This is a genomic window from Quadrisphaera sp. KR29 (genome assembly GCF_052644995.1).
The window spans coordinates 169,741-227,411 of the sequence record NZ_JBQXXG010000005.1 but is presented as its reverse complement, the minus strand read 5'-3'; the positions used below and the strand labels follow the sequence as shown (position 1 = coordinate 227,411).

Sequence of the window (57,671 nt, the reverse complement as noted above, 5' to 3'; positions counted from 1 at the left end):
CGCTTCGCCGGGCAGGACGTCGAGGGCTTCCTGCTCAGCCGCGAGGCGGTGGCGGAGCACACCGGCCGGCTCGCCCCGCTGCGGGCCGTGGTCTCGCCCGAGCCCGTCCTCGACGCCGAGCTGCTCGCCACCTGCCGCGCGGTGGCCGACCGGTGGGGCGGCACCCTGGCCGACGTCCTGCGCCTGGCCGTGCCGCGCCGCCACGCCACCACCGAGAGGACGACGGCGGAGCGCGCCGCAGCCGGGGCCGGCGACGAGGCGGGCGAGGGCCCCGCCGACGCCTCCGCGGCGGGTCCGCGGCGCCCCCCGGCGCCCGACCCCCGCGACCCGCACGGCCCCTGGTCGGCCTACCCCGCGGGGCCCGCGCTGCTGGAGCGGCTGGCGGCGCCCAGCGCCACCGCCGGCGTGCGCGCGGTGTGGACGGCCCTGCCCTCGCGCGAGCCGTCGCAGGACTGGCCCGCTGCGCTGGCCGCCGCGGCCCGGGCGGCGCTCTCAGCCGGCCGGGGCGCGCTGCTGGTCGTCCCCGACCACCGCGACGTCGTCCGCGTCGACGCGGCGCTGTCGGCCGCCCTCGGCGGCACCCGCTCCGCCCCCCGCCACGTCCGGCTGACCGCCGACCAGGGCCCCGCCGCCCGCTACGCCGCCTGGCTCGCGCTGCGCCGCGGGCAGGTGCGGGTGGCTGTCGGCACCCGCGCCGCCGCGCTCGCGCCCGTCGCCGACCTCGGGCTGCTCGCCGTCTGGGACGACGGCGACGACCTCCACGCCGAGCCCCACGCCCCCTACCCGCACGTGCGGGAGGTGCTGGCGCTGCGCGCCGAGCGCACCGGCGCCGCGCTGCTGGTCGCCGGCCACAGCCGCACCGCCGAGGCCCAGCGCTGGGTGGAGCAGGGGTGGGCCCGCGCCGTCGAGGCGCCCCGCGAGGTGGTTCGCACCGCCTCCCCGCGCGTGCTGCTGCCCGGCGACGACGTCGAGGCCGAGCGCGACGCCGCCGCCCGCTCCGCCCGCCTCCCGTCCCTGGCCTTCCGCACCGCCCAGGCCGCGCTCGCGGGGCGCCTGCCGGGCCAGGCCGGGCCCGGGCCGGTGCTGGTGCAGGTGCCTCGGCGCGGCTACCTGCTCACGCTGCGCTGCGACCACTGCCGCGCCCGCGCCCGCTGCCGCCGCTGCTCCGGTCCGCTGCAGCTGACCGGCGCCGACCAGCACCCGGTGTGCCGCTGGTGCAGCACGGACGACCCGCAGTGGACCTGCCCGCAGTGTCGTGGGGACCAGCTGCGCTCAGCCGTGGTCGGCGCCCGCCGGACCGCCGAGGAGCTGGGCCGCGCCTTCCCCGGCGTCCCCGTGAGGACCTCCGGGGGAGGGGCGGGCGTGCTGGAGGCCGTCGACGGCGGGCCCGCGCTGGTCATCAGCACCCCCGGCGCGGAGCCCGTCGCCGAGGGCGGGTACGCCGCGGCGCTGCTGCTGGACGGGTGGGCGCTGCTGGAGCGCGAGGAGCTGCGCGCCGCCGAGGAGGCGCTGCGGCGCTGGACGGCCGCGGCCGCGCTCGTGCGGCCGCAGTCGGCCGGGGGAGCGGTGGTGCTGCTCGCGCCGGCCGGCGTCCCGCCGGTGGAGGCCCTCGTGCGGTGGGACCCGGCCTGGCACGCCTCCCGCGAGCTGGCGGAGCGCCGCGAGCTGGGGCTGCCGCCCGCCGCGGCCTTCGCCCGGCTCGACGGGACGGCCGCGGCCGTCGACGCGCTGCTGGCCGCGCTGGAGCCTCCCGGAGGTGGCGCCGCCGGGCTGCCGCCGCACGCGGAGGTGCTCGGCCCCACGCCGCTGGAGGCCGAGCGGCGGCCGGTGCGCGAGAGCGAGGACGCCGCTCCGCGCGCGTTCGCGCTGGTCAGGGTGCCGCTGGCGGAGCGCGCTGCGCTGGCCAGGGCGCTGCAGGGCGCCGTCGCCGTCCGCAGCGCCCGCAAGGAGGCCGGCTCGGTCCGCGTGCAGCTGGACCCCGAGCACGTCGTCTGAGGCGTCCAGCCCCGGGTGGCCGGAGCCGGCGGCGGGAGAGCAGGCGGGGCGGCCGTGGCCGGTCGGTACCGTGACCGGGTGCGCATCGTCTTCGCCGGCACGCCCGCCGTCGCCGCGACGGCGCTGGAGGCGCTGCTCGCCTCCGACCACGAGGTGGTCGGCGTCGTCTCGCGGCCCGACGCCGTCGCCGGCCGAGGCCGGCGCGCGCTGCAGAGCCCCGTCGTGGTGCGCGCGCTGGCCGCCGGGCTGCCGGTGCTGCAGCCGGCCCGCGCCTCCGACCCCGACTTCGTCGCGGGCCTGGCGGCGCTGCGCCCCGACTGCTGCCCCGTGGTCGCCTACGGCGCGCTCCTTCCCCGCCCGGTGCTGGACGTGCCGCGGCTGGGCTGGGTGAACCTGCACTTCTCCCTGCTGCCGGCCTGGCGCGGGGCCGCCCCGGTGCAGCGCGCGGTGATGGCCGGGGACGACGTCACCGGCACGACCACCTTCCTCCTGGAGGAGGGCATGGACACCGGCCCGGTCCTGGGGACGACGACGACGACCATCGGCGCGCGGGAGACCTCCGGAGAGCTGCTCGGCCGGCTCGCCGCGGACGGCGCGAGGCTCCTCGTCGCCACCCTCGACGGACTGGAGTCCGGCGCCCTGGTGCCGGTGCCGCAGCCCGCCGACGGGGTCAGCCTGGCGCCCAAGGTCACCGTGGAGGACGCCCGCGTGCGCTGGGACGAGCCGGCCTTCGCCGTGGACCGCCGCGTGCGGGGCGTCACGCCCGCGCCCGGCGCCTGGACCACGGTGCAGCGGACCGCAGCGGACGGTGCGGCGGCGGTCCTCGGGGTCGAGCGGCTCAAGCTCGGTCCCGTCGAGCCCCTCGCGCCGGTGGCCCTGGCCACGGGCGCGGCGCCGCGCCTGGCCCCCGGCGAGGTCCTCGTGCAGGGCCAGGAGGTGCTCGTGGGCACCGCCACCGTGCCGGTGCGGCTCGGCGACGTCCAGCCCGCCGGCAAGCGCGCCATGCCCGCCGCCGCGTGGGCGCGCGGCGCCCGGCTCGGCGACGGCGAGGTGCTCGCGTGACCCTGCCGCCGGAGCGCCGTCCCCGCCCTGACGGCCCGGGGGGCCCCGGCGGCCCGCGCCGCGGTGGGCCGCGGGGCCCGCAGCGGCCCGGCGGTCAGCGCGGCCCCGGGCGCTCGTGGTCGGCGACGGCGCCCTCGGCGCGCCCGCGCAGCGGCGACCCCGCCCGGCGGGTGGCCTTCGACGTCCTGCGCGCCGTGGAGGAGCAGGACGCCTACGCCAACCTCGTGCTGCCCCGGCTGCTGCGCGAGGCCCGTCTCGACGGACGCGACGCCGCCTTCGCCACGGAGCTGGCCTACGGGGCGCTGCGGGGCCGAGGCACCTACGACGCGGTGCTCGCCGCCTGCGTCGACAGGCCCCTGGCCCAGCTCGACCCGCCGGTGCTCGACGCGCTGCGCCTGGGCGCCCACCAGCTGCTCGCCACCCGCGTCGCCCCGCACGCCGCGGTGAGCGAGACGGTCGCCCTCGTGCGCGGCGCCGTCGGTGCTGGTCCCGCGGGGCTGGTCAACGCGGTGCTCCGGCGGGTCTCCGAGCACGACCTGGCGACCTGGCTCGACAGGGTCGCCCCGCCGCTGACCGGGCCCGGCGCCGACCCGACGGCGGCGCTGGCCGTGCGCGAGAGCCACCCGGCCTGGGTGGTGCGCGCCCTGCGCGAAGCCCTGGTGCTGGGCGGCCGCCCGGCCTCGGAGCTGCCCGACCTGCTGGCCGCCGACAACGCCCGGCCGCTGGTGGCGCTGGCCGCGCTGCCGGGGCTCACCGAGGTCTCCGAGCTGCTCGCGGCCGGCGCCGAGCCCGGGCGCTGGTCGCCGGTGGCCGCGGTGCTGCCCGACGGCGACCCCAGCGGCCTGCCCGCGGTGCGCGAGGCCCGCGCCCGCGTGCAGGACGAGGGCAGCCAGCTGGCCGCGCTGGCGCTGCTGTCCGCGCCGCTGCAGGGGGAGGGCGACACCCGCTGGGCCGACCTGTGCGCCGGACCCGGCGGCAAGGCGGCCCTGCTGGCGGCCAGCGCCGCGCAGCGCGGGGCGGAGCTGCTGGCCGTGGAGGTGGCCCCGCACCGGGCGCAGCTGGTGGAGCAGGCGCTGGCCGGCGTGGTCGCCGCCCGCCCGGGCAGCGTGGAGGTGCTGGCCGGGGACGGCCGCACCCTCGGGCGGGACCGGCCCGCCGCGCTGGACAGGGTGCTCGTCGACGCCCCCTGCACCGGGCTGGGCGCCCTGCGCCGCCGCCCCGAGGCGCGCTGGCGCCGCACCCCCGCCGACCTCGCGGCGCTCGCGCCGCTGCAGCGCGAGCTGCTCTCCTCGGCGCTGGAGGCCGTGCGCCCCGGCGGCGTCGTCGCCTACGTCACGTGCAGCCCGCACCCGGCGGAGGCGCAGGCCGTGGTCGACGACGTCGTGCGCCGCTGGGCGAAGGACGGCGAGGAGCTCGAGGTGCTCGACGCCCCCGCCGTCCTGCGCGAGCTGGCGGGCGTCGACGCCGGCACGGGAGCGGGGTCGCTGCGCGCGCAGCTGTGGCCGCACCTGCACGGCACCGACGCCATGAGCATCAGCCTGCTGCGCCGCCCCCGCTGACCGCCACCCCCGCGCCGCGCCCCGTCGCGTGCCGGGCCCGCCCCGGGCCCCTGGGGCCGCGCCCGGAGCTGCCGGAACCCCGTCACGAGGTGTCGCAACCCTGCCCGGACGTGTCGGAACCGGTGCCCTGTTCCGACGTGTCGCGCCAGGGTTGCGACACCTCCAGGCACCCGGCGGCGCGGGAGAGGCGGCGGCGTGGCGGCGCCCCTACGGTCGGGGGCGTGGCACGCAGCACGGGCACCGGAGGCGGCAGCGGCACGGGCAGGGCGTTCCGCAGCGCCCTGGTCACGATCGGGCTGGGCGCGCTGCTCGCCGTCGTCGTCGGCGTGGTGGTGGGGCTGGTGCAGGGCGACGTCGCCCGCGGCCTGGCCACCTGGGGCAGCCCGGTGTTCTTCGCCGCCACCGTCGCGGCGGTGTTCCTGGCCTACCGCTCCGGTGAGCGCCGCCGCTGAGCCGCTGCTGCGCCACCGGGTCGGCCGCCGCGCGCCTGGGTAGGTTGCCGGGCGTGGCCGTGACCATCGCCCCGAGCATCCTGTCCGCCGACTTCGCCAACCTCGAGGCCGAGCTGGGGCGCATCGCCACCGCCGACTGGGCCCACGTCGACGTCATGGACGCCCACTTCGTGCCCAACCTCACCCTCGGCCTGCCGGTGGTGCAGCGCCTGGTGCAGGTCAGTCCCGTGCCGCTGGACTGCCACCTCATGGTCGCCGACCCCGACCGCTGGGCCCCGCAGTACGCCGAGGCCGGCGCCCACGGCGTCACCTTCCACGCCGAGGCCGCCGCCGCCCCCGTGCGGTTGGCCCGCGAGCTGCGCGACCGCGGCGCGAAGGCCGGCATCGCCCTGAGCCCGGCGACCCCGGCCGAGCCGTACCTGGACTGGCTGGGCGAGTTCGACATGGTCCTCGTCATGACCGTGGAGCCCGGCTTCGGCGGGCAGAGCTTCCTCGACGGGTGCCTGCCCAAGCTGCGCCGCCTGCGCTCCGCCGTCGAGGAGAGCGGCCTGGAGGTGCGCCTGCAGGTCGACGGCGGCGTCTCGGCCGAGACCGTCGAGCGCTGCGCGGAGGCCGGTGCCGACGTCTTCGTGGCCGGCTCCGCCGTCTACGGCGCCGACGACCCCGCCGCCGCGATCGCCCGGCTGCGCGCCCTGGCCGGCGGGTGAACCCACCCGGGGGATGACCCTGCGGTGCGCGGCGCGCCCCTAGGGTCTGGCCCGTGGACCTGACCCCGGTGCTCGTGCCCGCCGTCATCATCGGCGCGGTCGTCCTCGTCCTGCTCGTGGTGGTCTTCTCCATCGCGCGGCGGTACAAGATCGCCAGCCCGTCGGAGGCGTTCATCGTCACCGGCCGCAAGGGCAAGGCGGTGACCAACCCCGAGACCGGCCAGGTCTCCACCGACCTGTCCGGCCAGCGCGTGGTGATGGGCGGCGGCGTCTTCGTCAAGCCGCTGGTCGAGCGCGTGCACGTGCTGTCGCTGAGCAGCCGCCGGATCTCGGTGAAGATCGGCGGCGCCGTGTCCAAGCAGGGCATCCGCCTCAACCTCGACGCCGTCGCCATCGTCAAGGTCGGCGGCTCGGAGGACAACGTCCGCGCCGCCGCCCAGCGGTTCCTGCACCAGCAGGACGAGATCGAGTCCTTCACGCAGGAGGTCCTGGCGGGCTCGCTGCGCTCCATCGTCGGCACGCTGACGGTCGACGAGATCATCCGCGACCGCGCCGCCTTCGCCGCGCAGGTGGCCGAGGAGTCGATCTCCTCGCTGTCCAACCAGGGCCTGGTGCTGGACACCTTCCAGATCCAGGACGTCTCCGACGACACCAACTACCTGCGCGACCTCGGCCGCCCCGAGGCCGCCGCCGCGGCCCGCAACGCCGCCATCGCCGAGGCCGCCGCCCGCCGGGAGGCCAGCCAGGCGCAGGCCAAGGCCGACGAGGCGATCGCCGAGTCGCAGCGCGACCTCGACCTGCGCCGTTCGGCGTTCAAGGCCGACACCGACAGGGCCGCCGCCGACGCCGAGGCCGCCGGGTCCCTGGCCAAGGCCGAGCGCGACCAGGAGGTGCTCACCAGCCAGGAGCGCGTCGCCGAGCGGCAGGCGGCCCTGACCGAGCGCCAGCTGGACACCCAGGTCCGCAAGCCCGCCGACGCCGCCCGCTACCAGGCCGAGCAGGAGGCCCAGGGCCGGCGCAACGCCGAGATCTACCAGGCCGAGGGCGCCAAGGCCACGGCCATCGCCGAGGCGCAGGCCGAGGCCGAGCGCACCCGCCTGGCCACCGCCGCCAACGCCGAGCGCGCGAAGACCTTCGCCCAGGCCGACGCCGAAGCCGCCCGCGTGGCCGCGGCGGCCGCCGCCGAGAAGGTGCGCCTCGAGGGCGAGGCCGAGCTGGCGCGCCGCACCGCCATCGCCAACGCCGTGCGCGCCGAGGGCGAGGCCGAGGCCGCGGCGATCCGCGCCAAGGGCGAGGCGGAGGCCGAGACCCAGCGCCTGCGCGCGGAGGCCTTCGAGCGCTACGGCCAGGCCGCCACCACGCAGATGGTGGTCGAGGCGCTGCCCAAGGTCGCCCGCGAGCTCGCGGCGCCGATGAGCGCCATCAGCGACCTCACCGTCATCTCCACCGACGGCGCGAGCGCGCTGAGCAGGGGCGTGGCGACCAACCTCACCGAGACCCTCGAGCTGGTGCGCCGCACCACCGGCGTCGACGTCGGCGCCCTCCTGCGCCGCGCCGGCGGCCAGGGCGGCACCGGACCCGCGGCGGCTCCGAGCGGCGACGTGGTCCACGCCGACGGTCAGGCCTGAGCCGCCCCGCTCGCGCCAGGACGCCCGCGCGCAGCCGGACGCGGCGCCGTCGTCGTCGCGGCGACCGCGGGATCCACCCGTCCGGGCGGGCCGAGGGAGGGACGCCCCCGCCCCCGCCCGTAGGCTGGACGCTCGTGAAGTCGTTCGAGCAGCTCTTCGCCGAGCTGTCCGCCAAGGCCGCCGAGCGCCCCGCCGGCTCCCGCACCGTCGCCGAGCTGGACGCCGGCGTCCACGCCATCGGCAAGAAGCTCGTGGAGGAGGCCGCCGAGTCCTGGATGGCCGCGGAGCACGAGACGCCGGAGCGCGCGGCCGAGGAGATCTCCCAGCTGCTCTACCACGCCCAGGTGCTCATGATCGCCAGCGGCCTGTCCCTCGACGACGTCTACGAGCACCTGTGAGCCTCCCGATGACCAGCAGCTCGACCACCGCTGAGACCTCCGCGCCGCTGCGCATCGCCGTCCCCAACAAGGGGTCGCTGTCCGAGCCGGCGGCGCAGCTGCTGCGCGAGGCCGGGTACGCCACCCGCCGCGAGGGCCGCGAGCTGGTGCTCGCCGACCCCGAGAACGGCGCGGAGTTCTTCTTCCTGCGCCCGCGCGACATCGCCGTCTACGTCGGCTCGGGCACCCTCGACGTCGGCATCACCGGACGCGACCTGCTGCTCGACTCCCGCGCGGAGGCCGACGAGGTCATGCAGCTGGGCTTCGGCGCCTCGACCTTCCGCTTCGCCGGGCCCGCCGCCGAGGTCGGCGGGGGGCTCGACGTCGCCGGGCTGGACGGGCGGCGCGTGGCGACCAGCTACGCCGGCCTGGTGGCCGACCACCTCGCCGCCGCCGGCGTCACCGCCTCGGTGGTCCGGCTGGACGGCGCGGTGGAGACCGCCGTGCAGCTGGGCGTGGCCGACGCCATCGCCGACGTCGTCGAGACCGGCTCCACGCTGCGCTCGGCGGGCCTGGCGGTCTTCGGCGAGCCGATCCTGCGCTCGGAGGCCGTGGTCATCACCCGCCGCGGCGAGGACGGGCCGGTGCGCCCGGCCGGCCTGGAGGTGCTGCTGCGGCGCATCCAGGGCGTGCTCGTGGCCAGGCAGTACGTCATGGTCGACTACGACGTGCCCCGCGAGCACCTCGACGCCGCCTGCGCGCTGACCCCCGGCCTGGAGTCGCCGACCGTGGCGCCGCTGGCCGACCCGGCGTGGGCGGCGGTGCGGGCCATGGTCCCGCGCGCGAGGACCAACAAGGTCATGGACGAGCTCTACGACCTCGGCGCGCGCGCCATCCTCGTCACCACGATCCACGCCTGCCGCCTGTGACGTCGCCGTCGTCGTCCGCCGCCGACGGCGCGGCTCGCCTGCACGCGCCGTTCCGGCCCGTGCGCGGGCGGAGGATGAGCCGGCTGCTGGGAGTGGTGGCCGTCGTGCTGTTCGCGGCGCTCGCCGCCTTCGTGGTCCAGCAGACCGTGTGGGACCGCCTCGGCTTCCTCGTCACCGGGCTGCTGGTGATGGCGTTCTGCGAGATGCAGGCGCGGGTGGTCGCCGTCCCCGACGAGCGGGGGCTGTACGTGCGCAACCTCGTGCGGCGCCGGCGCCTGGAGTGGGCCGAGGTGGTCGGGGTCTCCTTCGGCGGCGGCCGCCCGTGGGTCCAGCTGGACCTCGCCGACGGCGACACCCTGGCCGTCATGGGCGTCCAGCGCGCCGACGGCCAGCGCGGGGTCGCCGAGGCAGACCGCCTGGCCACCCTCGTGGCGCTGCACACCCGCTGACCGGCGGGGGAGGGGCGGCTCCCAGGGAGGCGACGTACGGTGACGCGGTGCCCGCCGCCCCCCACGTCCGGGGCGCCGGCCTGCGGTGGGCCGCGGTGGCGGCCGGCGCAGCGCTGCTCGTGACCGCCGCCCTGGCCGGGCGCCCCGCGTGGAGCGCCGGCGGCGACGGGACCCGCGAGGACGCCACCGCGGTGCTCGCCCGCGCCGCCGCCTCCGCCGGGGTGCCGTTCACCGGTACCGCTACCAGCAGCGGCGCCCTCGGCCTGCCGGACCTGCCGCGCCTGGGCGACGTCGCCGCCCTGGTGGGGGAGAGCACCCGCACCCGCACCTGGTGGTCCGACGAGCGGACCTGGCGCACCGACGTGCTCACGGCCACCGGTGAGCGGGGCCAGTACGCCTCCGGCGGGCAGCTGACCGGCTGGGACTACGAGCGCGACGCCCTCACCACCGGCGCGCCCCTGACCGGCGCGCGCCTGCCGCGCCCGCCGGACCTGCTGCCGCCGGCGCTGGCCCGCTCCCTGCTGGCCGGCCCCGGGGGCCTCGAGGCGGCCGCGCTCGGCGCCGCCGGCCTCGGCGAGCGCGTGGTCGCGGGCCGCCTGGCCGACGGCGTCCGCCTGCGCCCCTCCGGCGACGACCCGCAGGAGGCCGCGCTGTCCACGGTGGACCACGCCGACCTGTGGGTCGACAGGGCGAGCGGTCTGCCGCTGGCCGTCGAGGTGGTCGACGTCGTGGGCGGGCCCGTGCTCGCCGCGGCCTTCGACGACGTCGCCCTCGGCGCTCCCGACCCCGCGGCGCTCGCCGTCCCGGACCCGCCCGGCGCCGCCGAGCGCACCGCCGAGGTCGACGTCGCGGCCGGAGCCGCCACCGCCGCCCCGTGGCTGCTGCCCGAGCAGCTGGCCGGCCTGCCCGCCCTGCAGGACCCGCGCACCACCGGCGCCGTCGCCTACGGCACCGGGCTGCTGCGGCTGGCCGTCGTCTCCCTGCCCGCCGACCAGGGCCGCCAGGCGCTCCGCGCCGCGCAGGCCGCTGGCGCGGACCCGCTCGACGGCGCTGGTGACGCCGCCGGACGGGCGCAGACGGCGCTCGTGCGCGCCGGGGCGCTGAGCGCGGCTGTCGTCCTCGTCCCCGGTCCCCGCGAGGACCGCGCCTACCTCGTCTCCGGCGCCGTGCAGCCCGAGCTGCTCACCCGCGCCGCCGCCCAGCTGGTGGACGACCCCCCGGAGCGCCGCCCGTGACCGCCGCGACCGCGCTGGCCGTGCAGACCACGGGGCTGACCAAGCGCTTCGGGCGGGTGCAGGCCGTCACCGACGTCGACCTGCGCGTCGCCGAGGGCGACAGGTACGGCTTCCTGGGCCCCAACGGGTCGGGCAAGACCACCACCGTGCGCATGCTCCTGGGCCTGGTGCTGCCCACCGCCGGACGGGTCAGCGTGCTGGGCGGCCGGGTCCCGCAGGAGGCCGCCAGGGTCCTGCCGCAGGTCGGCGCCATGGTCGAGGGCCCGGCCGCCATCGGGCACCTGTCGGGGCGGGCCAACCTGCGCCTGCTCGACGCCGCCGTGCCCACCGCGGGAGGCCGGCGCACCCGTCGCCGCCGGGTGGAGGAGGCCCTGGAGGCGCTCGGCCTGGCGCAGGTGGGGCGCCGGCCGGTGCGCGCCTACTCCCTGGGCATGCGCCAGCGGCTCGGCATCGCCGCCGCGCTGGTGCGCCGCCCGCGCCTGCTCGTGCTCGACGAGCCCACCAACGGCCTCGACCCGCAGGGCATCGCCCTGGTCACCGACCTCCTGCTCGACCTGTCGGCGCAGGGCACCACGCTCCTCGTCTCCAGCCACCTGCTCAGCGAGGTGGAGCACCTGTGCACCCGGGTGGGCGTCATGGACCGGGGCCGCCTGGTGGTCCAGGACGACGTCGAGGCCCTGCGCGCCCCCACCGGCAGGCTGCTCGTGACGCTCGCCGGTGCTCCCCGGGGCGACGACGACGACGGCGCGGGTCCGCGCGGTGGCGCGGCGGCCGCCGCACTGCTCGGCCGGCGCCTGCTGGAGGCACCGGCGCCCGCCCCGGGCGGCGGCGCGCGCCTCATGGTGGCCGACGCCGGCGACGTCGTCGGCGACCTGGTCCGCGGCGGCCTGGCCGTGCGCGAGGCGGTGGTGGAGCGGCGCACCCTGACCGACGTCGTCCTCGCCCGCACCACCGCCGTCGGCGAGGGCCTCGCGGCCGCCCCGAGGGCGCGCCCGTGAGGCTCGCGGCGCTGACGGCGGTGGAGCTGCGCAAGCTCGCCCTGCGCCCCCGCACCTGGGTGTCGGTGGGCCTGCTGTGCGCCCTGCCGGTGGTGGTGGCGGCGTTCCTGGCCACCAGCGAGCTGGCGCCGCGGCCGGGGCAGGGCCCGGCCTTCCTCTCGGCGGTGCTCGGCAACGGCCAGCTGTACCCCGCGGCGGCGCTCGGCATCATCGTGCCGGTCTTCCTCCCGGTGGCGGTGTGCGTCGTCGCGGGCGACGCGGTGGCCGGCGAGGCGCAGGCCGGCACGCTGCGCTACCTGCTGGTGCGGCCCGTGGGCCGGACCCGGCTGCTGGTGGCCAAGCTGGTCGCGGTGCTGGCCTTCACCCTCGGCGCCGTCGTCGCCGTCGCGGTGGTCTCCCTGGTGGCGGGCACCCAGCTGCTGGGCACCCGCCCCGACGCGCTCGGCACGACGACGGCCTCGCTGTCGGGCACGTCGCTGTCGCCGGGGGAGCTTCTGGTGCGCACGCTGATGGTGATGGCGTACGTCTCGGTGTCGATGCTGGGCGTGGCGGCGCTGGCGCTGCTGCTGTCCACGCTGGTCGACTCCCCGCTCGTGGCGGCGCTCGGCGGCCTCGCGCTGCTCGTGGCCAGCACGGTGCTGGTGGGCCTGGACGCCGCCTCGGCGGTCCACGAGCTGCTGCCCACGCGGTACTGGCTGGCGTGGGTGGACCTCTTCCGCGACCCGGTGCTGTGGACCGACGTGCGCCGGGGCGTGCTCGTGCAGCTGGGCTGGGCCGGGATTCTGCTGGCCGCGGCGTGGGCCGCCTTCACCACGCGCGACGTCACCAGCTGACCCGGCGGCCCGTCCCCGTCAGGGGGCGCCCAGGAGCGCCCGGCCGCGGGCGGTGAGGGCCTCGCAGTCCGACGGCGGCGGCGCGGAGCCCAGCACCGGGCCGTCCAGCGCGGCGTCGACCACCCCCACCGCCAGCGGGTCGGTGACCAGGCCGCCGTGGTCGACGACGGCGCCGCGGCAGACGCCCTGCAGCTCCACGCCGACGGCGCCGCGCAGCGCGGAGGCGTCCGCCGGCGGCACCACCACCTGGTCGGCGCTCGACCACGCGCTGGTCCAGCGGGTCCCCTCGCCGGGGGTGTCCGGCAGGGTGCGCAGCAGGCCGCTGCCCGGCTGCAGCTGCTGGCAGGCCAGCGGGCAGTCCTGGGGGGCGCTGACCGCGGCGAAGCGGGCCAGGTCGGTGCCGTGGTGGGGGCTGCCCAGGGTGACCACGCGGCGCACCGGCACGCCGCGGCCCGGCCCGGCCAGCCACAGCCGCGCCACCACCCCGCCCGCCGAGTAGCCGACCACGTCCACGGACGGCGCCCCGGCCTGCAGCGCCGCGGCGGCCTCCTCCTGCACCGCACCGGCCTGCTCGGCGAGGTCGCCGGTGCCGCCGCCGACGGCCGCCACCACCTCCACCTGCCGCCCCGCGGCCTCCAGCGCCCGGGCCAGGACCTCCAGGCCGCCGGTGCCGCCGCCGTAGCCGGGCACGAGCAGCACGGTGCCCTGCACGGCCTGGTCCGCGGGCGGCGGCGCACCACCGGGCGCTCCGCCGCGGGCGCCGGGCGACCCCTCGCCCACCACCAGCACCGCCGCGGCGCCGACCACGAGGACGACGAGCAGGGCGATCAGGGCGATCGACAGCCGGCGCCTGGGTGCCACCCGGCGAGCGTGCACGACGGCGGGATCTTCTGCGACAGTTGACGGACCGCCCGCACCACCCGCCCCGGACCCGGAGGCCCTCCCCAGCCATGCTCGACGCGTTCACCGCCCTCTTCGCCGCCGACGACACCGCTGCGACCGCCCCGCTGAGCGGGCTGCAGGCGCTGCAGCTGCTCGCCGTCGCAGCGGGCGCGGCGCTGGGGGCGCTGCTGCTGGGCATGGTCGTGCACGCCGTCGTCCTGCGGATCGGCCGGCGCTCGGTGGTGGCGCGCACCCTCGCCGCCCGCCTCAAGGGGCCCTTCCGGTGGACCCTGGTGGCGCTGGCGGTCCAGCAGGTGCTGGTCAGGTCGGCGGGCAGCGACGGGTGGCTGGCCGCCGCGCGCACCGTGCTGCTGCTCGCGGTCATCGCCTGCATCGGGTGGCTGCTGGCCAAGGTCGTGCTCGTGGTCGAGGACCTGCTCCTCGAGAGGTTCCGCGTCGACGTGGCCGACAACCGCCACGCGCGCCGCGTGCGCACCCAGATCATCTTCTTGCGGCGCATCGCGCTGCTGGCCATCGCGCTGCTCACCCTCGGGGCGATGCTGTGGACCTTCCCCGAGGCCCGCGTGGTCGGCACCGGCATCTTCGCCTCCGCCGGCCTGCTGTCCGTGGTGGCCGGCCTGGCGGCGCAGAGCTCGCTGAGCAACGTCTTCGCGGGCCTGCAGCTGGCCTTCACCGACGCGCTGCGCGTCGACGACGTCGTCGTCGTCGAGGGCCTGTGGGGACGCATCGAGGAGATCACCCTCACCTACGTCGTGGTCCACGTCTGGGACGACCGCCGCCTGGTGCTGCCCTCGACCTACTTCACCTCCACCCCCTTCGAGCACTGGACCCGCAAGGACGCCCAGCTGCTCGGCGTGGTCGTGCTCGAGGTCGACTGGCGCACCGACCTCGACGCCATGCGCGAGGAGCTGCACCGCGTGCTCGAGGCCGACGAGCTGTGGGACCGCCGCGTGGCCGTGCTGCAGGTCACCGACGCCGTCGGCTCCTTCGTGCAGGTGCGCATCACGGTCTCCGCCCAGGACGGGCCGACCATCTTCGACCTGCGCTGCCACGTGCGCGAGGCGATGGTGCGCTGGCTGGTCACCTCCGACCCCGCAGGGCTCCCGCGCCTGCGCCTGGCCGGCACGGGAGCCGAGGAGGCCGCGCAGGCGGCCCTGGCCGCCGGCCGCGAGGAGCGCGTCCCCGCGAAGGGCCAGCACGACCCGCAGGCCCCCCGCCGCGGGCCCGGCGTGCCGACCCCGGCCACCACCGTGCTGCCGCCCGTGCAGGTCCCCGACCGGCGCGACGACTCCCTCTTCACGGGGTCGATGGAGGCCGTGGAGCGCTCGCGGGCCTTCGCCGGGCCCAGCGAGGCCGAGCAGGCCGACCGGGTGGAGCGGATGCTGCGCGAGGAGCGCGAGCGCGTGGAGGCCGAGGAGCGCGAGGCCGTCAGGCGCCGGTTCCGGGAGGACCCCGACCCCGCCCTCACGACGTCGGTCATCCCCACCGTCCCGGAGAAGCGCCGCTGACCCCACCCCGCCCGTGACCACGGGCCTCGCGAGCACCCTCCGGGCGTCCCGCCGGGCGTGCAGAAGTCCGGCGAGCGGGCCTGAGAGCGGCTGAGGGGCGGGTCCTGCGCGCGGGACGGGGCCGCGGTGCCGGGTGCCCGTCCGGCGTCACAGCCGGGTCCGGAGCCACCCCGCTCAGCCGAAGCGCTCCCCGGCGCGCACCGGCACCTTCTCGTGCGCGGCGTCGTCGTCCAGCCCGGCCACCATGAGCAGGTCGACCGTCGCCGAGCGCACCTGCGCGAGCACCACGTCGGCCGACAGGGACGAGCGCGGCACCACCACCGAGGCCAGGCCCACCGCGGCCAGGGCGTCCACGGCGTCGTCCAGCGCCCGGCCGGCGCCGAGGTCCTCGGACAGCCGCAGCACCGCCCCGGCCAGCTCGTCGACCAGCACGAGCAGCTCCGCGGGCACCACCTCCATGCGCTCTGTGGCCACCGCGAGGCGGCGGGAGAGCACGCGGATGTTCCGGACCGCCCTGTCGAGCGGCACCACCAGCGCCTGCACGGTCTGCGCGCGCACGGCGTGGTGCCGGCGGAAGGGCGTGAGCCGCGCCACGTCGAGGCCCTCGGCGACGGCCGCGCGCAGCCTGTCGAGGCGCTCCTGGGTGCCGCGGGCGTGGGCGAGGGCGTCGCGACCGCTGTCGACGTCGCCGTCGCGCGCCGCCGAGGACGCCTCCAGCAGCAGGTCGGCGACGGTGGCGAGCACCTCCTGCGCCAGCACCACGGGCCGGCGCAGCTGCTGACGCGGCACGAGCGTGGCGAGCAGCAGCGCCACCGCGCCGCCGGTGGCGGCGTCGGTCCAGCGGTCGACGATGGCGCCCGTGGTGGCCGGGTGGTACAGCGTGATGAAGACGCCCTGGATGGCGATCTGGTTGATCATCAGCGTGCCCGCGCGCAGGAGGATGGCCACCGACATGCCCAGCCCCACCACCAGGGCGATCTGCCAGGCGCCGGTGCCGAAGGCGCGCACGAGCAGGTCGCCGATGAGCACGCCGATGGCGACGCCCACCACCACCTCGCCCACCCGCCGCAGCCGCTGCCCGTAGGAGACGCCCAGGCCCAGCACCGCGGCGATCGGCGCGAAGATCGGCTGCTCGTGGCCCAGCGCGTAGCGCGCCACCAGGTAGGCCAGCCCGGCCCCGCTGGCGCACAGCACCACGTGCCAGGCGTAGCCGCGCAGCCGGGCGACCCGGGACCGCAGCTCGAGGCGCGGCCTGCTCACCCCCGACATCCTGCCGGGTGGTCAGGTCCGCAGCACGAGGTCCGCGCGCTGGCGCGTGCCCTCCGCGGCGAAGAGCGCCCGCTCCTGCACGGCCCACCGCTCCCAGTGCGGCCGGTAGGCCTCGCCGTCGCGCTCGACGCCGCGCCGCATGCGCTCGTCGTCGTCGGCCTCCACCCACACCAGCGCGGCCAGGTGCGGCGCGCACGGGCGCGAGCCGCAGCCCACCCCCTCGACGACGACGACGGGGGCCGCGGGCACCGGCACCCGCTGCACCCAGGTGTGCGCCACCCAGTCCCAGCGCCGGAAGGCGGCCGGCGCGCCGCTGCTCAGGGGGCCGAGCACCTGCTCGGTGACCAGGCCGACGGCCTCCGCGAGCCCGTCCCAGCCGGGGTAGAGGTCGTCCATGTGCACCACCACGACGTCCACCCCCCGGGCGCGCAGGGCGCCCGCGACGGCGGCCGCCAGGGTGGTCTTGCCCGAGCCGCTCGGCCCGTCCACGGCGAGCACCCGGACCCCGCCCGGCCCGGCGGGGCGGGCCAGGACGAGGTCGGCGGCGGCCTCGGCCGCCGCGGCCGCCTCGGAGGCGGGCAGCTCGAGCACCCGGCGACCCTAGCCGCGGACGGACGCCGCCTAGGCTGGGCCGACGTGAGCCTGGCCGTGCGCGTGATCCCCTGCCTCGACGTCGACGCCGGCCGCGTGGTCAAGGGCGTCAACTTCCGCGAGCTGCGCGACGCCGGCGACCCGGTGGAGCTGGCCGCCCGCTACGACGCGCAGGGCGCCGACGAGCTGGTCTTCCTCGACGTCACCGCCTCCTCCGGGGACCGCGAGACCACCTACGACGTCGTGCGCCGCACCGCCGAGCAGGTCTTCATCCCCCTCACGGTGGGCGGTGGCGTGCGCACCCCCGACGACGTCGACAGGCTGCTGCGCGCCGGGGCGGACAAGGTCGGGATCAACACCGCCGCCATCGCCCGGCCCGAGCTGGTGCGCGAGGTCGCCCAGCACTTCGGCAACCAGGTGCTCGTGGTCTCCCTGGACGCGCGCCGCACCCCGGCCGGTGAGCCTGCGACGCCGTCGGGCTACGAGGTCACCACGCACGGCGGTCGCCGCGGCACGGGGATCGACGCGGTCGAGTGGGCCGAGCGCGTCGCCGAGCTCGGCGCGGGGGAGCTGCTGCTGAACTCCATGGACGCCGACGGCACGAAGGCCGGCTTCGACCTGGAGATGCTCGCGGCGGTGCGGGCGCGGGTCGGGGTGCCGGTCATCGCCAGCGGCGGCGCGGGCGCCGTGGAGCACTTCGCCCCGGCCGTGGCGGCCGGCGCCGACGCCGTGCTCGCGGCGAGCGTCTTCCACTTCGGGCAGATGAGCGTCGGTGACGTGAAGGCCTCGCTGGCCGCCGCCGGCCACCCCGTGCGCTGACGCCCCCTGGCCCGGTGCAGCGCCAGGTCCGGCGCGCACTGCCAGGTCCGCCCGCAGCGTCAGGTCCACGAGGCCGGAACCGGCCTCCGGCACCTGACGCTGCGGCTCGTCCTGACACTTCGGGGGGCGGGTCACATCTGCTGGACCACGCTGGAGAAGGCGGCCACCGCGTCCTCCGGCCCGGTGACCTCGACCTGCGCCGCGCCGCGGCGACCGCTGGCGTGCAGCACCAGCTCCTCGACCTCGCCGGTGACCTCCACGGAGCGCTCGCGCCGCACCGCCACGAGCTGCGGGCCCGCCGGCACCACCAGCACCACGCCCACCGGTGAGCGGCGGTAGACCAGCCGTGCGAGCCCCTTGAGGCTGCGCCACAGCGCCTCGCGCTGGCCCGGTCGCAGCACCTCCGCGCTGGCGGGGTCGGCCGGGTCCCACGAGGGCGCGGCCCGGCGCACGTCCTGCCCGTGCACGTAGAACTCCAGCCCGTTGGCCAGGGCCTCCACCGGCGGCAGCGCCTGCGGGGTCCACCGCGGGGGCCCGGCCCTGAAGCGCTCCACGAGCTCGGCGAACGGCAGGGCGCGCAGCCGCGCCTCGACGGCGTCGGCGTGCGACGCCGCGCGCGCCAGCGCGGGCACGCGGTCGCCCAGCCGCTCTCCCGCCTGCCGGGCGAGGAAGGCGTCAGGCCGCCCGTCGCGCACCACGAGGTGGACGGCGAGCTCGCGCGCGTCCCACCCCTCGCACAGGGTCGGGGCGTCGGGGCCGGCCTGCAGCAGCAGGTCGGCGAGGTGAGCGCGGTCGGGCCCTGTCACGCCGGTCATCCTCGCGCGGCGGGCCGCGCGGGGCACTGCGGGGCGCTGCGGCGCGCCTCGGGGTGCGCCTCGGGAGCGGCCGTCGGTGTCCCGTGTTTCGATACACCGAGTGAGCCGCCTGTGAGTGCCCCCGCCCGTCCCGCCGCGAGCCCCCGCGGCACGTTCCTGCCCGGCCTGAGGATCCTCGCGCGCGGCGCCCGCGAGGAGCCGCGCCCCTTCGCGTGGGCGGTCTTCGGCAGCGTCGTCTACGGCGTCGGGACCGCCGGCAGCGGCTGGATGGTCGGGCGCGTGACCGAGGGCGTCGTCGTGCCCGCCCTCACCCCCGGCGGCCCGGAGGTGACCGCTGCCGACGTCTGGCTCGCGGGCGGCACCCTGCTCGCCATCACGGTGGTCACCGTGGTCGGCGTGCTCCTGCGCCGCATCTTCGCCGGCGCCACCATGTACGGCCTGCAGGCCCGCTACCGGCGCGCCCTGGCGCGCCGCTACCTCGACCTGCCGCTGAGCTGGCACCACTCCCACCCCGCCGGCCGGCTGCTGGCCACCGCCGCCTCCGACGTCGAGGCGACCTGGCAGGCCATGGCCGTGCTCCCGTTCGCGCTCGGCGTCGTCGTCCTCATCGGGGTGGCGGGCGCGGCGATGGTGGCGGCCGACCCGGTGCTGGGCGGCATCGGGCTGGTGGTCGTGCCCGCGCTCGTGGTGGCCAACGCCGCCTACTCGCGGGCGATGTCGCCCCGGGTGCGCCGCGTGCAGCGCCTGCGCGGGGAGGTCTCCGCCGTCGCGCACGAGAGCTTCGAGGGCGCGCTGGTGGTCAAGACCCTCGGCCTGGCCGACGGTGAGGTGGAGCGCTTCTCCCGCCAGGCCGGGCGCCTGCGCGACGCCAACGTGGCCGCCGGGCGCACCCGCGGCGCCTTCGACCCCGTCATCGAGGCGCTGCCGCAGCTGGGGACGCTGCTGGTGCTGGCCGTCGGCGCGGCGCGCGCCGCGGGCGGCTCGGCGGACGTCGGCGACATCGTCCAGGTCGCCTACATGCTCAGCCTGCTGGCCTTCCCCGTGCGCGCCATCGGCTGGACCCTGGCCGAGCTGCCGCGCACCGTGGCCGGTGACGCGCGCCTGCAGTCCGTGCTGCGCGAGAGCGCCACGACGCCGTGGGGCCGGCAGCGGGCCGCGCGCAGCGCCACCCCCGCCGCGCCCGCGACGCGCGGCCTGGAGCACCACCACCCGGTGCCCGTCCCCGACCCGACCGACGCCGAGGACGAGCAGGACGCGCAGGACGACGGCGGGCGCGGCGGCGCAGCGGCCGCTGCGCCCGCCGCCCGCGCCCCGCGCCCCGTGCTGTCCGGGGTCGACCTCGACCTCGCGGCCGGCACCACGACGGCGCTGGTCGGCGGCACGGGGTCGGGCAAGTCGACGCTGGCCGGCCTGCTCGTGCGCCTGGTCGACCCCACGTCAGGGCAGGTGCTGCTCGACGGCCTGGACGTGCGCGACCTCGCCGAGGGCGAGCTCGCGGGCGTGGCCTCGCTGGTGCCGCAGTCGACCTTCGTCTTCGACGACACGGTGCGCGGCAACGTCGCGCTCGGCCTGGACGTCGGCGACGAGGAGGTGTGGGACGCGCTGCGCCTCGCGCAGGCCGAGGGCTTCGTCGCCTCCCTGCCGGACGGGCTCGACACGCGGGTGGGGGAGCGCGGCGCGTCGCTGTCCGGCGGCCAGCGCCAGCGCCTGGCCCTCGCGCGGGCCCTGGTGCGCCGGCCCCGCCTGCTGGTGCTCGACGACGCGACCTCCGCGCTGGACCCCGCCGTCGAGCGGGCCGTGCTCGACGGGCTCGGCGCCTCCTTCGACGGCGGCACGGGCACCACGGTGGTGGTGGTCGCCTCGCGCCCGGCGACCATCGCCCTGGCCGACGAGGTGGTCCACCTCGAGCGCGGCCGCGTCGTCGACAGGGGCACAGCCGCCGAGCTCCTCGAGCGCGACGAGGGCTACCGCGAGCTGGTCTCCGCCTACGCCCGGGCGGCGCGCGAGCGCGCCGCCGCCAGCGAGGGGAGCGCCGCGTGAGCACCGCAGCCCCCAGCCGCAGCGCCGCCACCGGCGCCGACGCCGCTCCGCCGCCGGCCCCCCGGCCCCGCGGGGTGGTGGCGCGCGCCCGCGAGCTCGCCCCCGAGGTCGCCCAGGGCCTCGGCCTGACGCTGGTCTTCGCGAGCATCACCACGCTGGGGCGGATCGTCGTCCCGGTCGCGGTGCAGCAGACCATCGACTCCGGCGTCCGGGCGCCGGGGGGCGTCGACGCCGGGCGCGTCGCGCTCATCACCGCGGCCGCCGCCGTCGTCGTCCTGCTGACCATGGCCACCTCGTGGCTGGTGAACTACCGGCTCTTCCGCGCCACCGAGGCGGGCCTGGCGAGCCTGCGCACCCGCGCCTTCGCCCACGTGCACCGCCTGGCGGTGCTCACCCAGAGCGGGGAGCGGCGCGGGTCGCTCGTCAGCCGGGTCACCTCCGACGTCGACACGATCTCCACGTTCCTGCAGACCGGCATGGTGGTGCTGGTCCTCGCCGTGGGGCAGCTGGTGCTCGCCACGGTGCTGATGTTCGTCTACTCCTGGCAGCTGGCGCTGCTGGTGCTGGCGTGCTTCGTGCCCGTGCTCGTCTTCCGCGGGCGCCTGCAGCGCCCCGTCACCCGCGCCTACCAGCAGGTGCGGCTGCGCATGGGCGAGCTGCTCGGCGCGGTCTCGGAGACCGTGGTGGGCGCCGACGTCATCCGCGCCCACGCCGCCGCCGCGCGCAGCTGGCGCTCGGTCGACGCCGCGGTGGAGGCACACCGCCAGCAGGCGGTCAGGGCCCAGGTCGCCACCGCCGCGACGTTCTCGGTGGGCGTCTTCGTCTCCGGGCTCGTGCTGGCCCTGGTCGTGGTGGCCGGCACCCTGCTCGGCGTCGACGGCGACATCACCCTCGGGCGGCTGCTGGCGTTCCTGTTCATCATCGGCCTGTTCGTCATGCCGGTGCAGGCCGCCACCGAGGTCCTCAACGAGCTGCAGAACGCCCTGGCCGGGTGGCACCGGGTGGTCGAGCTCATCGACACCCCCGTCGTGGTGCCCGACCCCTCGCCGGCCGACGCCGCGGCGCTGCCGCCCGGGCCGGTCGAGGTGCGCCTGGAGGGCGTCGGCTACACCTACCCCGGCACCTCCCGGCAGGTGCTCGCCGGCGTCGACCTCGTGCTGCCGGCCGGCTCGCGCATCGCCGTGGTGGGGGAGACCGGCTCGGGCAAGACGACGCTGGCGCGCCTGGTCACGCGCCTGGTCGACCCCGACGCCGGGCGGGTGCTGCTGTCCGGCGTCGACGCGCGCCGCGTGCCGGAGGCCTCCCTGCACCGGCGCGTGGTCGCCGTGCCGCAGGAGGGCTTCCTCTTCGACACCACGGTCGGTGACAACATCCGCCTCGGGCGGCCCGGCGCCACCGACGGGGACGTGCGCGCCGCCCTCGACGAGCTCGGGCTCGGGCGGTGGCTGGAGCAGCTGCCCGACGGGCTCGGCACGCCCGTGGGCCAGCGCGGGGAGCGGCTCAGCGCAGGGGAGCGCCAGCTGGTCGCGCTGGCGCGGGCGCACCTGGCCGACCCCGACCTGCTCGTGCTCGACGAGGCGACCTCCTCAGTCGACCCGGCCACCGAGGTGCGGCTGCAGCGGGCGCTGGAGCACGTCCTCAGCGGGCGGACGTCGGTGGCGATCGCCCACCGGCTCTCCACGGCCGAGGCCGCCGACGTCGTGGTCGTCGTCGACGCCGGTCGGGTGGTCGAGGTCGGGCCGGCCGCGCAGCTGGCGCACGCCGGCGGGCCGTACTCGCGCCTGCACGCCGCCTGGACCGCCCAGCACGTCTGACCGGTCGGCCGCCGGGCGTCCTCAGCCGAGCGCCCCGTTGCGGGTCCGGGTGCCTCCGGGACCGCAGCCGAGCGCCTGCTTGCGCTTCCGGTGGGGTGAGGACGCGCAGCCGAGCACCCGGCTGCTGTTCGTGCCCCCTCCGGGACCGCAGCCGGTCGCCCGGTTGCGGTCCCGGAGGCGTCAGGTCAGGCCGGGCGCTTCTTCGGGGCGCTCGCGGCGGTCAGCGCCGGGTCGCTGGCCACCACGTCGCCGAGCAGCTCGTCGACCTTGGCCATCACCTCGGCGGGCAGGCGCACCCCGGAGGCCTTGACGTTGTCGGTCACCTGCTCCGGGCGGGAGGCGCCGATGATGGCGGAGGCGACGTTGTCGTTCTGCAGCACCCAGGCCACCGCGAGCGCCGCCATCGACAGGCCCAGGTCGGCGGCCACGGGCTTGAGCTCCTGGACGGCGGCGAGCACGTCGTCGCGCATCCACCGGGAGATCATCTGCGCGCCGCCCTTGGTGTCGGTGGCGCGGCTGCCCTCCGGGGGCTGCTGGCCGGGCAGGTACTTGCCGGTCAGCACGCCCTGGGCGACGGGGGAGAAGACGATCTGCGACAGGCCCAGCTCCCGCGAGGTCGGCACGACCTGCCCCTCGATGACGCGGTAGAGCGCGGAGTACTGCGGCTGGTTGGAGACCAGGCGGAAGCCCGCCTGCTGCGCGAGCGCCTGGCCGGCGCGGATCTGGTCGGCGGTCCACTCCGAGACGCCGATGTAGAGCGCCTTGCCGGAGGCGACGACGTCGGCGAACGCCGAGATGGTCTCCTCCAGCGGGGTCTCGGTGTCGTAGCGATGCGCCTGGTAGAGGTCGACGTAGTCCATCTGCAGGCGCTCGAGGCTGTTGTCGATGCTCTCGAGGACGTGCTTGCGGGACAGCCCGACGTCGTTCTTCCCGCCGGGGCCGACCGGCCAGTAGACCTTGGTGAAGACCTCCAGCGACTCGCGCCGCTCGCCCTTGAGCGCCTCGCCGAGCACCTCCTCGGCAGCACCGTTGGCGTAGACGTCGGCGGTGTCGAAGGTGCTGATGCCCGCGTCGAGCGCCGCGCGCACGCACCGCGTCGCGACGTCGTTCTCGACCTGCGAGCCGTGCGTCAGCCAGTTGCCGTAGGTGATCTCCGAGATCTTGAGACCGCTGCGTCCGAGCTTCCTGAACTCCATGCGTCCATCCAACCCCGCATCCTGTGACGCCGCTCACCCGCCCCGGACGCCGCCGGGCGCCGCCGTCACCGCTGGGCGCGGGCCAGTGCCGTGGGCAGGGCCTCGAGGAGCGCGTCCACGTCGGCCTCCGTCGAGCTCCACCCCAGCGTCGCCCGCACGGACGTGCGCGCGGCGTCCTCGGACAGCCCCATCGCGAGCAGCACGTGCGAGGCGTCGTCGCTGTCCGCCGAGCACGCCGACCCCGACGAGCACGCCACCCCCGCCAGGTCCAGCTCGGCCAGCACCAGCTCACCGGACAGCCCCGGCAGCACGAAGGACGCGTGCCCCGGCAGCCGGCCGGCACCGGGCGCGGCGCCCGTGAGCGAGACGTCGACGCCGGCCGCGGCCCCGGCCCGCAGCACCCCGGCCACGAGCCGGTCTCGCAGCCCGGCGAGCCGGGCCACCTCGTGCTCCCGGCGCGCCGCCGCTCCCGCCAGCGCCGTCGCCAGGCCGACCGCGGAGGCCACGTCCACGGTGCCCGACCTCCGGCCGCGCTCCTGCCCGCCGCCCAGCGCGAGCGGCTCCAGCGGGGTGCCGGACCTCACGGCCAGCAGCCCGGAGCCGCGCAGCCCGCCCAGCTTGTGCGCCGAGACGCTCACCGCCGCCACGCCCCCGGCCGAGGACCCCAGCGCCCACAGCCCGGGCAGGTCCAGCACCCCGGCGCTCTGGACGGCGTCGACGTGCAGCGCCACCCCGCGCTGCGCGCACAGCTCGGCCACCCCACCGGGCCCGGCGAGGGGCTGCACGGTGCCCACCTCGTTGTTCGCGTGCATCACCGAGACGAGCGCCGTCCGCTCGGTGACCACCTCGGCCAGGGCCGCCACGTCCACGCGGCCCTCGCCGTCGACCCCGACGACGTCGACGCGCCAGCCGCGCCGCTCCAGCTCGCGCGCCGGCTCCAGGACCGCCGCGTGCTCGACGGCGGTGGTGACCAGGTGGCGCTCCCGGCCGCGCGAGGCCACCACCGCGGGGGCGACCCCCAGCACGGCGAGCCCGTCGGCCTCCGTCCCGCCGGAGGTGAAGACCACCTCGCCGGGCCGGCAGCCCAGGGCGGCCGCCGCCGCGGCGCGCGCCCGCTCCAGGCCGTCCCGGGCCTGCTGCCCGGGGGTGTGGACCGACGCGGGGTTGGCGGTGACCTGCACGAGGTAGGGCCAGACCGCCTCGAGCACCTCCCGCGTGGGCGGGGAGGTGGCGGCGTGGTCGAGGTAGTGCGTCATCGGTCGGTCGTCCTGGTCGTGGTGTCAGCCGGTGCGGGTGCGGACCGGCGCCACCTCGGCGTCGTCCCCGACGTCCAGGCCGACGTCCAGCGCGGTGGAGGCCTGCGTGAGCCCGCCCACCGACACGAGGTCGACCCCCGTCGAGGCGATGGCCCCGATGGTCTCGCGCCGCACCCCGCCGCTGGCCTCGACGACCACCCGCCCGCCGCTGGCCCGCTCGTGCTCGCGCACCGCGGTGACGCCCGCGCGCAGGTCCTCCAGGGAGAAGTTGTCGAGCAGCACCCCGTCGACGCCGGCGGCCAGCACGGCCGGCAGCTGGTCGAGCCTGTCGACCTCGACCTCCACGAACGTCGTGTGCGGCACCCGCGCCCGCACGGCGGCGAGCGCGGCCGTCACGCCGGCGCCGACCAGCGCCAGGTGGTTGTCCTTGACGAGCACCGCGTCGGACAGCGACCAGCGGTGGTTGCCCCCGCCGCCGCAGCGCACCGCGTGCCGCTCCAGCGCCCGCAGGCCGGGGGTGGTCTTGCGGGTGTCGACCACGCGGGCCCGCGCGCCGGCGGCCGCGACGAGGGCGACGTGCTCGGCCGTGGCCGTCGCCACGCCGGACAGGTGCTGCACGAGGTTGAGCGCCACGCGCTCGGCGCGCAGCACCGCCAGGGCGCTGCCGGCCGCGCGGGCGAGCACCTGCCCCGGCGCGATGCGGTCACCGTCCTGCGCCAGGACCTCGACGACGACGGCGCCGGGGCCGCCCTGGGCGCCCACCAGGCGCGAGGCCTGCGCGAGGGCCTCGGCGAACGCGCCGACCCCGGCGAGCACGCCCTCCTGGCGGGCGCGGAGCACGGCGGTCGTGGTCACCGACGGGTCCAGCAGCGACTCGCTGGTCACGTCCCCCCACGGCGCGTCCTCGGCCAGGGCCCTGGCGACGACGTCGGCCAGCGCCCCCGCGACCGAGCCGGCCGACCCGGCCGAGCCGGCCGCCGCGCTCACGCGCCACCGCCGGGCGCGGCGCGCAGCAGCACGTGCCGGGCCGGCTCCCGGCGCCCGGGGTGGTCGGTGCGGGCGTGCGCGCCGCGGCTCTCCTCGCGGGCGAGCGCTCCGGCGGCCAGCAGGGCGGCGACGTCGGTCAGCGCGCCCTCCTCGGCGTCGGCGCCCTCACGGGTCACCGCAGCCCCGGCGAGGGTCTTGGTGAGCAGCTCCAGCCCGCCGCGGTCGCGCAGCAGCCCGGCGTGCTCCCACACCAGCTCCCGCAGCTCCGCGCGGGGCAGCACCCCCTGCGGCAGCTCGACCTCGACCTCCGCGTCGTCGGCGCTGGTCGCAGCCCTGGTGACGTCCGCCGCCGCGGCGCCGAGGAGGGCCGCCGCCGCCCGCGCCCCGAAGACGGCGCCCTCCAGCAGCGAGTTCGAGGCCAGGCGGTTCGCGCCGTGGACGCCGGTGGAGGCGACCTCGCCCACCGCCCACAGCCCCGGCAGCGTGGTGCGCCCGTCCAGGTCGGTGAGCACCCCGCCCATGGCGTAGTGCGCGGCGGGGGTGACGGGCACCGGCTCGCGGGTCCAGTCCAGCCCGGCGGCGCGCGTGAGGGCGTCGATGCCGGGGAAGCGCGTCCGCAGCCCCTGCACGCCGGTGGCGTCCAGGAGCACGGGAGCGCCGCCCTGGGCGGCCATGGCGGCCGCGCAGGCGCGGGCGACCACGTCGCGCGGCGCGAGCTCGTCGGTGAACCGGCGCCCGGTGGCGTCGAGCAGCACGGCGCCCTCGCCGCGCACGGCCTCGGAGACGAGGAAGGTGCGCCCGTCGCGCCCGGTGCCCGCCGTGGGGTGGAACTGGACCATCTCGACGTCGCGGGCCACCGCCCCGGCGCGCACGGCGGCTGCGAGCCCGTCTCCGGTGGCGACCGGCGGCGCGGTGGTGTGCGCGAAGGCCTGCGCGTGCCCGCCGGTGGCCAGGACGACGGCGCGGGCCCGCACGAGCAGGCCCTCCCCGCCCGGGCCGCGCAGCCGGGCACCGGTCACGGCGGTGCCCGGACCGCCCTGGGTGACGAGCTCGACGAGGGCCGTCCGCTCCAGCAGCGCCGCCCGAGAGGCACGCACCGCGGCGCCGAGGGCCCGCGCGACGTGCGCTCCGGTGGTGTCGCCGCCCGCGTGCACGACCCGCGGCCGGGAGTGCGCCGCTTCCAGGCCGCGCGCGCGGCTGCCGTCACGGCGGCGGTCGAGCACCAGGCCGCGGCGCTCGAGGGCCACGACGGCCTCCCCTCCCGACTCGCAGAGGACCGCCACCGCGGCTGGCACGCACAGCCCGTCGCCGGCGGCGAGGGTGTCGGCGACGTGCAGCGCCACGGCATCGCTGCCGGCGGCCTCGTCGAGCGGGGGCCGGTCGTCGGTGAGCACCGCGGCGATGCCGCCCTGCGCCCACGCCGTCGCCCCGTCGCCGAGCGCCGCCTTCGTCGCCACCGCCACGCGCGCGCCGGGGGCCAGCCGCAGCACCTCCAGCGCCGCGGTCAGCCCGGCGACGCCGGACCCGAGCACGAGCACGTCGACGTCGAGGCGCTGCTCGCCGACGGGCCCGGTCGCCGCGCCCGTCGTCGTCGGGGTCCAGGTGGTCACGGGACGACCGCCAGCATCCGCTCCAGCGCCGTGCGGGCGTGCGCGGCGGCGTCGTCGTCGACCACCACGCGGTTCACCACGGGGCCGAGCTCGGCCTCGGGCGCCCCGGCCGCCAGCGCGGCCTCGCGCTCGACGAGCGACTCCAGCACCCACGCGAGGTAGCCCGGGTGGATGCGGTACATCGTCGAGCAGGGGCAGATCACCGGGTCCAGGCAGGTGATGGTCTTGTCCGGGTGGGCGTCGGCGAGGCGGCGCACGAGGTTGACCTCGGTGCCGATCGCCAGGGTGGCGCCCGCCGGAGCGGCCTCGACGGCCCTGATGATGAACTCGGTCGAGCCGGCCTGGTCCGCGGCGTCGACGACGTCCTGCGGGCACTCGGGGTGCACCACCACGTGCACGGACGGGTCGGCGGCGCGGGCGGCGTCGATCTGCGCGGTCGTGAAGCGCTGGTGCACCGAGCACCAGCCGCGCCACAGCAGCACGCGCGCGTCGACGAGGGCCTGCGCGCTGTTGCCGCCGAGCGGCTTGCGCGGGTCCCACAGAGGCATGAGGCCGGCCGGCACGCCCATGGCCGCCGCGGTGTTGCGGCCCAGGTGCTGGTCGGGCACGAAGAGCACCCGGCGGCCGCGCGCGAACGCCCACTCCAGCACGGCGGTGGCGTTGGAGGAGGTGCAGACGATGCCGCCGCGGGACCCGCAGAACGCCTTGATGGCGGCGGAGGAGTTCATGTAGGTGACGGGCACCACCTCCACCAGGCCGTCCTCGCCGGGGACGTCCAGGGGGCGGCCGATCGCTGCCTCGAGCTGGTCCCAGCAGTCCTGGACGGCGTCGAGGTCGGCCATGTCGGCCATCGAGCAGCCGGCGGCGAGGTTGGGCAGCACCACGGCCTGGTCGGGCCGGGTCAGCAGGTCGGCGGTCTCGGCCATGAAGTGCACGCCGCAGAAGACGACGTAGCGCGCCTCCGGCCGCTCCAGGCTCCGGCGGGCCAGGAGGAAGGAGTCTCCGGTGATGTCCGCGTGCGCGATGACCTCGTCGCGCTGGTAGTGGTGGCCGAGGACGACGACGGCGCTGCCGAGCGCCTCCTTGGCGGCGCGGATGCGCGCGTGCACCTCGTCGGCCCCCATGCGGCGGTAGCGCTCGGGGATCTGCTGCTGCACCGGCGTGTGCGCGGGGGCGGTGTCGACCACCGAGGCGCCCGGCCCGTACTCGGGGGCCGGCGCGGGCAGGCCGGGGAGGGCGTCCAGGGCGAACGGCTCGGCGGCCAGCCGGGCGTCGCAGGAGCTCACGGCGGGGGAGCCGCCGGCGGGGGCCGACCGGCCGAGGGTGACGGCGACGGAGACCATGTCTGTCCTCTTCCTGTTCCTGCGGTGCGGGTCCGGGCTCAGCCGAGCTCGGGGCGGGACTGCCAGGGCGGGTAGCCGCCGGTCGCGCCGCCGGGGGGCAGGACGGCGCGGTAGAGGCGGGCTGGGCGGTGCGCGGCGCCGGAGCGGACCTCGTCGGTGGCCTCCACGGCTCCCGAGGCCGCCACGCTGCGGCGGAAGTTGGCGGGGTCGAGGGTCTTGCCGAGCACGGCCTCGTGGACCCCGCGCAGCTCGGCGAGGGTGAAGGTGGGGCCCAGGAAGTGCTGGGCGATGGCGGCGTAGCCGACCTTGGTCCGCAGCCGCCACAGGGCGTAGTCGACGATCTCGGCGTGGTCGAAGGCGAGGTCGCCGACGGTCTCGGGCAGCCGGTCGGCCGGGGCCCAGCGGACGTTCTCGCCCACCTCGACGGCCGCGGCCTCGGGGGCGCGCACCAGCGCGGTGTAGACCACGGAGACCACGCGCCCGGTGGGGGAGCGGTGCGGGGCGCCGAAGGTGTAGAGCTGCTCGAGGTAGCTCGGGCGCAGCCCCGTGGTCTCGGCCAGGGTGCGGCGGGCGGCGGAGCTGAGGCGCTCGTCGGGGCTCACCCAGCCGCCGGGCAGGGCCCAGCGGCCGTCGAAGGGCTGGCGGGTGCGGCGCACGAGCGGCAGGCGCAGCTGCGGGCGCTCGTCACCGCAGCCCGCGGCGGTGCCCGGCAGCAGGGCCAGGATGACGGTCGAGACGGCGAGGTCCAGCGACGCGCCCATCCGCGCACTCCCGTCCCTCGTGCCGCCGGCCCCGTGCCGGCTCGATCAGGTCAGCGCGACACTAACACCACTTCGGGTCGTCCCGACAAGAAGTCACCCTCCGACCGCCTGTGGTCAGGAGGGGGATCGTGCCGGCACCCCCTGACCACGGGAGGGGAGGGTCAGGGACGGACCGCGCCCAGGGGCACGAGCAGCTCCGCCCGGATGGCGCCGCCGGTCAGCTCGCGCACCCGGTCCAGGAAGGCCGCCGTCGCCCGCCGCGCCTCGTGGGCCGCGTGGCCGCCCTCGGCGTACTCCTCGAAGAACACCCTGGCCAGCGGCTCGCCCTCCACCGCGTGGACGACGTAGGTGAGCGTGCCCGGCTCGTCGGCCGCGAAGCCCGGCAGCACGTCGGCCACGAGCGCGTCGAAGGCCGCCAGCGCCGTCGCGTCGGGCAGGTCGAACCGCACGGCGATGGCCCGCGCCGGCGAGGCCGCGGCGTCCCGCGCCAGGGCGTCGCGCAGCACGACCTCGTGGTCGAAGGCCAGGCGCTCGCCGGCGGCCCGCTCCCCGTCGTCCTGTCCGGCGGCGGGCAGCACGTCGGCCACCGGCACCCAGGACGCCTCGGCGGCGTCGTCCCCGCCCGTCACGGCGGCCGCGGGGCCGTCCTCGGGCAGCCGCACCCACCAGGCGCTGGAGACCACCCGGCCGCGCGGGTCGCGCCCGGGGACGCCGTAGACGCCCAGCTGGTGCAGCGCCACGTCGGCCAGGTCCAGCCCGGTCTCCTCGGCCAGCTCGCGCAGGGCGGCCACCTGCGGGTCCTCGTCGGCCTCCACGAAGCCGCCCGGCAGCGCCCAGCTGCCCGCGAACGGCTCCGAGCCCCGGCGCACCAGCAGCACCCGCTCCACCCCGGCGGTGCGGTGCAGGGCCACGACGTCCGCGGTCAGCGCGGCGTTGGGACGGGCTGTCGGCATCTCGCTCACCCGCGCCAGCCTGGCACCGCCCCGGCGCGGCGTCGCGCTGGCGCGAACGGGTGCACCGCGCCGGCAGTGGTGGCGCAGCGTGCTCGAGTGACTGCACCCTGTGAGGACGAAGCGCTGGAGCGAGACCGCTCGCGCGGGCGGGAGGAGGCGGCGGTGCTGTGGACCACCCGCGAGCAGGTGCTCGCCGCCCGCCGCAGCACGCCCTGGTACCAGCTGGAGGCGCTCGCCCGCAGCCGCGACGCGGTGACCCGCCTGCGGGTGGCCAGGAACCCCTCCGCGCAGGGCGACGCCCTGGTCCTGCTCGCGCGCGACGCCGACCCCGAGGTCCGCGAGCAGGTAGCACGGCGCACCGACCCGTCGGCCGCGGTGCTCACCCGGCTGGGTGCGGACGCCAGTGCCGCGGTGCGCGCCGCCGTCGCCCGCAACCCCGCCACCCCCGGGGAGGTGCTGCGCGCCCTGGCCGAGGACCCCCACCACGGCGTGCGCTTCGCCGTGCAGGCGAGCCAGCGCCAGCGCCTGCGCGCCGCCGGGGAGCAGGCCGGCGCGCCGCGGGGCGCCGACCCCGACGCCCTGGCCGCCACCGCCTGATGCGCCCGACCCCCGCGCTGCGCGCGGCTGGGATGATGCACGCGTGAGCAGCACGACCAGCGGTGAGCAGACCACCGGCTCCCCCCTCGACCCCGCCCTCGCCGCCCTGCTGAAGCGCGACGCCGCCGGCCTGGTGGCCGCGGTGGTGCAGGCCCACGACACCCGCGAGGTGCTCATGGTCGGGTGGATGGACGACGAGGCGCTGCACCGCACGCTCACCACCGGCCGCAGCTGGTTCTGGAGCCGCAGCCGCGAGCAGTACTGGCGCAAGGGGGACACCTCCGGTGCCGTCCAGCGCGTGCGGACCGTCAGCCTCGACTGCGACGGCGACGCCGTGCTCGTCACCGTCGACCAGACCGGCGGCGCCTGCCACACCGGCGACCGGACCTGCTTCGACGCGCGGCCCCTGCTCACCGACGAGGCGGCCCCGTGACCGCCGCGACGACGCCGGCGCCCACCCCCGACCTCACCACCGGCACCACCTGGCCCGACCTGCCGGCCTTCCGGCAGCTGGCCCGCGACCGGCGCGTCATCCCCGTGGTGCGCCGCCTGCTCGCCGACGCCGAGACCCCCGTCGGCGTCTACCGCAAGCTCGCGGGGGCCGAGCCCGGCACCTTCCTCCTGGAGTCCGCCGACCACGGCGGGGTGTGGTCGCGCTACTCCATCGTCGGCGCCAGGTCGGCGGCCGTGCTCACCGAGAAGGACGGCGAGGCGCACTGGCTGGGCACGCCGCCGGCCGGCGTCCCGACCGGCGGGGACCCCCTCGTCGCCGTCCGGGAGACCCTGGCCGCGCTGCGCACGCCCCGCCTCCCCGGCCTGCCCCCGCTGACCGGCGGCCTGGTCGGGGTGCTCGGCTGGGACGTCGTGCGCCGCTGGGAGCGGCTGCCCAGCCCGCCGCGCGCGCAGGGCACCGAGCCCCCCGAGCTGGCGCTGTGCCTGGCCACCGACCTGGCGGTGGTCGACCACGCGGACTCCTCGGTGCTGCTGGTGGCCAACGCCGTCAACCTCGACGGCAGCGACGAGCGCGTCGACGAGGCCTGGGCCGACGCCGTCGCGCGCCTGGACGCCATGGCCGCGAAGCTCGCCGAGCCGGCGCCCTCGACCGTCTCCACCCTGGACCCGGAGGCCGCCGCCGGGGCGGCCGCCGCCCCGCCGCGCCGCACGTCCACCGCCGCGCAGTACGAGGCGGCGGTCGAGGCGGCCAAGGCCGCCATCCGCGACGGCGAGGTCTTCCAGGTGGTCCCCTCCCAGACCTTCGAGGTCGACTGCCCCGCCGACGCCCTGGACGTCTACCGGGCGCTGCGGGCCACCAACCCCAGCCCGTACATGTACCTGTTCCGGTTCGCCGACGCCGACGGCGCCCGCTACGACGTGGTCGGCTCCAGCCCGGAGTCCCTCGTCAAGGTCGAGGGCGGGCGGGCGATGACGCACCCCATCGCCGGCACCCGCCCCCGCGGCGCCACCCCCGAGGAGGACACGGCGCTGGCCGCCGACCTGCTCGACGACGCCAAGGAGCGCGCCGAGCACCTCATGCTCGTCGACCTGGCCCGCAACGACCTCGCCCGCGTGTGCCGCCCGGGCACGGTCGAGGTGGTCGAGTTCATGGAGGTGTGGCGCTACAGCCACGTCATGCACCTCGTGAGCACGGTCACCGGCGAGGTCCGCGAGGGCAGGACGGCGTTCGACGTCCTGCAGTCCACCTTCCCCGCCGGCACGCTGTCGGGGGCGCCCAAGCCCCGGGCGCTGGCGCTCATCGACGCCCTCGAGCCGGTGCGCCGCGGTCTGTACGGGGGCACCGCCGGCTACTTCGACGTCGCCGGCGACCTCGACATGGCCATCACCATCCGCAGCGCCGTCCTGCGCGACGGCGTCGCGCGGGTGCAGGCGGGCGCGGGCGTCGTCGCCGACTCGGTGCCCGCCAGCGAGGAGGCCGAGACCCGCGCCAAGGCCGCCGCCGTGCTGGCCGCGGTGGCCCGCGCCAGCGCGCTGCGCCCGCTGTCCGGTGCCTGAGCCCGACCTGCCGGGGCACGGCCCCGGCGACCGGCCCGGCGACCGGCCCGGCGACCCGCCGCGCGGCCGGTCCCGCGGTCGGCGGCGCGGTCGCGCGCCGGTGGTGCTGCTCGGCCTGGTCGCCGGCGCCCTGCTGCTGGTGGCCAGCACCCAGCCGTGGGTGCTGGCGGCGCTGCCGGTGGGCCCCGGGGGCAGCGCCGCGGAGCTGGCGGTGAGCGGCCGCGACTCCGCTGCCGCCGTGCCCGCGGTCGGCGTGGTCGCCGTCGCGGGGGCGCTGGCCCTCTCCACCCTGCGCGGGGCGGGACGCGTCGCCGCCGGTGCGCTCCTGGTGCTCGCGGGCCTGGCGGCGGCGGCGGCCGCGGTGGTGCTGGTCTCCGACCCCCTCGGTGCCGCCGTGCCCGCGGCGCGAGCGGCCACGGGGGTCGGCGAGGTCGACGGGGCGCGCACCACCGCGTGGCCGTTCCTGGCGCTCGTGCCCGCGCTGGGCGTCCTGGCCAGCGGTGCGCTCGCCCTGGTCCGGGGGCGCTCGTGGGGCAGCTCGGAGCGCTTCGAGGCGCCCACCTCCGCGGCCGGACCCGGGGGGCCGGCGCGCGCGTCCGGCCCCGTGGCGCCGAGCCGTGCGGGTCTGTGGGACGGGCTGAGCCGCGGGGAGGACCCGACGGCGGGCCCAGGGGACCCCGACGGGGACTCCGAGGCGCAGCAGGGCGGCGGTCCCGGCGACCGGCCCGGCGACCGGCCCGGCGACCTGGCCGGTGGCGGTCGGGGCGACGCCCACCGGCCCGACCGGGCAGAATGACCGCTGACGTCCCGACCCGGGGCCGCAGCCACCTGGAGCAGCGCCCGCCCGCAGCCTGAGGAGCGAGATGAGCACCGACGCCGACAGCAACCCGATCATCCAGCAGCGCCGCGAGGAGGTCGAGGGCCACATCGACCACGGCCACTCCGTCGCCGGCTGGACCGGCGCCGCGCTGGGGCTGCTCGGCTCGGCCGTCGCGGGCGTGGCCGTCATCCTCGCGCTGGTGTGGCTGTTCTGGGTGGGGATCGTCGTCATGCTCCTGGGGCTGCCGGTCGGCTGGGCCCTGGGACGCGCGGGCAAGGGGCAGAAGCAGCACCCGCAGCAGCACGGCAAGCCCACGCCGGTGCGCTGAGGCGCCTGCTCGACCCCCTCACGGCTCAGGCCCGGCCGCCGGCTCCGCGCTGGCGGCCGGGCCTGAGCCGTGGGAGGAGCGGCGCTCAGCTGGTCTGGACGCCGAGCTGCTCCTCCAGGCACTGCTGGTAGCCGGCCTGGTCCTGGCTCTCCAGGAAGGTGTTGCAGTTGGCCGCGCGGCTGCCGATGAAGCCGAAGAAGACGATGGCGATGACGCTGAGCACCACCGCCAGCAGCCCCAGCACGATGCCCGTGATGGCCATGCCGCGGTTGGTGGCCAGGCCGCGCTTGGCCCGGCGGCTGCCGATGACGCCCAGGACGATGGCGACGAGCCCCAGCAGGCCTCCGATGACGAAGAAGCCGGACAGCAGGGCGAGGATGCCGAGGATCAGCGCGGCGAGCCCGACGCCGTTGCGCGGCGCGGGCCTGTCGTAGCCGCCCTGCCCGGGGTAGGCCGGGTAGCCGCCCTGCGCGCCGCGCCCGTCGCCGTGGGGAGCGGGCTGCTGGTAGCCCTGCGGGTGGCCCTGGCCCTGGTCGCGGTACTGGTCCTGGGGCGGCCCGGCGGGGTACCCCTGTCCGGAGGGGCCGGAGGGCGCCGACTGCTGCCAGGAGGGCTGCTGGGAGCCCCCCGACGCGGGGCTCGAGCCGGTGCGCGGCGGCTGGTCCGACGTGCCGTAGGGGTCCTGCGTGCTCATGGGGCCTCCTGGTCCGTGTCTGCTCCGCCGGCGAGCGGGTCCTGCGGCAACGGTAGCGATCTTGCGGCGCCGCGCCTGTCGATCAGCACCCGGGCGGGTGCGAGCCGCTGGTGGGAGACCGGACCGGGGGCCCGCGGGCGACGACTACCCTGGCCCCGTGAGCGTTCTGGAGGACATCCTCGCCGGCGTCCGGGAGGACCTGGCCGAGCGCCAGGCCGCCACGTCGCTGGACGAGCTGAAGGAGGCCGCCCGCCGGGCCCCCTCGGCGCGCAGCGCCCTGGAGGCGCTGCGGCCCGGCGGCGACGACCGGGGCCAGGTGACCGTCATCGCCGAGGTCAAGCGGTCCAGCCCCAGCAGGGGGGCCCTGGCCGCCATCGAGGACCCCGCCGCGCTGGCCAGGGAGTACGAGGCGGGCGGGGCCAGCGCGATCAGCGTGCTGACCGAGCGCCGCCGCTTCGGCGGCAGCCTGGACGACCTGCGCGCCGTGCGCGCTGCCGTCGACGTCCCGGTGCTGCGCAAGGACTTCGTCGTCTCCAGCTACCAGGTCTGGGAGGCCCGGGCGGCCGGCGCCGACCTGGTGCTGCTCATCGTGGCCGCCCTCGAGCAGGAGGCCCTGGTATCCCTGGTGGAGCGGGTGCACTCCCTGGGCATGTGCGCGCTGGTCGAGGCGCACGACGAGGCCGAGGTCGACCGCGCCGTGGCCGCGGGCGCCCAGCTCGTCGGCGTCAACGCGCGCGACCTGAAGACCCTCGAGGTCGACCCGGCCACCTTCGCCCGGTGCGCCCACCGCATCCCCGACTCCGTCGTGAGCGTCGCCGAGTCCGGCGTCCGCTCCGCCCACGACGTGGTCGAGCACGCCCGCGCCGGCGTCGACGCCGTGCTGGTGGGCGAGGCGCTGGTGACCGGCCGCGACCCCCGCTCCGCGGTGGCCGACCTCGTCGCCGCCGGGTCCCACCCGTCGCTGCGCGCGGTCTCGCGCAGCGGCAAGCCGTGAGCGCCGCCGTGACGCCGTCCCCGTCCTCGCCGACCTCGTCGGCCAGCGCGGCGCTGGACGAGCAGCCGCTGTTCCAGCGCGTCGGCCAGCGCGGGCCCTACTTCGGGGAGTTCGGCGGCCGCTTCGTGCCCGAGGCGCTCATCGCCGCCCTCGACGAGCTCGACGCGGAGTACTCCCGCGCCGCCGCCGACCCGGCGTTCGCCGCCGAGCTGGACCGGCTGCAGCGGGAGTACACCGGGCGGCCGAGCATCCTCACCGAGGTGCCGCGCTTCGCCGAGCACGCCGGCGGGGCCCGGGTGCTGCTCAAGCGCGAGGACCTCAACCACACCGGGTCGCACAAGATCAACAATGTGCTGGGCCAGGCCCTGCTGACGGTCCGCATGGGCAAGAAGAGGGTCATCGCCGAGACCGGCGCCGGCCAGCACGGCGTGGCCACGGCCACCGCCGCCGCGCTCATGGGCCTGGAGTGCACGGTCTACATGGGCGAGGTCGACACCCGCCGCCAGGCCCTCAACGTGGCCCGCATGCGCCTGCTCGGCGCCGAGGTCGTGCCCGTCAGCACGGGCACCGCCACGCTCAAGGACGCCCTCAACGAGGCCTTCCGCGACTGGGTCGCGCACGTCGACGACACCCACTACGTGCTCGGCACGGTGGCCGGCCCGCACCCGTTCCCGGCGATGGTGCGCGACTTCCACCGCACCATCGGCGTGGAGGCCCGCGCCCAGGTGCTCGAGCGGGTCGGGCGGCTGCCCGACGTCGTCGCGGCCTGCGTGGGCGGCGGCTCCAACGCCATCGGCATCTTCCACGCCTTCCTCGACGACCCCGAGGTCCGGCTGCTGGGCCTGGAGGCCGCCGGCGACGGCGTCGAGACCGGCCGCCACGCCGCCTCCATCACCGGCGGGGTCTCCGGCGTGCTGCACGGCGCCCGCTCCATGGTGCTGCAGGACGAGGACGGCCAGACCCTGGACAGCCACTCCATCTCCGCCGGCCTGGACTACCCCGGCGTGGGCCCCGAGCACGCCCACCTGGCCGCCACCGGCCGCGCCCGCTACGAGCCGGTCACCGACGCCGAGGCCATGGAGGCGTTCCGCCTCCTGTGCCGCACCGAGGGCATCATCCCCGCCATCGAGACCGCCCACGCCCTGGCCGGCGCCCTGCGCGCCGGCCGCGAGCTGGGACCCGGCGGCGTGGTGCTGGTGAACCTCTCCGGCCGCGGCGACAAGGACGTCGACACCGCCGCCCGCTACTTCGGGCTCGTCAGCGACGCCGACCTGGTCGCCTCCGAGGCCGAGCGCGTGGCAGGCCCCGTGGAGGAGACGGAGGCGACCGGCTGGTGAGCACCACCGACGCCCCGCAGACCGCCGGGCTGAGCAGCGCCTCCGCGCTGGACGCCGCCCGAGCCGCCGGCCGCTCGGCGCTGGTCGGCTACCTGCCCGCCGGCTTCCCCGACCGGACCACCAGCGTCGACGCGCTGCGCGCGTCGGTGGCGGCCGGGCTCGACGTCGTCGAGCTGGGCCTGCCCTACTCCGACCCCGTCATGGACGGGCCGGTCATCCAGGAGGCCGCCGAGGCGGCCCTGCGCGGCGGCACGCGCATCCGCCACGTGCTCGAGTCCGTCGAGCAGCTCAGCTCGGCCCCCGACGGGGAGCGCGCCCCCGTCCTGGTCATGAGCTACTGGGCCCCGGTGCTGCGCTACGGCGTGGCCGCCTTCGCCCGCGACCTCGCCGCCGCCGGCGGGGCCGGCCTCATCACCCCCGACCTCGTGCCCGACGAGGCGGGGGAGTGGATCGCCGCCAGCGACTCCCACGGCCTGGAGCGCGTCTTCCTCGTCGCGCCGTCCTCCACGCCCGCGCGGCTGGCCTCCACCGCCGCGGCCTGCCGCGGGTGGACCTACGCGGCCTCCACGATGGGCGTCACCGGCGCCCGCGCCTCGGTCGGCTCGGCGGCGGAGGGCCTCGTGGCCGCCTCCCGCGCCGCCGGCGCCGAGCGCGTCTGCGTCGGCCTGGGCGTCTCCACCGGGGAGCAGGCCGCCGAGGTCGGCGCCTACGCGGACGGCGTCATCGTCGGCTCCGCGCTGGTGCGGGCCCTGTCCGACGACGGCGTGACGGGCCTGGAGCGCGCCGTGCGCGGCCTGGCCGCCGGCGTCGCCGCCTCCCGCCGGTGACCGGCGTGCTGACCGGCGTGCTCAGCCCGGTGCTCGCAGCGGGGGCCGGGTCCGGGGTCCTCGCCTCCATCCCGAGCCCCGCGCAGGGCGTGTGGCACCTGGGCCCGGTGCCGCTGCGCGCCTACGCCTTCTGCATCCTGGCCGGCATCGCCCTGGCCGTGTGGGTGACGGACCGGCGCTGGCGCGCCCGCGGCGGCCTGCCCGGCCAGGTGGCCGACATCGCGCTGTGGGCGGTGCCGTTCGGGATCGTCGGCGGGCGGCTCTACCACGTGGTCTCCTCCCCGCAGGCCTACTTCGGCGAGGGCGGCGACCCCGTCGCCGCCCTGTACGTGTGGAACGGCGGCCTGGGCATCTGGGGCGCGGTCGCCCTGGGCGCCGTCGGCGCCTGGATCGGGTGCCGCGCCGTGGGCGCCCGCTTCTCCTCCTACGCCGACGCCCTGGCCCCGGGGCTGCTGCTCGCCCAGGCCGTCGGCAGGTTCGGCAACTGGTTCAACCAGGAGCTCTACGGCCGGCCCACCACCCTGCCGTGGGCGCTCGAGATCGACCCCGAGCACCGGGAGCCGGGCTACGAGGACGTCGCCACCTACCACCCGACGTTCCTGTACGAGGCGCTGTGGAACGTCGGTGCCGCCGGCGTGCTGGTCTGGGCGCAGCGGCGGTTCCGGCTCGGCCACGGGCGGGTCTTCCTCGGCTACGTCGTCCTGTACGTCCTCGGCCGGGTGTGGATCGAGGCCCTGCGCATCGACCCCGCGGAGCAGGTTCTGGGGCTGCGCCTCAACATCTGGACCTGCCTGGTCGTCGGCCTCGCGGCCGTGGTCGCCTTCGCGGTCAGCGCCCGCCGGCACCCCGGCGTGGAGGACTCGGTGCTGCTGCCCGGCCGGGCCGGGGAGTCTGGCGGCGAGCCCGGCGCGGAGGCCGGCGGCGAGGGCGGCACCGCCGTCACCACCGGCCCCGCGGCCGCCGGCTCCGGCCCGGACGGCCCCGGTGGCGCCGGGAGCGCCGCCCCTGACGGCGGCGACCGCGCCGACCGCGCGAGACCGTCCGGTGGGCGGGACGCCTAGTCTCGCGATGTGAGACGGGCGTCACCGCGCGGGCACCGGCGGCGTCCCCCCGCGGTGCTATCGTCGCCACCAGCGTGCCGGGCCAGCGCCGTCCCTGCTCGACGAGTTCAGCACCACCAGTCGACCAGCAGCACTGCCGCCAGCCCCGAGACCACCCCCGGCGGACCCCGCCCGCCGGCCAGCCCCGAGGACGGTCACCATGGCCCCCACGCGCGACGCCTCCCGAGCCCTGCAGCGCTTCTCCGCGCAGCCCGCGGCGCAGGGCCTGTACGACCCCGCCGCCGAGAAGGACGCCTGCGGCGTGGCCTTCGTGGCGGACCTGCGCTCCGGTGCCACCCACCAGGTGGTCGAGCAGGCCCTGACGGCGCTGCGCAACCTCGACCACCGCGGCGCCGTGGGCGCTGAGGTCGACAGCGGTGACGGGGCCGGCATCCTCCTGCAGGTCCCCGACGCCTTCCTGCGCGCCGTCTGGGCCGAGCAGGCGGCCCCGGGCGGCGTGGAGCTGCCGCCCGCGGGCCAGTACGCGGTCGGCCTGGGCTTCCTGCCCGACGACGACGGCGAGGAGGCCATCGCCAAGGCCGAGATCGCCGCCACCGCCGCCGAGGAGGGCCTGCGCGTGGTCGGCTGGCGCGAGGTGCCGGTGACCGCCTCCCTCGTGGGCCAGACCGCCCGCTCCTGCATGCCCCGCTTCCGCCACCTGGTCGTGGCCGGCGCCGGCGCGAAGCAGGGCGTGTCCGGGCTCGAGCTCGACCGGCTCGCCTTCGTGCTGCGCAAGCGCGCCGAGCGCGAGCTCGACGTGTACTTCGCCTCCCTGAGCAGCCGCACCCTGGTCTACAAGGGCATGCTCACCACCGGGCAGCTCGAGCCGTTCTTCCCCGACCTGTCCGACCGGCGCCTGGCCACCCAGCTGGCCATCGTGCACTCGCGCTTCTCCACCAACACCTTCCCCAGCTGGCCGCTGGCCCACCCGTTCCGCTACATCGCCCACAACGGCGAGATCAACACGGTGCGCGGCAACCGCAACTGGATGCGGGCCCGCGAGAGCCAGCTGGCGACCCCCCTCATCGAGGGCGACCTGTCGCGCCTGTTCCCGGTGTGCACGCCCGGCGCCAGCGACTCGGCCTCGTTCGACGAGGTGCTCGAGCTGCTGCACCTGACGGGGCGCTCGCTGCCCCACGCCGTCCTCATGATGATCCCGGAGGCGTGGGAGAACCACGCCCAGATGGACGAGGCCCGGCGCGCCTTCTACGCCTTCCACGCCAGCTTCATGGAGCCGTGGGACGGTCCGGCCGCCGTGACCTTCACCGACGGCCGCCTCATCGGCGCCGTGCTCGACCGCAACGGCCTGCGCCCCTCGCGGTACTGGGTCACCGACGACGGGCTGGTCGTGCTGGCCAGCGAGGTCGGCGTGCTCGACATCGCCCCCGAGCGCGTGGTGAGCAAGGGCCGCCTGCAGCCGGGCCGCATGCTCCTGATCGACGTCGGCACCGCCGAGGAGCCGGGCCGGATCATCCCCGACGAGGAGGTCAAGGGCCAGCTCGCCGCCGAGCACCCCTACGCCGAGTGGCTGCGCGAGGGGCTGGTGCAGCTGGAGGACCTGCCCGAGCGCGAGCACGTCCTGCACACGCACGCCTCCGTCACCCGCCGCCAGCAGGCGTTCGGCTACACCGAGGAGGAGCTGCGCCTCATCCTCGCGCCGATGGCCGCCACCGGCGCGGAGCCCGTGGGCTCGATGGGCACGGACACGCCGATCGCGGTGCTCTCCGAGCGCCCGCGGCTGCTCTTCGACTACTTCACCCAGCTCTTCGCGCAGGTGACCAACCCGCCGCTGGACGCCATCCGCGAGGAGGTCGTCACCAGCCTCGGCGTGGAGATGGGCCCGGAGTCCAACGCCCTGGACGCCACCCCCGCGCACTGCCGCCAGCTGCGCCTGCCCTTCCCGGTGATCGACAACGACGAGCTCGCCAAGATCACGCACATGGAGGCCGACGGCGACCAGCCGGGCTTCGCCACCCACCGCGTGCGCGGGCTGTACCGCGTGGCCGGGGGCGGGGAGGAGCTGGAGCGCCGCCTGCGCGAGATCTGCGCGGAGGTCTCCGAGGCCATCGCCGCGGGCGCGCGGTTCGTGCTGCTGTCCGACCGCGACTCCGACGCCGTCTGGGCGCCGATCCCGTCGCTGCTGCTGACCAGCGCCGTGCACCACCACCTCATCCGCGAGAAGACCCGCACCCAGGTCGGCCTCGTGGTCGAGGCCGGTGACGTGCGCGAGGTGCACCACGTCGCGCTGCTCATCGGCTACGGCGCTGCGTGCATCAACCCCTACCTGGCCATGGAGTCCGTGGAGGACCTGTGCCGCCACGGGCTGCTGGAGGGCTCCGACCCCCAGCAGGCGGTGCGCAAGCTCATCTACGCCCTCGGCAAGGGCGTGCTCAAGGTGATGTCCAAGATGGGCATCTCCACCGTCGCCTCCTACCGCGGCGCCCAGGTCTTCGAGGCCATCGGCCTGAGCCAGGAGCTGGTCGACCGCTGGTTCACCGGCACCACCACCCAGCTGGGCGGGGTCGGCATCGACGTGGTCGCCGCCGAGGTGGCCGCCCGCCACGCCCGCGCCTACCCGGTCGAGGGCGCCGCCCCGGCGCACCGCCGCCTGGACGTGGGCGGGGAGTACCAGTGGAAGCGCGAGGGCGAGCCGCACCTGTTCGACCCCGAGACGGTCTTCCGCCTGCAGCACGCCACCCGCGCGCGCCGCTACGACGTCTTCCGCCAGTACACCTCCCGCGTCGACGACCAGGCCGAGCGCCTCATGACGCTGCGGGGGCTGTTCTCCTTCAAGGACGCCGCCGCGACCGGCCGCCAGCCGGTGCCGCTGGAGGAGGTCGAGCCGGTCAGCGAGATCGTCAAGCGCTTCTCCACCGGGGCGATGAGCTACGGCTCCATCTCCGCCGAGGCGCACGAGACCCTCGCCGTCGCCATGAACCGGCTCGGCGCCAAGTCGAACACCGGCGAGGGCGGCGAGGACGTCGAGCGCCTGCTCGACCCCGAGCGCCGCAGCGCGATCAAGCAGATCGCCTCGGGCCGGTTCGGCGTCACCAGCGCCTACCTCACCCACGCCACCGACCTGCAGATCAAGATGGCGCAGGGCGCCAAGCCGGGCGAGGGCGGGCAGCTGCCCGGCCCGAAGGTCTACCCGAACATCGCGAAGACCCGCCACGCGACGCCCGGCGTCGGGCTGATCTCCCCGCCGCCGCACCACGACATCTACTCCATCGAGGACCTCGCCCAGCTGATCCACGACCTCAAGAACGCCAACCCCGCGGCGCGCGTGCACACCAAGCTCGTCTCCGAGGTCGGCGTCGGCACGGTCGCGGCGGGCGTGGCGAAGGCCCACTCCGACGTCGTCCTCATCTCCGGGCACGACGGAGGGACCGGCGCGGCGCCGCTGACCTCCCTCAAGCACGCCGGTGCCCCCTGGGAGCTCGGGCTGGCCGAGACGCAGCAGACGCTGCTCCTCAACGGCCTGCGCGACAGGGTCAGCGTGCAGGTCGACGGCCAGCTGAAGACCGGCCGCGACGTCGTCGTGGCGGCGCTGCTGGGCGCTGAGGAGTTCGGCTTCTCCACCGCCCCCCTCGTGGTCAGCGGCTGCATCATGATGCGCGTCTGCCAGCTGGACACCTGCCCGGTCGGGGTGGCCACGCAGAACCCCGTGCTGCGCGAGCGCTTCACCGGGAAGCCGGAGTTCGTGGTCACCTTCTTCGAGTACCTGGCCGAGGAGGTGCGCGAGCACCTCGCGGCGCTGGGCTTCCGCAGCCTGGACGAGGCCGTCGGCCAGGTCGGCTCCCTGGACGTGCGCCGCGCGGTGGACCACTGGAAGGCCTCCGGCCTGGACCTGACCCCGGTGCTGGCCGACGTGGAGGTGGCCGACGGCGCCGCGCGCCGCCAGACGTCCGCGCAGGACCACGGCCTGGAGAAGGCGCTGGACCACCAGCTCATCGCCGCCAGCCGCGCGGTCCTCGACGGAGGGCTCGACGCCGTGCGGGAGGGGGAGCGCGTCAGCGCGACCTTCGCCATCCGCAACGTCAACCGCACCGTCGGCACGATGCTCGGCCACGAGGTCACCAAGCGGTTCGGACCCGACGGGGCCCCCGACGGCGCCATCGACCTCACCCTCGTCGGCTCGGCGGGCCAGTCCTTCGGCGCCTTCCTGCCCGCGGGGGTCACCCTGCGCCTGGTCGGCGACGCCAACGACTACGTCGCCAAGGGCCTGTCCGGCGGCCGGGTGGTGGTGCGCCCGCACGAGGGCGCGCCCTTCGCCGGCCCCGGCGCCGTGGACAACGTCATCGCCGGCAACACCGTCGGCTACGGGGCCACGTCGGGGGAGGTCTTCCTGTCCGGCCGGGTGGGCGAGCGGTTCGCCGTGCGCAACTCCGGCGCCACCATCGTGGTGGAGGGCACCGGCGACCACGCCTGCGAGTACATGACCGGCGGCGTCGTCCTCGTCCTGGGCGAGACCGGGCGCAACGTCGGTGCGGGCATGTCCGGCGGCACCGCCTACGTGCTCGACCTGGCCGCCGAGAAGCTCAACGCCGCCGCCGTGCGCAGCGGCGAGCTGACCTCCCGCCCGCTGGCGGAGGGCACCGACGCCGAGCGCGCCCTGGTGGCCCGGCTGCTGGCCCGCCACGCCGAGGAGACCGGCTCCGCCGTCGCCTCCTCCCTGCTGGAGGGCGGCGAGCTCACCGGCGAGGCCCTGAGCCGGTTCACCGCGCTCGTCCCGCGCGACTACGCACGCGTCACCGCGCTGCGCGAGCGCGCCACCGCCGAGGGGAACGACCCCGACGGCGCCGACGTCTGGCAGCAGATCATGGAGGCCGTCCGTGGCTGACCCCCGAGGGTTCCTCACCACCCCCGTCCGCGAGAACGCCCCGCGCCGCCCCGTGCCGGTGCGCATCCGGGACTGGCGGGAGGTCTACGAGCCCGTCGACCAGGCCGTGCTGAGCCGGCAGGCGGGCCGCTGCATGGACTGCGGCATCCCCTTCTGCCACAACGGCTGCCCGCTGGGCAACCTCATCCCGGAGTGGAACGACCTCACCCGCCGCGGGGACTTCCGCGAGGCGATCGAGCAGCTGCACGCCACCAACAACTTCCCGGAGTTCACCGGCAAGCTCTGCCCCGCCCCGTGCGAGGCGGCGTGCGTGCTGGGGATCAACCAGGACCCGGTGACCATCAAGCTGGTCGAGGAGTCGATCATCGAGCGCGCCTGGGACGAGGGCTGGGTGCAGCCCCTGCCGCCCGAGCGCCTCACCGGCAAGACCGTGGCCGTCATCGGCTCCGGGCCGGCGGGCCTGGCGGCGGCCCAGCAGCTCACCCGCGCCGGCCACACCGTGGCCGTGTACGAGCGCGACGACGCCCTGGGCGGGCTCATGCGCTACGGCGTGCCCGAGTACAAGATGGAGAAGCGCCACATCGACCGGCGCATCCAGCAGATGGAGGCGGAGGGCACCCGCTTCCGCACCGGCGTGGACGTGGGCGGTGACGTCGACGCCGCCCGCCTGGCCGACCGGTACGACGCGGTGGTCATGGCCGTCGGGGCCCTGCGGCCGCGTGAGCTCGACGTCCCGGGCCGCCACCTGCGCGGGGTGCTGCAGGCGATGGAGTTCCTGCCGCAGGGCAACAAGCTGGCCCTGGGCCAGCCCGTGCCCGCCTCCGTGCCGGAGGAGAAGCGCCTCACGGCCGAGGGCAAGGACGTCGTCATCATCGGCGCGGGTGACACCGGTGCCGACTGCCTGGGCACCGTGCTGCGGCAGAACCCGCGCTCGGTGACGCAGCTGGCCATCGGCCCGACGCCGCCGCCGGACCGCACCGGCAACCAGCCGTGGCCGACCTACCCGCTGGTGTTCCGCACCTCCTCCGCGCACGAGGAGGGCGGCGAGCGCGTCTACACCGCCTCCACCACCGAGCTGGTCGACGACGGCGAGGGCGGCGTGGCCGGGCTGCGCATGGTCGAGGTGGTGCGCCACCCCGACCGGACGTACACGGTGGTCGAGGGCTCCGAGCGGGAGCTGCCCGCGCAGCTGGTGCTGCTGGCGCTGGGCTTCTCCGGCGTCGAGCAGATGCCGATGGTGGAGCAGCTGGGCCTGGAGGTCGGCGCCGACGGCGCGCTGGTGCGCGACGCCGGCTGGCAGTCCTCGCGCCCGGGCACCTTCGTGGTCGGCGACGCCGGCCGGGGGGCCAGCCTCATCGTCTGGGCGATCGCCGAGGGCCGCGCCTGCGCGGCTGCCGTCGACGAGTTCCTCACCGGCCGTCCCAGCACGCTGCCGGCCCCCGTGACCCCGTCGGCGCGTCCGCTGGCGGTCTGAGGCCCGCTCACCGGTGAACGGCGTGTGAACGCTCACACGCGCAGCGCTGCGCCGGGCCGCGCCGGGCGCCCCCGGGGTCGGGGGCGACCTGCGCGGGCCTAGGGTTGGGTCCATGCGCCGCGCGAAGATCGTCTGCACGCTGGGGCCTGCCCTCGACACCCCGGAGCGGATGGCAGCCGTCATCGAGGCCGGGATGGACGTGGCCCGCCTCAACATGTCCCACGGGGACCAGAGCGACCACCTGCGTCGCTACGACCTGGTCCGGAAGGCCAGCGACGCCTCCGGCCACGCCGTCGCGATCCTGGCCGACCTGCAAGGGCCCAAGATCCGCCTCGGCCGCTTCACCGACGGGCCGCACCTGCTGGCCGTCGGTGACAGCTTCACCATCACCACCGAGGACGTGCCGGGCACCAAGGAGATCTGCTCGACCACCTACAAGGGCCTCGCCGGTGACGTGGCCCCGGGCGACCCGCTGCTCATCGACGACGGCCGCGTCGGCCTCGAGGTGACCGCCGTCGACGGCCCGCGCGTGCACACGAAGGTGGTCGTGCCGGGCCCGGTCTCCAACAACAAGGGCATCAACCTGCCCGGCGTGGCCGTGAGCGTGCCGGCGCTGTCGGAGAAGGACGCCGAGGACCTGCGCTGGGCCCTGAAGACGGGCGTCGACTTCATCGCCCTGTCCTTCGTGCGCTCCGGCGCCGACATCGACGACGTCCACGCGATCATGGACGAGGTGGGCGTGCGCCGCCCCGTCATCGCCAAGGTCGAGAAGCCCCAGGCCGTGGACGACCTCGAGGGCATCGTCGCCGCCTTCGACGGCGTCATGGTGGCCCGCGGCGACCTCGGCGTGGAGCTTCCGCTGGAGCAGGTGCCGATCGTGCAGAAGCGCGCGGTGGAGCTGTGCCGGCGCAACGCCAAGCCGGTGATCGTGGCCACCCAGATGCTGGAGTCGATGATCAGCGCCCCGCGCCCCACCCGCGCGGAGGCCAGTGACGTCGCGAACGCCGTCCTGGACGGCGCCGACGCGCTGATGCTGTCCGGCGAGACCAGCGTCGGTGAGTTCGCCATCGAGACGGTGCAGACGATGGCGCGGATCATCGCGAACACCGAGAAGGAGGCGCTCGACAGGATCCGCCCCCTCGGCACCACGCCCCACACCCAGGGCGGCGCCGTCACCTGGGCGGCCCGGGCGATCGCCGAGAACATCGGCGCCAGCCAGCTGGTCACCTTCACCGTCTCCGGCGACTCCGCGCGCCGCATGGCGCGCCTTCGCTCCCCGATCCCGGCGCTGGCGTTCACCCCCGACGCCGCCACGCGCAACCAGCTGGCCCTGACGTGGGGCACCGAGCCGTTCCTGGTGCCCTTCGTCGACACCACCGACGACATGGTCGCCCAGGTCGACCAGGCGCTGCTCGACATCAACCGCGTCGAGAACGGCTCCACCGTGGTCATCGTGGCCGGCTCCCTGCCGGGCAAGGTCGGCTCGACCAACGCGATCCGCGTGCACCGCGTCGGAGACGCCAAGAACCAGTAGGACGACGACGGCGAGGGGCCGGGTCGGGCGCAGCGCTGCTGCGCCGGGCCCGGCCCCACGCGGTCCCGCCCGTCCTCGCCCGGGGAGGGGTCAACTCTTGGGGCCGACGTGCTCGTCGAGGACCGCCACCGACGCCCTGCGGGCCACGGCAACCGTGTCGCGGCGAGGGTGCGTGTGAGCGAGCCCGAGCCGGTCGAGGGCCGCGCAGCAGATGCCGATGATGTCGGTCGAGGTGTTGCTGAACAGGTAGCGCGGGTAGCCCTCGTACCGCTGCCCGTTCGCGCCGACGGCCCAGTTCTGGACGCGGCAGCCGTCGCTGTGGAACAGGCCCCGCAGCAGCCGTCCGGGGTGCTCCTCGACGATCGCCTGCTGCCAGGGCTCGAGCGCGATGGCGCGCTCGTGCTTGCGCCCCGGCCCGTGCTGCGGGAACAAGCACGTCCAGTGGTGCCAGGACGCGCAGATGGCGCTGCAGCCCTTCATCCGTCGGCGCCAGACCTTCGTCCCGGGCTTGACCGTCGTGATGGACGCCTCGACCTCGTCGCTCAGAGCCGGGTACCGGTCGTCGTTCTAGATGGTGAGCAGCCGAGGCGCGCCGCGTGCCAGGGCGATGTGCCCGTCACCGAGGTACCAGCCCAGGAGGTGTGCGTAGGCCGCCTCGTCGACACGACCGCTCTCGCACCGGGGGCAAGCGGCTGAGCCCGTCCGGCCGGGAGCCTCGACCAGGTCCTCCCGGCGGATGCGCCGACGCCAGCGCCGGATGGTGTTGACGCAGATGCCGAGCTGGTGGGCGACCTGCGCGTCGGTGAGGCCGGCCTCGCGCAGGCGGGCCGCCTCCTGGAGCACGGGCCAGGGGGTCGGTGCGGGCACGTGGTGATCGAACACGCGACCACCGACAGCGCTCGAGCCTCTGGGTGCCGGGTGCGGGACTCGAACCCGCACGCCCTTTCGGGCAGAGACTTTTGAGATCCCAGTGTCTGCCTGTTCCACCAACCCGGCGGTGAGGGATGACCATCGTCATGACCTCACCCCACGACCACTAAAGTACCGGTCGTGAGCGAGCAGGGTACCCAGGCGGAGCCGGGCGCAGGGCCGCGCCGGCGCGTCGTCGTCGCGGAGGACGAGGCGATCATCCGCCTCGACGTCGTCGAGATCCTCCGCGAGGCGGGCTACGACGTCGTCGGCGAGGCCGGCGACGGCGAGAGCGCCGTCCGCCTCGTCGAGGAGCTGCAGCCGGACCTGGTGGTCATGGACGTCAAGATGCCCGTCATGGACGGCATCAGCGCCGCCGAGCGCATCGGCAAGGCGCGGCTGGCGCCCGTCGTCCTGCTGACGGCCTTCTCCCAGCGCGAGCTGGTCGACAGGGCCCGCGACGCGGGCGCCATGGCCTACGTCGTCAAGCCCTTCACCTCCGCGGACCTGCTGCCCGCCGTCGAGATCGCCGTCTCCCGCTTCCAGGAGATCGCCGACCTCGAGGAGGAGGTCGCCGACCTGTCCGAGCGCTTCGAGACCCGCAAGCGCGTGGAGCGGGCCAAGGGCCTGCTCATGACGCGCATGGGCCTGTCCGAGCCGGAGGCGTTCCGCTGGATCCAGAAGACCTCGATGGACCGCCGCCTCACCATGCGCGAGGTGGCCGACGCGGTGCTGAGCCAGGTCACCAGCTGAGCGCGCACGACGCGCGGTGACGGGCGGTCACCGAGGGTGCGGGAGATGACTCCTGCCGCCCTCGGGGGCCGCCCGCAGCCGCGTCTAGGTCACGGATGCACAACAACCGAGGTCAGGCCCTCCGCGCGGGTGCGCACGGCGCTTACGGTCACCTGACCCGCGCGGCGCCGCACGTGAGCGCCGCACCCCCGAGAGGACCTCCATGATCCGATCCCTGCGCGGAGCCGGCGCGATCGCCGTGCTCGGTGTCGCCTCCCTCACCCTGGCCGCCTGCAGCGGCGGCAGCAGCGAGCCCGAGGCATCTGCCACGTCGGCCGACACGAGCGCCAGCCCCTCCGCCTCGGTCTCGCAGGCCGCCGTCGAGGAGGGTGACGGCACCCTCACCATCGGCACCCTGCTCCCGCAGACGGGCTCGCTGGCCTTCCTCGGCCCGCCGGAGTTCGCCGGCGTGCAGCTGGCCCTCAACGACATCAACGCCGCCGGCGGGTACAACGGCAAGGACGTCGTCTACAACCAGACCGACTCCGGCGACACCACCACCGACATCGCCTCCCAGTCGGTGCAGCGCCTCCTCGCCGCCAACACCGACGCCATCATCGGTGCGGCCTCCTCGGGCGTGTCCTTCACCGTCATCGACGCCATCACCGGCGCCGGCGTGACGCAGATCAGCCCGGCCAACACCTCCCCGGACTTCACCACCTACAACGACCGCGGCCTGTACTGGCGCACCGCGCCCTCCGACGTGCTCCAGGGCCGCGTCATGGGCGACCTGCTCCTGCAGGACGGCCACCTCGACGTCGCGACCATCACGCTGGACGACCCGTACGGCTCGGGCCTGCAGTCCAACATCCAGCAGGCGCTGGAGGCCGGTGGCGGCCAGATCGTCACCAACCAGGTGTTCAACCCGGACGCGGCCACCTTCGACGCCGTCGCCTCCGAGGTCGCCTCCGCGAGCCCCGAGGCCATCGTGGTCATCGCCTTCGAGCAGACGACCCAGATCATCCAGGCGCTGCAGACGCAGAACATCGGCCCGAACGCGGTGCCGACGTACTTCGTCGACGGCAACCTGTCCAACTACGCGGAGGACTTCCCGCCCGGCACGCTCGAGGGCGTCAAGGGCACCCTGCCCGGTGCCGCCACCAGCGACGACTTCCGCTCGCGCCTGCTCGAGGTCGACCCGTCGCTGACCGACTTCAGCTACTCGCCGGAGTCCTACGACGCGACCGTCCTGGTCGCGCTGGCCGCGCAGGCCGCGAAGAACGACAGCGGCACCGCGATCGCCTCGCAGCTGCAGGCGGTCTCCGAGGGCGGCACCAAGTGCACCGCCTACCAGGAGTGCCTGGACCTGCTGAACGCCGGCACGGACATCGACTACGACGGCTTCTCCGGCCCGATCGAGTTCAACGCCCAGGGCGACCCGACCCAGGCGACGATCGGCATCTACCAGTACGGCAACGACAACACCTACACCAACGTGGACTACATCGCCGGCTCCCTGTGAGCCGCTGACCCGCGCGCCGAGGGCGCCGCTCCCACCCGGGGGCGGCGCCCTCGGTGCGTCTGCGGGTGCGCACCCGCCGCCTCGTGGGCGCAGGGTGGCCCCGGTCCCGTGGGAGTGGACCAGGGCCACCCCGCGCCCACGCGCAGGAGCCCCTGGCGCCCGCCCAGGACGCACGAGGACGACGACAGGGGGCGCCACCCGGCCGGGTGGCGCCCCCTGTCGCAGCGGTCGGGCGGGCTCAGTTCTTGGCGAGCGTGCCCAGGTAGAGCTCGATGACCTTCGGGTCGGTCGCGAGGTCGCGGCCGGTGCCCGTGTAGGCGTTGCGGCCCTGGTCCAGCACGTAGGCGCGGTCGCAGATCTGCAGGCAGCGCGCGGCGTTCTGCTCGACCATCACCACGGAGGTGCCGGTCTTGTTGATCTGCCGCGTGCGCAGGAAGACCTCGTCCTGCATGGCGGGGGACAGGCCCGCGCTGGGCTCGTCGAGCAGCAGCACGGAGGGGTCCATCATGAGCGCCCGGCCCATGGCGACCATCTGGCGCTCACCGCCCGACAGCGACCCGGCGCGCTGGGCCCTGCGGGCGCCGAGCGCGGGGAAGAGGTCGGTCACCACGTCGAAGCGCTCCTTGAAGCGCGACGGCGCCTGGTAGCAGCCCATCTGCAGGTTCTCCTCGATGGTCAGCGAGGGGAACACGTTGTTGTTCTGCGGCACGAAGCCCACGCCCTGGCGCACGAGGCGGTCGGCGCGCAGGCCGGTGATCTCTTCGCCCTTGAGCCTGACGCTGCCCGAGCGGATCTTCACCAGGCCGAAGAGGGCCTTGAGGAAGGTCGACTTGCCGGCGCCGTTGGGGCCGATGATGCCGACCAGTTCGCCCTCGTGGCAGTACAGGTCGGTGCCGTTGAGGATGTTGACGCCGGGGAAGTAGCCGGCCACGAGCTCGTCGGCGCGCAGCACCGCGCCCTCGGCGGCGCCGACGTGCGCCGACCTGTCCTCGATGGTGGTCGAGCTGGCGTGCGCGCCGCTCATGCCTGGTGCCTGCCCTTCGCGTCGTCGCCGTCGTGGCGTGCCCGGCCGTGCTGGTCGTGCTGCTCGTGGTGCTCGGCGGCGATCTCCGCCTCGACCTCGGCCTCCACCTGGGCCTCCAGGCGCGCCGCGGCGTCGTCGTCGGCCAGGGACACGTCGTGGTGGCCGCCGAGGTAGGCCTCGATGACCGCCGGGTCGGCCATCACCGAGTCCGGCGGGCCCTCCGCGACGACCTTGCCCTGGGCCATGACGACCACCCAGTCGGCGATGTCGCGGACCATGTCCATGTCGTGCTCGACGAAGAGCACGGTCATGCCCTGCTCGCGCAGGTCCTTGACGTGCCCGAGCAGGGACTGCGTGAGCGCTGGGTTCACGCCGGCCATCGGCTCGTCGAGCATGACGACCTGCGGGTCGCTCATGAGCGCGCGGGCCATCTCGAGCAGCTTGCGCTGGCCGCCGGAGAGGCTGCCGGCGAAGTCGGCGGCCTTGGCGTCGAGCTTGAAGCGGCCCAGCAGCTCCATGGCGCGCTCGGTGTTGGCCTTCTCCTGGCTGCGCCAGAAGCCGGCGAAGGCCGCGCGCAGCAGGCTCTCGCCCTTCTGGCCGGAGGCGCCCAGCAGCATGTTCTGCAGCACCGTCAGGCGCGAGAGCGCCTTGGTGAGCTGGAAGGTGCGGACCATGCCCCGGCGGGCGACCTTGTGGGCGGGCACGCGGGCCAGGTCCGTGCCGTCGAAGGACCACTGCCCCTCGTCGGGCCTGTCGAAGCCGGTGAGGAGGTTGAAGAACGTCGTCTTGCCTGCGCCGTTGGGGCCGATGAGCGCCGTGATGGCGCCGCGCTGGACCTCGACGTGCTCGACGTCGACGGCGGCCAGGCCGCCGAAGCGGCGCACGACGCCGTCGGCGATGATCACCGGGTCGGGCTTCTTGGCGCCCGGCACGCGGGGGACGTCGGCCAGCGCGCGGGTCGCGGCCTCCTTGCGGGTGCCCTGCTGGTCGACCGCTGCGGTCGCAGGGGCCGTGGTGTCACCGGCCATCGAGAGCCAGCTCCCTCCGGTCGCCGAAGATGCCTTGCGGCCTGTAGATCATGAGAAGCATGAGCGCGAGCCCCACCAGCATGAACCTGACCTGGCCGACCTGCGTGGTGGTCATGAGCCCGGTGGGGATCCAGCCCGCGCCGATCGCCCCGCGCAGCAGGCCGTCGGTGAGGGAGAGCACCACCCAGAAGATCGCCGCTCCGACCACGGGCCCGAGCACGCGGGCGGCGCCGCCGAGCAGCAGCACGGTGTAGGTGAAGAAGGTGAACGCCGTCGCGTAGTTGTCGGGCTGGACGGCGGCGCGGCCCAGGGAGAAGACGAAGCCGGCCAGCGTGCCGACCAGGCCGCCGAGCACCAGGGCCTGCATCTTGTAGGCGTAGACGTTCTTGCCGAGCGCGCGCACGGCGTCCTCGTCCTCGCGGATGCCCTTGAGCACGCGGCCCCAGGGGCTGCGCATGATCGCCCAGGTGGCCAGGGCCACCAGGGCCACCAGCACCCAGCCGACGAGCAGGATCCAGGTGTTGCGCTCGTTGTAGGTCCACGGCCCGAAGCCGTAGCGACCCTGCGGGAACGGGTTCAGCGCGTAGAAGCCCTCGGCGAAGCCGGTCAGGCCGTTGGAGCCGCCGGTGTAGGCCCCCAGGGAGTTCGAGCGCGCCAGCAGGCGCACCACCTCCGAGGCCGCGATGGTGGCGATGGCCAGGTAGTCCGCCCGCAGCCGCAGGGTGGGGATGCCGAGCAGCAGCGCGAACAGCACCGAGGCCACCAGGCCCACGACGATCCCGACGCCGAAGGGCAGCCCGGCGACGCTGACCATGGTGGCGATGCCGTAGGAGCCGATGGCCACGAAGGCGGCCTGGCCGAAGTTCAGCAGGCCCGCGTAGCCGAACTGGATGTTCAGGCCCAGGGCGGCCAGCGCGTAGATGACGGTGTCGAGGCCGATCGCGGCGGCGAGGGCGTTGTTGAGGATCGATGCGATGTCCATGGCCGGCGCCTCTCAGCCGATCCGCTGGGCGCGGCCGAGGATGCCCTGGGGCCGCACGAGCAGGATGAGGATCAGGATGACGAGGGCTCCGAGGTTCTGGAGCTCCGTCGGGATGACGAGGGTGGAGACCTCCACGAACAGGCCCACGACGAGGGAGCCGAGCACCGCGCCGAACGCCGTGCCCAGGCCGCCCAGGGTGACGGCGGCGAAGACGAGCAGCAGGATCTGGAAGCCCATCTGGAAGCTGATGCCCTGCTGCAGGCCCAGCACGACGCCGGAGAGCCCCGCGAGCGCGGACCCGACGATCCACACGGTGCGGATGACCCTGTCGACGTCGATGCCGGAGGCCGAGGCCAGCGCCGGGTTGTCCGCGACGGCGCGGGTGGCCTTGCCCAGGCGGGTCTTGACCAGCGCGAGCGCGACGACGACGAGGACGACGACGGACAGGCCCATCGTCCACAGGTCCAGCGGGCGCAGGAGCACCCCCGGGAGCACCTGGACGCCGGCCTGGCCCGCGTAGCCGGGGAAGGTGCGCACCCCGCCCTGGAAGACGTAGAGGTAGGTGTACCGCAGGAACAGCGACAGGCCGATCGAGACGATCATCATGGCGATCAGGCCGGTGCCGCGCCGCCGCAGCGGCTGCCACAGCACCCTGTCGTTGAGGTAGCCGAAGACGGCGCAGGTCACCAGGCCCAGGGCGGCTGCGAGCAGGAACGGCAGGCCGGCGATCGCGGTGTAGAAGTACGTGGTCAGCGCCCCGAGGGTGATGAGCTCGGAGTGCGCGAAGTTGGTCAGGCCCGTGGTGCCGAAGATCAGCGACAGGCCGATCGCGCCCAGGGCGATGACCAGGCCGAAGCGCAGGCCGGTGGCGACGCGCTGCAGCACCTGGCCCGCGGAGACGCCGCTGGCGGCGGTGTCGGTGCCGGGCTCGGACAGGCGGAAGGCGACGGTGCGGCCCAGGCCCTCGGTCACGGTGGTGGCGATGGTGTCGCTGCGGGGCTCCAGGCCGTCGGCCTCGGCGGGCAGGGAGTCGGTGTCCAGGCGGACGTCGTAGGCGCCGGCCGACGGGGCCGCCAGCTGGGCGGTGCCCGAGGCGTCGGTCTCGGCGGTGGCGACCTGCGCGCCGTCCTGGAGCAGCTCGACCGTGGCACCGGGGACGTCGTCGCCGTCACCGGTGCGCACGCGCACGTTGATGGACAGCCCGCCGGCCGCACCCTCGGCGGCGCTGGCGGACGGCGAGGCGGCGGCCGCGGCGGCGGGCGCCGCGCCGGCGGCGCCGACCACGAGCGCCGCGACCAGGGCTGCCACGGCGAGCGCGAGGCCCAGGACCACCTGGGCTGCTCGGCGGGGTGTTCTCCGCACGGCGCGGACCTCCATGGGTGTTGCGTCGGGGGGCCGCGCACCTCGTCGTCTGCGGGCTCAGCCTGTTGTCAGGGGGCGGGTGAGCATAACCAGCGCCGGGACCGCTGCGGGCGTGCGTGACCTGGCTGTGATGTTGCAGGCGGCCCGGCGGAGGGCCTGACGGGTGGCCGCGGTGACCGCCCGCAGGCCCCCGGCGACCCGCCGGCCCGGTGAGCGGGCGTGACCGGCGGCGCCACGGCCCGGGTCGCGGGGCTACCCTCCCGCGGGGGACGCCACCACGGGCGCGAGCAGGAGGTGCGGTGCTGACGAGGAGCTGCGCGGTGCGCCGCGCCGACCCGGCCGACCCCGCGGACCTGGCGCTGCTGCGCGAGGCCGTCGCCGCCGCCCCCGGCGGCGCCGCGGTGCCCGCCCAGCGCGAGCCGCTCGGCGCCGCCCCGGCCTCCGGCGACGTCGTCGCGGCGCTGCTGGCGCACCCCGACGTCGAGGTGCTCGTGGCGCTCCCGCCCGACGGCGCCGGCTCCGGGGTGGTCGGCCTGGCGGTGCTGCGGCGCGGCCAGGTGGTGCTGCCCGCGCCCGCCGTCGTCGTCCACCTGGAGCAGCTGTGGGTCGACCCGGCCTGGCGCCGCCGCGGGGTCGGGCACCAGCTGCTCGCCGCCGTGGCGGCCTGCGCCGAGGCCGCCGGCGCCGAGGAGGTCTGCGCGACGGCCACCGGCGGCCAGCGCGACGTGCAGCGCTTCCTGGCCCGGCTGGGGTTCGGCCGTCCGCTCGTGGTGCGCTCGGCGCCGCTGCCGGTGCTGCGCTCGCGCCTGGCCGCGGCGGGGGCGGCCGTCACCGGCAGGCGCGACCGGCGCCGCGCCGCCCTCGACGAGCTGCTGGCCCGCCGCCGGCGCCAGCTCGACCGCGCCCCCGGCTGACCGCCGCGCCCCCGGCTGACCGCCCCGGTGCGGCGCTGCGCCGCCGGCTCAGCGCGGCGGTGCGTCGCGCAGCTGGCAGGTGATCCGCGACGTGCACACCCGCCGGCCCGCCTCGTCGCTGACCACCACCTCGAAGCTGGCGGTCGTGCGGCCGACGTGCAGGGGCTCGGTGCGCCCGGTGACGGTGCCGGCGCGGACGGCGCGGTGGTGGGTGGCGTTGACGTCGACGCCCACGGCCACCCGCCCCGGGCCGGCCGCCAGCGCCGCCGCCACCGACCCGAGGGTCTCGGCGAGCACCACCGAGGCCCCGCCGTGCAGCAGGCCGTAGGGCTGGGTGTTGCCCTCCACGGGCATGGTCCCGCTGGGCCGGGCGGGGTCGGTGAGGTCCAGGCGGATGCCCATGCGCTCGATGAGGGTGCCCGCGGTGCTCAGCACCGCGTTCCCCTCCAGGTGCTCCGGGACGCCGGTCAGGAAGTCGGACACCCCGCCTAGGCTGGCAGACGTGACGACGACGAGCAGCGCCACCAGCGACGACGCGGTGCTGGAGGGACCCCGCCCGCGCCTGCTCCTGGTCGACGGGCACTCCCTGGCCTACCGAGCCTTCTTCGCCCTGCCGGCGGAGAACTTCTCCACCTCCACCGGCCAGGTGACCAACGCGGTCTACGGCTTCACCTCGATGCTCATCAACCTGCTGCGCGACGAGGCGCCCACCCACGTCGGGGTGGCCTTCGACGTGTCCAAGCGCACCTTCCGCACCGAGGAGTACCCGGAGTACAAGGCGGGCCGCTCCTCGGCGCCCGCGGAGTTCGCCGGCCAGGTGGACCTGGTGAAGGAGGTGCTGGCCGCCCTGCGCATCCCGGTCATCACCAAGGAGGGCTACGAGGCCGACGACGTCATCGCCACCCTCACCGGGGCCGCGCGCGCCCAGGGCGCCGACGTGCTCGTGGTCACCGGGGACCGCGACGCCTTCCAGCTGGTCGACGAGGGCACCACGGTGCTCTACCCCCGCAAGGGCGTCTCCGACCTCGCGCGCATGACCCCGGAGGCGGTGGAGGAGAAGTACGGCGTGCGCCCCGAGCGCTACGGCGACCTCGCCGCGCTGGTGGGGGAGAGCAGCGACAACCTGCCCGGCGTGCCGGGGGTCGGCCCCAAGACCGCCGCGAAGTGGCTGACCGCCCACGGCGACCTGCAGGGACTGGTGGCCGGCGTCGGCGCGCTGACCGGCAAGGCCGGCCAGTCGCTGCGCGACCACCTCGACCAGGTGCTGCGCAACAAGCGGCTCAACGCGCCCGTGCGCGACCTGGAGCTGCCCGTGGTCGTCGACGACCTCGCCGTGCGCCCCTGGGACCGCGAGGAGGTCCACCGGGTCTTCGACGGGCTGGAGTTCCGCGTCCTGCGCGACCGCCTCTTCGCGACGCTGTCCGCCGACGAGCCCGAGGTCGACGGCGGTTTCGCGGTCAGCGCCGAGCGGCCCGCCGGCGACGACGCCGCCGCGTGGCTGGCCGCGCACGCCGCCCCCGGAGGTGCCGCGTCCGGCGTGGCGGTCCTGGGCCGCTGGAGCGGCGGCTCCGGGGACGCCTGGGGCGTCGCCGTCGCCGGCGCCGACGGGGCCACCGCCTGGTTCGACCTGCGCGAGCTCTCACCGCAGGCCGAGGCCGCCCTGGCCGCGTGGCTGGCCGACCCCAGCGCCCCGAAGGTGCTGCACGACGCCAAGCCCGCCCTGCACGCCCTGGCCGAGCGCGGGACCCCGCTGGCGGGCCTGGCCGACGACACCGCGCTGGCCGCCTACCTGTGCCAGCCCGACCAGCGCAGCTACGACCTGGCCGACCTGGCCGTGCGGTTCCTGCAGCGCGAGCTGCGGGTCGACGAGGCCGCCTCCGCCCCCCGGGAGGAGCAGGGCGTGCTCGAGCTCGACGGCGACGCCTCCGGACCCGACGAGGGGCAGCTCGCGTGCGTGCGGGCCGCCGCCGCGCTGGAGCTGTCGGCGGTGCTGGCCGGGCAGGTGGAGCAGCGCGGCGGGACGGCGCTGCTGCGCGACCTCGAGCTGCCGCTGGTGCCGCTGCTGGCGCAGATGGAGTCCGACGGCATCGCCGTCGACGTCACGGCCCTGGAGCGCCTCGAGGGCGAGTTCGCCGAGGTCGTCGCCGACGCCGCCGAGGAGGCCTACGCGGCCATCGGCGGGCAGAAGATCAACCTGGGCTCGCCCAAGCAGCTGCAGGTGGTGCTGTTCGACCAGCTCGGCATGCCCAAGACCAAGCGCACCAAGACCGGGTACACCACCGACGCCGAGGCGCTGGCCGACCTCAACGTCCGCCAGCCGCACCCCTTCCTGGACCACCTGCTGCGCCACCGCGACGCCTCCCGGCTGCGCCAGACCGTGGAGGGGCTGCTGAAGTCCGTCGCCGACGACGGGCGGATCCACACGACGTTCCAGCAGACGATCGCCGCGACCGGGCGGCTGTCCTCCACCGACCCGAACCTGCAGAACATCCCGATCCGCACCGCCGAGGGCCGCCGCATCCGCGAGGCGTTCGTCGTCGGCAGGGACGCGGAG

At 76.5% G+C, this 57,671-nt stretch carries 51 protein-coding genes and 1 tRNA gene (2 of these 52 only partly in view); 32 read left to right on the top strand and 20 right to left on the bottom strand.

Annotated elements, in window-relative coordinates:
- The 12 genes from ACUN9U_RS06800 to ACUN9U_RS06745 form a co-directional block, all read left to right on the top strand.
- Positions 1-1,995 carry the 3' portion of a primosomal protein N' family DNA-binding protein gene (locus ACUN9U_RS06800; protein ID WP_445484161.1) on the top strand. It extends 243 nt beyond the left edge of the window, so the window shows 1,995 of its 2,238 coding nt (coding positions 244-2,238); its start codon lies beyond the left edge, outside the window; it ends in the stop codon at positions 1,993-1,995.
- 78 nt (positions 1,996-2,073) lie between these two features.
- Positions 2,074-3,057: a methionyl-tRNA formyltransferase gene (gene fmt / locus ACUN9U_RS06795; protein WP_445484160.1), complete on the top strand. Its 984-nt coding sequence runs from the start codon at positions 2,074-2,076 to the stop codon at positions 3,055-3,057.
- Positions 3,058-3,059: 2 nt separating this feature from the next.
- On the top strand, positions 3,060-4,616 hold the full coding sequence (locus ACUN9U_RS06790) for an RsmB/NOP family class I SAM-dependent RNA methyltransferase (RefSeq protein ID WP_445484191.1): 1,557 nt from the start codon (positions 3,060-3,062) through the stop codon (positions 4,614-4,616).
- A gap of 221 nt (positions 4,617-4,837) precedes the next feature.
- Positions 4,838-5,068, top strand: coding sequence for a hypothetical protein (locus ACUN9U_RS06785; protein ID WP_445484159.1), 231 nt, complete (start codon positions 4,838-4,840; stop codon positions 5,066-5,068).
- 53 nt (positions 5,069-5,121) lie between these two features.
- Positions 5,122-5,775: a ribulose-phosphate 3-epimerase gene (gene rpe / locus ACUN9U_RS06780; protein WP_445484158.1), complete on the top strand. Its 654-nt coding sequence runs from the start codon at positions 5,122-5,124 to the stop codon at positions 5,773-5,775.
- 59 nt (positions 5,776-5,834) lie between these two features.
- Positions 5,835-7,403, top strand: a complete 1,569-nt coding sequence (locus tag ACUN9U_RS06775) for a flotillin family protein (RefSeq protein ID WP_445484190.1) — start codon at positions 5,835-5,837, stop codon at positions 7,401-7,403.
- A 134-nt stretch (positions 7,404-7,537) separates the two neighbouring features.
- The gene (locus ACUN9U_RS06770; RefSeq protein WP_445484157.1) at positions 7,538-7,801 is read left to right on the top strand and encodes a phosphoribosyl-ATP diphosphatase; all 264 of its coding nucleotides are present in this window, start codon (positions 7,538-7,540) and stop codon (positions 7,799-7,801) included.
- Between the two features lie 8 nt (positions 7,802-7,809).
- A complete protein-coding gene (gene hisG, locus ACUN9U_RS06765; RefSeq protein ID WP_445484156.1) occupies positions 7,810-8,709 on the top strand; it encodes an ATP phosphoribosyltransferase in 900 nt (299 codons plus the stop codon).
- Positions 8,706-9,158, top strand: coding sequence for a PH domain-containing protein (locus tag ACUN9U_RS06760; RefSeq protein WP_445484155.1), 453 nt, complete (start codon positions 8,706-8,708; stop codon positions 9,156-9,158). The genes hisG and ACUN9U_RS06760 overlap by 4 nt, the downstream gene beginning before the upstream one ends.
- Positions 9,159-9,205: 47 nt before the next feature.
- Complete coding sequence (locus tag ACUN9U_RS06755) at positions 9,206-10,393, top strand: hypothetical protein (protein WP_445484154.1); 1,188 nt, start codon at positions 9,206-9,208, stop codon at positions 10,391-10,393.
- Positions 10,390-11,391, top strand: a complete 1,002-nt coding sequence (locus ACUN9U_RS06750) for an ABC transporter ATP-binding protein (protein ID WP_445484153.1) — start codon at positions 10,390-10,392, stop codon at positions 11,389-11,391. The genes ACUN9U_RS06755 and ACUN9U_RS06750 overlap by 4 nt, the downstream gene beginning before the upstream one ends.
- 11 nt (positions 11,392-11,402) lie before the next feature.
- Positions 11,403-12,224 (top strand): ABC transporter permease, encoded by an 822-nt coding sequence (locus ACUN9U_RS06745; RefSeq protein WP_445484189.1) that lies wholly within the window; start codon positions 11,403-11,405, stop codon positions 12,222-12,224.
- An 18-nt stretch (positions 12,225-12,242) separates the two neighbouring features.
- Here the strand turns inward: ACUN9U_RS06745 and ACUN9U_RS06740 are convergent, their stop codons facing one another.
- Positions 12,243-13,085 (bottom strand): esterase/lipase family protein, encoded by an 843-nt coding sequence (locus ACUN9U_RS06740; RefSeq protein ID WP_445484152.1) that lies wholly within the window; start codon positions 13,083-13,085, stop codon positions 12,243-12,245.
- Between the two features lie 89 nt (positions 13,086-13,174).
- Between ACUN9U_RS06740 and ACUN9U_RS06735 the strand changes: the two genes are divergently transcribed.
- Positions 13,175-14,635, top strand: a complete 1,461-nt coding sequence (locus tag ACUN9U_RS06735) for a mechanosensitive ion channel family protein (protein WP_445484151.1) — start codon at positions 13,175-13,177, stop codon at positions 14,633-14,635.
- 174 nt (positions 14,636-14,809) lie between these two features.
- Here ACUN9U_RS06735 and ACUN9U_RS06730 read toward each other — a convergent pair whose 3' ends face one another.
- Both ACUN9U_RS06730 and ACUN9U_RS06725 read right to left on the bottom strand, forming a co-directional pair.
- Positions 14,810-15,895 (bottom strand): FUSC family protein, encoded by a 1,086-nt coding sequence (locus tag ACUN9U_RS06730; protein ID WP_445484150.1) that lies wholly within the window; start codon positions 15,893-15,895, stop codon positions 14,810-14,812.
- A 21-nt stretch (positions 15,896-15,916) separates the two neighbouring features.
- Complete coding sequence (locus ACUN9U_RS06725) at positions 15,917-16,495, bottom strand: hypothetical protein (RefSeq protein ID WP_445484149.1); 579 nt, start codon at positions 16,493-16,495, stop codon at positions 15,917-15,919.
- A gap of 45 nt (positions 16,496-16,540) precedes the next feature.
- Between ACUN9U_RS06725 and hisF the strand changes: the two genes are divergently transcribed.
- Complete coding sequence (gene hisF, locus ACUN9U_RS06720; RefSeq protein WP_445484148.1) at positions 16,541-17,314, top strand: imidazole glycerol phosphate synthase subunit HisF; 774 nt, start codon at positions 16,541-16,543, stop codon at positions 17,312-17,314.
- 131 nt (positions 17,315-17,445) lie between these two features.
- On the opposite strand, the gene ACUN9U_RS06715 is transcribed toward hisF, so the two are convergent.
- Positions 17,446-18,129: a TIGR03085 family metal-binding protein gene (locus ACUN9U_RS06715; RefSeq protein WP_445484147.1), complete on the bottom strand. Its 684-nt coding sequence runs from the start codon at positions 18,127-18,129 to the stop codon at positions 17,446-17,448.
- Between the two features lie 111 nt (positions 18,130-18,240).
- Between ACUN9U_RS06715 and ACUN9U_RS06710 the strand changes: the two genes are divergently transcribed.
- Together ACUN9U_RS06710 and ACUN9U_RS06705 are read left to right on the top strand one after the other, a co-directional pair.
- A complete protein-coding gene (locus tag ACUN9U_RS06710; protein ID WP_445484146.1) occupies positions 18,241-20,169 on the top strand; it encodes an ABC transporter ATP-binding protein in 1,929 nt (642 codons plus the stop codon).
- A complete protein-coding gene (locus tag ACUN9U_RS06705) occupies positions 20,166-21,983 on the top strand; it encodes an ABC transporter ATP-binding protein (RefSeq protein WP_445484145.1) in 1,818 nt (605 codons plus the stop codon). The genes ACUN9U_RS06710 and ACUN9U_RS06705 overlap by 4 nt, the downstream gene beginning before the upstream one ends.
- A 185-nt stretch (positions 21,984-22,168) precedes the next feature.
- On the opposite strand, the gene ACUN9U_RS06700 is transcribed toward ACUN9U_RS06705, so the two are convergent.
- From ACUN9U_RS06700 to ACUN9U_RS06670, 7 genes are all read right to left on the bottom strand, one after another.
- Positions 22,169-23,179: an aldo/keto reductase family protein gene (locus tag ACUN9U_RS06700; protein WP_445484144.1), complete on the bottom strand. Its 1,011-nt coding sequence runs from the start codon at positions 23,177-23,179 to the stop codon at positions 22,169-22,171.
- Between the two features lie 65 nt (positions 23,180-23,244).
- Entirely contained in the window at positions 23,245-24,435 is a 1,191-nt protein-coding gene (locus ACUN9U_RS06695; RefSeq protein WP_445484143.1) for a cysteine desulfurase family protein, read from the bottom strand.
- 24 nt (positions 24,436-24,459) lie between these two features.
- Positions 24,460-25,422 (bottom strand): carboxylating nicotinate-nucleotide diphosphorylase, encoded by a 963-nt coding sequence (gene nadC / locus ACUN9U_RS06690; RefSeq protein ID WP_445484142.1) that lies wholly within the window; start codon positions 25,420-25,422, stop codon positions 24,460-24,462.
- Positions 25,419-27,032, bottom strand: a complete 1,614-nt coding sequence (locus tag ACUN9U_RS06685; protein ID WP_445484141.1) for an L-aspartate oxidase — start codon at positions 27,030-27,032, stop codon at positions 25,419-25,421. The genes nadC and ACUN9U_RS06685 overlap by 4 nt, the downstream gene beginning before the upstream one ends.
- Positions 27,029-28,375: a quinolinate synthase NadA gene (nadA, locus tag ACUN9U_RS06680; RefSeq protein ID WP_445484140.1), complete on the bottom strand. Its 1,347-nt coding sequence runs from the start codon at positions 28,373-28,375 to the stop codon at positions 27,029-27,031. The genes ACUN9U_RS06685 and nadA overlap by 4 nt, the downstream gene beginning before the upstream one ends.
- Positions 28,376-28,413: 38 nt before the next feature.
- On the bottom strand, positions 28,414-29,136 hold the full coding sequence (locus tag ACUN9U_RS06675; RefSeq protein ID WP_445484139.1) for an NUDIX hydrolase: 723 nt from the start codon (positions 29,134-29,136) through the stop codon (positions 28,414-28,416).
- A gap of 161 nt (positions 29,137-29,297) precedes the next feature.
- Positions 29,298-30,089, bottom strand: a complete 792-nt coding sequence (locus ACUN9U_RS06670; protein WP_445484188.1) for an NUDIX domain-containing protein — start codon at positions 30,087-30,089, stop codon at positions 29,298-29,300.
- A 96-nt stretch (positions 30,090-30,185) separates the two neighbouring features.
- On the opposite strand from ACUN9U_RS06670, the gene ACUN9U_RS06665 reads away from it, so the two are divergent.
- The 5 genes from ACUN9U_RS06665 (at position 30,186) to ACUN9U_RS06645 (ending at position 33,844) form a co-directional block, all read left to right on the top strand.
- Positions 30,186-30,686: a hypothetical protein gene (locus ACUN9U_RS06665; protein ID WP_445484138.1), complete on the top strand. Its 501-nt coding sequence runs from the start codon at positions 30,186-30,188 to the stop codon at positions 30,684-30,686.
- Positions 30,687-30,729: 43 nt separating this feature from the next.
- Positions 30,730-31,119: a phosphoribosyl-AMP cyclohydrolase gene (gene hisI / locus ACUN9U_RS06660; protein ID WP_445484137.1), complete on the top strand. Its 390-nt coding sequence runs from the start codon at positions 30,730-30,732 to the stop codon at positions 31,117-31,119.
- Entirely contained in the window at positions 31,116-32,696 is a 1,581-nt protein-coding gene (locus ACUN9U_RS06655; RefSeq protein WP_445484136.1) for an anthranilate synthase component I, read from the top strand. Before hisI ends, ACUN9U_RS06655 begins: the two co-directional genes overlap by 4 nt.
- Entirely contained in the window at positions 32,689-33,492 is an 804-nt protein-coding gene (locus tag ACUN9U_RS06650; protein ID WP_445484135.1) for a Trp biosynthesis-associated membrane protein, read from the top strand. The genes ACUN9U_RS06655 and ACUN9U_RS06650 overlap by 8 nt, the downstream gene beginning before the upstream one ends.
- Before the next feature lie 67 nt (positions 33,493-33,559).
- Positions 33,560-33,844 carry an HGxxPAAW family protein gene (locus tag ACUN9U_RS06645; protein ID WP_445484134.1) on the top strand — a complete coding sequence of 95 codons (285 nt, stop codon included), beginning with the start codon at positions 33,560-33,562 and terminating at the stop codon, positions 33,842-33,844.
- An 85-nt stretch (positions 33,845-33,929) separates the two neighbouring features.
- On the opposite strand, the gene ACUN9U_RS06640 is transcribed toward ACUN9U_RS06645, so the two are convergent.
- Entirely contained in the window at positions 33,930-34,538 is a 609-nt protein-coding gene (locus ACUN9U_RS06640; protein WP_445484133.1) for a DUF4190 domain-containing protein, read from the bottom strand.
- Positions 34,539-34,695: 157 nt separating this feature from the next.
- On the opposite strand from ACUN9U_RS06640, the gene trpC reads away from it, so the two are divergent.
- The 7 genes from trpC to pyk all read left to right on the top strand — a co-directional run bounded on the left by trpC (position 34,696) and on the right by pyk (position 46,644).
- On the top strand, positions 34,696-35,532 hold the full coding sequence (trpC, locus tag ACUN9U_RS06635) for an indole-3-glycerol phosphate synthase TrpC (protein WP_445484132.1): 837 nt from the start codon (positions 34,696-34,698) through the stop codon (positions 35,530-35,532).
- A gap of 53 nt (positions 35,533-35,585) precedes the next feature.
- Entirely contained in the window at positions 35,586-36,869 is a 1,284-nt protein-coding gene (gene trpB, locus ACUN9U_RS06630; RefSeq protein WP_445484187.1) for a tryptophan synthase subunit beta, read from the top strand.
- On the top strand, positions 36,866-37,696 hold the full coding sequence (gene trpA, locus ACUN9U_RS06625; RefSeq protein ID WP_445484131.1) for a tryptophan synthase subunit alpha: 831 nt from the start codon (positions 36,866-36,868) through the stop codon (positions 37,694-37,696). Before trpB ends, trpA begins: the two co-directional genes overlap by 4 nt.
- Before the next feature lie 5 nt (positions 37,697-37,701).
- Positions 37,702-38,757 (top strand): prolipoprotein diacylglyceryl transferase, encoded by a 1,056-nt coding sequence (gene lgt, locus ACUN9U_RS06620; RefSeq protein ID WP_445484186.1) that lies wholly within the window; start codon positions 37,702-37,704, stop codon positions 38,755-38,757.
- A 199-nt stretch (positions 38,758-38,956) separates the two neighbouring features.
- Complete coding sequence (gltB, locus tag ACUN9U_RS06615; RefSeq protein WP_445484130.1) at positions 38,957-43,636, top strand: glutamate synthase large subunit; 4,680 nt, start codon at positions 38,957-38,959, stop codon at positions 43,634-43,636.
- A complete protein-coding gene (locus ACUN9U_RS06610; protein WP_445484129.1) occupies positions 43,629-45,110 on the top strand; it encodes a glutamate synthase subunit beta in 1,482 nt (493 codons plus the stop codon). Before gltB ends, ACUN9U_RS06610 begins: the two co-directional genes overlap by 8 nt.
- 112 nt (positions 45,111-45,222) lie before the next feature.
- The gene (pyk, locus tag ACUN9U_RS06605) at positions 45,223-46,644 is read left to right on the top strand and encodes a pyruvate kinase (protein ID WP_445484128.1); all 1,422 of its coding nucleotides are present in this window, start codon (positions 45,223-45,225) and stop codon (positions 46,642-46,644) included.
- A gap of 90 nt (positions 46,645-46,734) precedes the next feature.
- Here pyk and ACUN9U_RS06600 read toward each other — a convergent pair whose 3' ends face one another.
- The 3 genes from ACUN9U_RS06600 to ACUN9U_RS06590 form a co-directional block, all read right to left on the bottom strand.
- The gene (locus tag ACUN9U_RS06600; protein WP_445484127.1) at positions 46,735-47,076 is read right to left on the bottom strand and encodes a hypothetical protein; all 342 of its coding nucleotides are present in this window, start codon (positions 47,074-47,076) and stop codon (positions 46,735-46,737) included.
- A 135-nt stretch (positions 47,077-47,211) separates the two neighbouring features.
- Positions 47,212-47,511 carry a helix-turn-helix domain-containing protein gene (locus ACUN9U_RS06595; RefSeq protein ID WP_445484126.1) on the bottom strand — a complete coding sequence of 100 codons (300 nt, stop codon included), beginning with the start codon at positions 47,509-47,511 and terminating at the stop codon, positions 47,212-47,214.
- A gap of 45 nt (positions 47,512-47,556) precedes the next feature.
- A tRNA-Leu gene (locus ACUN9U_RS06590) sits at positions 47,557-47,640 on the bottom strand.
- A gap of 54 nt (positions 47,641-47,694) precedes the next feature.
- Between ACUN9U_RS06590 and ACUN9U_RS06585 the strand changes: the two genes are divergently transcribed.
- A complete protein-coding gene (locus tag ACUN9U_RS06585) occupies positions 47,695-48,306 on the top strand; it encodes an ANTAR domain-containing response regulator (RefSeq protein ID WP_445484125.1) in 612 nt (203 codons plus the stop codon).
- Positions 48,307-48,508: 202 nt separating this feature from the next.
- A complete protein-coding gene (locus ACUN9U_RS06580) occupies positions 48,509-49,807 on the top strand; it encodes an ABC transporter substrate-binding protein (RefSeq protein ID WP_445484124.1) in 1,299 nt (432 codons plus the stop codon).
- 238 nt (positions 49,808-50,045) lie between these two features.
- Here ACUN9U_RS06580 and ACUN9U_RS06575 read toward each other — a convergent pair whose 3' ends face one another.
- From ACUN9U_RS06575 to ACUN9U_RS06560, 4 genes are read right to left on the bottom strand one after another with little or no spacing between them, the layout of a single operon-like run.
- Complete coding sequence (locus ACUN9U_RS06575; RefSeq protein WP_445484123.1) at positions 50,046-50,831, bottom strand: ABC transporter ATP-binding protein; 786 nt, start codon at positions 50,829-50,831, stop codon at positions 50,046-50,048.
- On the bottom strand, positions 50,828-51,859 hold the full coding sequence (locus tag ACUN9U_RS06570; RefSeq protein WP_445484122.1) for an ABC transporter ATP-binding protein: 1,032 nt from the start codon (positions 51,857-51,859) through the stop codon (positions 50,828-50,830). The genes ACUN9U_RS06575 and ACUN9U_RS06570 overlap by 4 nt, the downstream gene beginning before the upstream one ends.
- A complete protein-coding gene (locus ACUN9U_RS06565; protein WP_445484121.1) occupies positions 51,849-52,841 on the bottom strand; it encodes a branched-chain amino acid ABC transporter permease in 993 nt (330 codons plus the stop codon). Before ACUN9U_RS06565 ends, ACUN9U_RS06570 begins: the two co-directional genes overlap by 11 nt.
- A 12-nt stretch (positions 52,842-52,853) precedes the next feature.
- Complete coding sequence (locus tag ACUN9U_RS06560) at positions 52,854-54,173, bottom strand: branched-chain amino acid ABC transporter permease (protein WP_445484120.1); 1,320 nt, start codon at positions 54,171-54,173, stop codon at positions 52,854-52,856.
- A 329-nt stretch (positions 54,174-54,502) separates the two neighbouring features.
- Between ACUN9U_RS06560 and ACUN9U_RS06555 the strand changes: the two genes are divergently transcribed.
- The gene (locus ACUN9U_RS06555; protein WP_445484119.1) at positions 54,503-55,117 is read left to right on the top strand and encodes a GNAT family N-acetyltransferase; all 615 of its coding nucleotides are present in this window, start codon (positions 54,503-54,505) and stop codon (positions 55,115-55,117) included.
- A 48-nt stretch (positions 55,118-55,165) separates the two neighbouring features.
- Here the strand turns inward: ACUN9U_RS06555 and ACUN9U_RS06550 are convergent, their stop codons facing one another.
- Positions 55,166-55,519, bottom strand: coding sequence for a hotdog fold thioesterase (locus tag ACUN9U_RS06550; RefSeq protein WP_445484185.1), 354 nt, complete (start codon positions 55,517-55,519; stop codon positions 55,166-55,168).
- Positions 55,520-55,610: 91 nt separating this feature from the next.
- On the opposite strand from ACUN9U_RS06550, the gene polA reads away from it, so the two are divergent.
- Positions 55,611-57,671, top strand: partial view of a DNA polymerase I gene (gene polA / locus ACUN9U_RS06545; protein ID WP_445484184.1) — the 5' portion only. Its footprint extends 705 nt past the window's final position; 2,061 of the gene's 2,766 nt are visible here — the first part of the coding sequence; the start codon lies at positions 55,611-55,613; the stop codon falls past the right edge of the window.

What these genes read in the sequence shown, in the direction of transcription:
- hisG (WP_445484156.1), top strand. Translation starts at nt 7,810, where the DNA reads ATGACCAGCAGCTCGACCACCGCTGAGACCTCCGCGCCGCTGCGCATC.
- ACUN9U_RS06735 (WP_445484151.1), top strand. Translation starts at nt 13,175, where the DNA reads ATGCTCGACGCGTTCACCGCCCTCTTCGCCGCCGACGACACCGCTGCG.
- ACUN9U_RS06715 (WP_445484147.1), bottom strand. Translation starts at nt 18,129, where the DNA reads ATGACCGGCGTGACAGGGCCCGACCGCGCTCACCTCGCCGACCTGCTG.
- ACUN9U_RS06700 (WP_445484144.1), bottom strand. Translation starts at nt 23,179, where the DNA reads ATGGAGTTCAGGAAGCTCGGACGCAGCGGTCTCAAGATCTCGGAGATC.
- ACUN9U_RS06695 (WP_445484143.1), bottom strand. Translation starts at nt 24,435, where the DNA reads ATGACGCACTACCTCGACCACGCCGCCACCTCCCCGCCCACGCGGGAG.
- nadA (WP_445484140.1), bottom strand. Translation starts at nt 28,375, where the DNA reads ATGGTCTCCGTCGCCGTCACCCTCGGCCGGTCGGCCCCCGCCGGCGGC.
- ACUN9U_RS06675 (WP_445484139.1), bottom strand. Translation starts at nt 29,136, where the DNA reads ATGGGCGCGTCGCTGGACCTCGCCGTCTCGACCGTCATCCTGGCCCTG.
- ACUN9U_RS06670 (WP_445484188.1), bottom strand. Translation starts at nt 30,089, where the DNA reads ATGCCGACAGCCCGTCCCAACGCCGCGCTGACCGCGGACGTCGTGGCC.
- ACUN9U_RS06645 (WP_445484134.1), top strand. Translation starts at nt 33,560, where the DNA reads ATGAGCACCGACGCCGACAGCAACCCGATCATCCAGCAGCGCCGCGAG.
- ACUN9U_RS06640 (WP_445484133.1), bottom strand. Translation starts at nt 34,538, where the DNA reads ATGAGCACGCAGGACCCCTACGGCACGTCGGACCAGCCGCCGCGCACC.
- gltB (WP_445484130.1), top strand. Translation starts at nt 38,957, where the DNA reads ATGGCCCCCACGCGCGACGCCTCCCGAGCCCTGCAGCGCTTCTCCGCG.
- pyk (WP_445484128.1), top strand. Translation starts at nt 45,223, where the DNA reads ATGCGCCGCGCGAAGATCGTCTGCACGCTGGGGCCTGCCCTCGACACC.
- ACUN9U_RS06580 (WP_445484124.1), top strand. Translation starts at nt 48,509, where the DNA reads ATGATCCGATCCCTGCGCGGAGCCGGCGCGATCGCCGTGCTCGGTGTC.
- ACUN9U_RS06575 (WP_445484123.1), bottom strand. Translation starts at nt 50,831, where the DNA reads ATGAGCGGCGCGCACGCCAGCTCGACCACCATCGAGGACAGGTCGGCG.
- ACUN9U_RS06570 (WP_445484122.1), bottom strand. Translation starts at nt 51,859, where the DNA reads ATGGCCGGTGACACCACGGCCCCTGCGACCGCAGCGGTCGACCAGCAG.
- ACUN9U_RS06565 (WP_445484121.1), bottom strand. Translation starts at nt 52,841, where the DNA reads ATGGACATCGCATCGATCCTCAACAACGCCCTCGCCGCCGCGATCGGC.
- ACUN9U_RS06550 (WP_445484185.1), bottom strand. Translation starts at nt 55,519, where the DNA reads ATGGGCATCCGCCTGGACCTCACCGACCCCGCCCGGCCCAGCGGGACC.